Below are 56,371 nucleotides of genomic sequence, written 5' to 3' on the forward strand. Positions count from 1 at the left end.
ATATTAAGCACTCCACATGTGTAGAGTGCTGTGACAGATTCATTTATATGACACAATAAACATCATCAACAGCTTCGTTATAAAAATGATCGGATAAAATCCATCATTCTGCGGTAAGCGCTGTAATCCGTGAATGTGCAGTGACCCATGCCGCTTACTTCTATATATTCCACCTGTAATTCACGTTCCCTCATTCGGTGAACCAAGACATCGGAATGCCGTTCCTTATTGACGGCCATATCTCGATCACCATGGACAATTAAATAAGGGATGTCGGGAAGTGATCCTACCAGATGTACCGGTGAATGCTCCTGCAGCACTTGCTCCAATGGTTCGATGTAATGGCCGAAAGCACTATGTATGGTACGGGGGAGATCGTCTCTCTCGGTTGAATGGAACGGTAGATCCGCAACCGGACAGTTGGCTGCACATGCAGCGACAGGGCGCTTAGCGTATCGTGTATACACGAGTGCGCTTCCTCCACCCATGCTTCCCCCTCTAAGAATCAAAGGTATTTGATCGTCCAGATCGAACTCTTCGTACACGCGATCGATCAATACATCCACGGTTGTACAGGCTTCACGATTCATCCATGACCATGGACCATAGTAAGGAAACACGTTTAATGCCCCCGCATCCGCCAACTCCAACTCATCGATAGTTGGCTCCTTTTTCATCTGCGAATATCCTAACCCATGAAATTGTACGACGACTCCTTTGACAGGTTTCCGCAGTATCGAATCCCCAATCCAAGCAAACTTGTTAATATCCTCCATACATGTTTCCTCCAAATTTCAAAATAGACCTTCACCTTGAATAATACCTTATTAATGATATATGACAATCACTAATCCTATCTCATTTTAAAAGCCCATGGTCAGTCCGCTGCACGATCGTGCCCGTTACTTCAATGAAAAAGGCAGCCTATTATCCCGCGGCTGCCTTGAATGCATTGATTGAACTATTGTACCCGATAGTTCAATGCTCCAGCTTTTCTTTAGAAACTAGTTGTTCAAGAGAAGTTGGGTAAATTGATTTGATTAGTTCTAAGACAGCCTTTGCGTAGTCCTGTATTTCTTTTTGAGCATCATGTTCTAATCGTTGTACCAAGAAATTAGCAACCGATTGAACGGATGCGGTCCAATACCAACGGACATACATTCCATATGAGGGTAAGAACAACCGAGCTTGTTCAGCGCAAATTCCATCTGCCAATGCCTGCTCATACTTTTTCATCCCTAGTTCGATATATGCCAACAATTCCTGTGTATGTTTCTCACCAAGTTCCCAGGAAATTATGTCTCCACTGCCCTGTTTGGAGTTCTCGGGCTTTGATCTCCATTCATCCGCATTTGGGGTATAAAAAACTGGCTCTTCGGTTATGTAACGGCGACTCGATTCGTTCCAGGCATCTAAACTATCGCCAGTGCCTTCATAATGAGCCGAACCAACTACATACTTCCACCATTGTCTTGCGACCATTAGTGGCGCGTACACCTCAAACTGTGCTACAGCATGCCGAAAGGGTGAGGTATGGCCTTCACGAGCTAGAAACTTAATGAGTTTTATATCTCTCTCACTAAGCTCTAATGATTCCTTTGCATATGAGACACGAGCTGCATTAACGACAGTTAAATCGGATCCCATGTGATCTACTAGCCGTACATAACCTTCATTAAGCACTTTAACATATGACATTTTGCTTTCTCCCCCTTTATGTTATTACCAATTTCTTCATAAATACTACTAATTCCTTCAAAGGTTACACTAAAGAAATCTGCCCGTTAATGGTTCATCGCCAGCCTAATACTTTATTTACTCACTACAACTTTATTTTCTTCTAACTTATGGTATTGTCAATACTTTCCGGGTTCGGTATAATTATAACTATTGAATTTGTTTTATATTATAAAACTGTGTTTTGAGAAAGGTCATTAATCGAACATGCCCATCATTCAAGCTATTGATCGAGCAATGAGAATCATCGATTTATTCACGGAAGCTACCCCTTCTCTGAAAATAACAGAAATCAGCGAGCAGGTGGGCTTGCATAAGAGCACGGTTCATTCCTTGCTCAAGACGCTGATGATGCACGGGTATATCGCTCAGGATGCGGACACCGGTAAGTATAAGCTCGGCCTGACATTTCTGGTCAAGAGTGGACTTGTGCTAGGCTCGATGGACATCCGAACGATAGCCTTACCGCATATGAAGGCGATCTCCAGTCGGACAGGACAGACGGTGCATTTGGTCATTCTGGACGGTCAAGAGGGTGTCTATATTGAGAAAGTAGAAGGTGCGCTTGCGGCCATCCGCTACTCTCGCATTGGACGAAGAATTCCTTTGCACAGCAGTGCCGTTGGGAAAGTGCTGGCTGCTTTTCGCGAGGGGGAGACGTTGAAGAGGCTGCTGATAGGCTACCAGTACGTCCAACAAACTCCATTCACGATTACAGACCATGATGCTTTTATGCTTGTGCTCGATCAAGTACGGACTCAAGGTTATGCTGTGGACGATCAAGAAAATGAACTAGGTGTTCGCTGCGCTGCAGTTCCTATTCGCCAATATGGGGGAGAAGTTGCGGCGGCTATCAGTATTTCTACGATGGTGGCAAGTGTAAGCGAGGATCAACTGGAAGAGTACGTACGGTCGATTCAAGGTGAAGCCGATGCAATCTCCGCTGTTCTGGGTTATCGAATTCAGTCACGTTGATGGAACAGTGGTTAATATTATAGTCTAAATGGAGGCGCTTACATGAATCTGGTAAGATTGAAAAATGAGCATGGTACGGTCCAGTTAGCTGCTCAACTGGATAGCGGTGAGATGTGTGGGCTACCATTCGGACATATGTTCGAGCTGCTTCGTAAGGCTGCTGCTGCGAATCAATCCCCTATGCAATGGATTCAGGACTACTTGCAACAAGGTCAGGCTGTGGAGTTGACGGGTATATCAACGCTCCAATTGCTTACACCCATCGAAGCTCCGGAAGTATGGGCGGCTGGCGTCACGTACCAGAAGAGTCGCGAGGCGCGGAATTATGAAGCGACGGAAGGGCGGCTTGATGCAGCTACATTTTACGATAAAGTGTATGACGCCGTGAGGCCGGAGCTGTTCATGAAATCAACGGCAGCGAGAACCGTTGGCCCTGGTGACTATGTTCGTCTGAGGAGTGACTCCAACTGGCAAGTACCAGAGCCGGAGCTGGGGCTGGTGCTCGACATCGAAGGAACGATTGTCGGGTACACGATCGGCAACGATATGAGCTGCCGCGATATCGAAGGGGAGAATCCGCTATATTTGCCACAAGCTAAGATATGGAGTCGTTCCTGTTCCATAGGCCCAGCGATTCGACTGGCAGAAGCCGTGCCGGACCCGTATGCGTTGCAGATCAGCTGCTGTATCTACCGTGAGGGTACGCTCCACTTTGAAGGGACCGCCAGTACGGGGCAGTTGAAGCGCAGGCTCGAAGAGTTGGTCGGATTTCTGAAGCGTGACAACGATCTGTTCGAAGGGACAGTCTTATTGACAGGAACTTGTATCGTTCCACCGAATGATTTCACCCTAAGAGACGGAGATCGTGTTGAGATTTCCATCTCCAGCCTAGGGACGCTCGTTAATGAAGTAAGGGGAGGTCATGAAGCATGAGCACATTTGCAGAGGGAAACACTTATTCGAACTATATAGCGGGGGAATGGATCGTTTCTTCAAGCAGGAAGACGGTTCCAAGCCTGAATCCTGCTGATCGACGTCAGGTGGTAGGTCACGTCCAGCTGTCTAACAAGGAGGATGTGGACCGAGCGGTAACTGCTGCGAAACAAGCCAGTCTCGTATGGAAGCACATGTCGGGGGCAGCAAGAGGAGAACTGCTGTATAAAGCGGCCAATGCGTTGGAGCGGAGATTAGAGGAAGTCGCCGAGACGATGACCCGCGAGATGGGCAAGACGTACCCCGAAGCGAAGGGGGAGACGGCTCGTGGTGTCGCCATCCTGCGGTATTATGCGGGAGAAGGCATGCGCAAGGTAGGGGATGTCATCCCGTCTACGGACAGCGAGGCGCTGATGTTCACGACGCGGGTGCCGCTTGGTGTTGTAGGAGTCATTGCCCCATGGAATTTCCCGGTTGCGATTCCCATATGGAAGATGGCGCCTGCGCTCGTCTATGGCAACTGTGTGGTGCTGAAGCCGGCTCTGGAAACATCGGTGACCGCGGTCAAATTAATGGAGTGCCTGGCTGAAGCTGGTTTCCCGGCTGGGGTAGTGAGCCTCGTTACGGGTAGCGGTTCCTTGATCGGGCCAGCTCTTGTCGAGCATCCGGAAATAAGAGGAATCACATTCACAGGTTCGAATGAAGTAGGCAAGTCTGTCGGGCAAGCGGCGCTCGCGCGCGGCATTAAGTACCAGCTCGAGATGGGCGGCAAAAACCCGATCCTCATCGCTGATGACGCTGATCTTGATCTAGCTGTTGAAGCGACGGTCAGCGGCGGTATCCGTTCCACCGGACAGAAATGTACGGCTACGAGTCGAGTTATCGTCATGCGGCAAGTGTATGAGCCGTTCAAGGAGAAGCTGCTTGCGAAGGTGAAGCAATTGACGGTTGGCAACGGGATGGATGCAGGATCTTGGCTTGGACCTTGCGTGAGCGAAAAACAGATGAATACGGTACTGCAATACGTTCAGCTTGGCGTTGAAGAAGGCGCACAACTGCTGTACGGCGGTTCAAGACGGGAAGAAGGGGCGCTGGCCCACGGCTATTTTGTGGAACCGGCGGTATTCGATGGTGTGTCTTCGGACATGAGAATTGCTCAGGAGGAAATATTCGGGCCCGTTCTCACGCTTATTCCGGCGAATACGCTGGAAGAGGCTGTTCAACTGGCTAACGATGTCGAGTACGGGCTGAGCGCTTCGATCTACACAAAGGATATCGGACGCATGCTTACCTTTATCCGGGATATGGAAGCCGGCCTCGTGCGAATTAATGCTGAGACCGCTGGCGTTGAGTTGCAAGCTCCGTTCGGCGGGATGAAACAGTCCAGCTCGCATTCACGGGAGCAAGGGCAAGCTGCGATTGAATTTTTCACCGATGTGAAAACCGTATTCGTAAAGGCTTAGTGAAAATAGGGGAATGAGATGGGATGGCGATGTGGCGATGAGTTCCGGTTCATCTGAATTTGAAGAAGTGTTGGGGCCGGATGATGAACGGCTGTACGACATTCGGACAAACGCTCCGGGGCCTCAGGGACAGCTGCCTCTGACGCCTGAATTACTAACGGACAGCCCAAGTGGCGATCTGTTCGGTATGTCCCAGAACGTGGGGATGGGCTGGCAGCCGTCACGTCTGCTGGGCAAGCAAGTGTTAATTCTTAGTACACAGGGTGGCATACGTAGCGACGATGGTCAGCCGGTTGCGCTTGGTTACCATACGGGTCATTGGGAGATCGGACTGTTGGCCAAAGCGGCTGCGGAAGAGATCTCTTCACATGGAGGCGTACCGTTCGCTGCAGCTGTGAGCGATCCGTGCGACGGTCGTACACAAGGCACAACTGGCATGTTTGACTCCTTGCCTTACCGCAACGATGCCGCGATTGTTCTTCGCCGGTTGATCCGCTCGCTGCCTACGCGTAAGGGAGTCATAGGCGTCGCTACATGTGACAAGGGGCTGCCCGCGATGATGATCGCTCTTGCCTCCATGCTGGACTTGCCGGCTGTGCTCGTGCCGGGCGGAGTCACGCTCCCGCCGGAGTCAGGTGAAGACGCCGGTAAGGTCCAGACGATCGGCGCTCGCTATGCAGCAGGGGAGCTCAGCCTGGAGGACGCGGCCGATCTCGGTTGCCGCGCCTGTGCATCCCCCGGCGGCGGCTGCCAGTTCCTCGGCACAGCCGCAACGGCGCAAGTGGTCGCCGAGGCGCTGGGGCTTACGGTGCCGCATGCGGCACTGGCCCCGTCCGGCCAGCCGGTGTGGCTGGAGCTGGCCCGGCAGTCTGCGCGAGCCGTGATCACGATGGAGAAGCGCGGGACCCGCATCCGCGACATCGTGACGGAAGGAGCCATCGCCAACGCCATGGCTGTGCATGCGGCCTTCGGCGGCTCTACGAATTTGCTGCTGCACATACCAGCCATCGCTCATGCGGCACAACTGCCGCTACCGACCGTGGAAGACTGGAGTGCTGTCAACCGTAAGGTACCACGGTTAGTGAGCGTGCTGCCGAATGGACCTGTCCATCATCCGACCGTTCGGGTGTTTCTCGCTGGAGGCGTTCCTGAGGTGATGCTCCACCTGCGCAAGCTAGGGGTGATCGACGAGTCGGTGATGACTGTTAGCGGGTCCACGTGGGGAGAAGTGCTCGACTGGTGGGAGCATTCGCCCCGACGTAAGAAGATGAGGGAGCGTCTGCTCACGGTGGACGGGATTGACCCGGATACGGTCATCATGAGCCCGGAACGGGCTGCTGCTCGTGGATTGACGTCAACGGTTACGTTCCCGACCGGGAATCTCGCTCCAGAGGGCGCCGTAATCAAATCCACCTCAATCGATCCGTCGGTTGTGGGGGAAGATGGCGTGTACCGTCATACGGGTCCAGTAAAGGTGTACACAACTGAGCGCTCCGCGATTGCAGCGATCAAGTCCGGGAAGATCAAGGCCGGAGACATCATGGCGCTGATCGGGCGCGGGCCTTCCGGCACGGGGATGGAGGAGACGTATCAGCTGACGTCAGCCTTGAAGCATTCCTCCTATGGCAAGCATGTTTCCCTCATTACCGATGCCCGGTTCTCCGGAGTCTCGACGGGGGCGTGTATCGGTCATATCGGGCCGGAAGCGCTGGCCGGCGGACCGGTGGGCAAGCTGAGAGACGGCGACATTGTCAGCCTGACGATCGACTGCAGGCAGTTGACGGGCAGTCTGGATTATATCGGGGATGCGGGGCATCGTTTGTCGCCAGAAGAGGGGGCCGCCGTGTTGGCTGGGCGTGCGCCCCATCCCGATCTTGCGCCCGACCCCGGCTTGCCGGACGATACCCGCTTGTGGGCGGCGCTGCAGTCGGTCAGCGGAGGCACTTGGCGCGGCAGCGTGTATGACGTGGACCGAATCGTGCAGGTACTCGAGGCGGGGAAGAGAGCATTGGGCTTGATGTGAGGGAGCTAGAAGCTTGTCCGACGAAAGCAAATCCGTGAATATGGATTCATTGTTACAGTTATTGCGGGAAAGGGATGGTACTCCACCGCTGTTGAAATCATGGCCCTTGGATTGTAATCAAGTCGTGGTTGGGCCAAGATTTCAAAGGCGGCCGTAAACTCTACGTACCATTCCCTCTTCCCTCCATAACCCAATGAATCCATATTCACGAAAATCAAATCGCCAGACAGACTCCTAGAAGAGAATGAATAATGACAAGAAGGGCCTGACCAGATATTCCGGTCAAGCCCTTTTTTCTTACATGTCCGCGTCTCGCTGGAACAGCAGCAAGGGCATCTTGAATATATAGGCGACGCCGATGAAGACGCCAACCGCCATGCCGAGCAGGACAAGCACGCTGCTTAGCGACAGTCCGCCCACGCCGGTGATGATGTTGGCGATGTTGCAGCCGGGCGCGATGCGCGAAGCAATACCCATTATGAGCCCGCCGCCGATTGCGTAGGGCAGCCGCGACTTCCGCGGGAAGCGGAGCTTGAAGCTCCCGCTCAACAGGGAAGAGGCAAAGGCGCCGACGACGAGGAAGATCACGAGTGTCTCCTCAGGCCCGAGCCCGATACGAGGAAAGTCGGCGAACAGCGCATTCAAGTACGTGTTGTTCGTCACGAGGTCTTCCCCGAACAGCAAGGATAGTGCCGTTGCACCAATGCGTGTCTCCGGCCCGGTAATGCCGACGTTCGACATCAGCACGAATTGGACGATAGCGACGAGGCCGATCAGGAACGCCACAAGGCGAATATCCCAGTGGCTTTGACGCAGCGGGTTACGCTCCCAATCCGTCAGCGACTCCCGTACGCCATTCCAGAATGATGCCCATCCGAAACGATAGAGCGAGATGCCTACGATAATCGCTACGATGGCAACGGGCACAACCCAGAACGGTAGCGGCCACGAATACAGCGTATATCCTTTGTCAACAACAGTCAGCGGTTCAAGCGTATCGCGACCCCATGGATCGTAGAGGAAGGCGAACAGCAGATTGCCGATAATGGCGAAGAGCAGGACGATCCAGAACTGCACATAGCCCATTCCGCAGCGGTACAGCGTTCCTGAGCCGCATCCTCCGGCGATCGTCATACCGATACCGAACAGCAAACCGCCGAGCAGATTCGCTCCTCCGAGAGGAACGACCCACAACTCCGATACGTCCCTCAATCCGAGCGTTAGCACTAAGCCCCAGCCGAGCAGGGAGGTAGCGATCAGGACGATAACGCCGTTCAAGATGCGCGTATCACGGACGCTGATCCAATCTCGAATCGAGGCAACGAAGCAGAAGTCCGCCTTTTGCAGCAGGAAGCCGTAGAAGAAACCGAATGCGCCTGCAAGTAAAAAGACATCCCATGTATATGCCATTGTGTAATCCTTTCTTACCTGTGTCTAGTTACGGTTAAGCTTTTCGAATGAAAATATGATAATTGCCGTTTTTCTTCGCCACGCCGAGGAATTCGCCGTATTTGTTCATCTTCACGGCTGCCGGAATCGTCTTGGTCGCGATGGAGTGGTCCGTAATCTCGACAACGATCTCGCCGGACTTCGCTTTCTTCAAGCCAGCCAAGGCCAAATTCAATGTATGCGGGCAAACTTCGCCGATCGCGTCAATGATGTGGTCGGTCTTCAACTCTAGCAACTGCTGCTCCGATAAGCTCATAGTTGGTTGCTCCTTCTTAATTATAATTTTGATGTAGAAAGAGGGGGGCCCTCTTCAAGTCCTGTCGTCGTTTCCAACCCGGACGATTGCCAATCGAGCATGCCGCCCAGATGGTTGTGCACCCGATCGAATCCATTGGATAAGAAAAATTTGCTCACTTCGAGACTACGCCGTCCGCTGCGGCAGACGAAGACGTATTCCTTCGTCGTATCCATCGTTTCCAGCAAGTCGATAATATCGCCCATTGGGATGAGCGGGATGCCCGGGATATGAGCAACTTCATATTCTTCCGGTTCGCGGACATCGATAACGATCGTCGAACGGTCGGCTTGACCGAGCAAATCACGTAGTTGCTTGGAATCCAGATGAGGGATGCCCTCGATGAGTTGTGTCATGCTGTTGTTCCTCCGTCTCCTGTTACTTCACGATTTCGGTATCGTCTGCATTGCCCCATTCCGCCCATGCGCCTTCATAAGGTGCTACATCCGAATAGCCCAACAATCTAAGGGTGAAGTAAGTATGGGCACCGCGGATGTTCGTCTGGCAGTAAGGAACGATCGTTTTGTCTTTCACGACGCCTACATTTTCGTAAAGAGCTTTCAGCTCTGGGTAGTTTTTGAATTTTGGCACACCGTCAGCGGCGTTCTGATCGATCGCGTCACTCCACTCTTTATTGACGGCCGATTTCAAATGACCGCCGTTCTTATTACCGCGAAGATCTTCACCGGAAAATTCTTTGGCGGAACGCACGTCAAGCAGCACGCAGCCTTTCAAATCAAGCTTTTGCAGTTCTTCCTTGGTCGTGATGAGCTTATCGTTTGGAACGGCTGTGAATTGACCTTTGGTTGCAACAGTCGGCACATCAACGGATACTTCTTTGCTTGCTGCTTGCCAAGCCGGGAAGCCGCCGTTCAACACTTTAACCTTGTCTTTCAGGCCATAATATTCTAACGCATAAAATACCCGAGTCGCCCCATTACCGTTGCCTTCATCATAAAGCAATACAGTTGTGTCAGCGTTCACGCCAAGATTGCGGAATAGTTCGGTGAATTTATCCTTGTCTACGATCGTGTTGTTCTTCGTATCCTTGAGTTGTCCGGAGTTAAACGCGATCGCGCCGGGAATGTGGCCGGCCTCATATCCCTTGGAGCGCACGTCGAGTATACGTACGTTCGCATCCTTCGCGTGTTCTTCCACCCACTTCACATCTGCCAACAGCTGTGCGTTTGGATATGTGTTCGTAGCTTTCGTATCTCCCTTAACAGGTGACCCTGCAGGCGTACCGGCATTGGTCGTCGTTGTCGACGGTTTCTCTGAGCAAGCCGTCAGCACGATTAAGAGAGCGAGCAGCAGCATAGATAATTTGAGTTTCATTGAGGTTGAGCCCCTTTCGTCTAATAAAATGTTTCTTGCCGTATTCCTTGATCCTTTGTATAATAACATCAATTCCTATTGGTTTACAATGATTAATTTTTCAGGGATCTAAAGAAGGGGGATTCACCCAGAATGACACAGAGGAAGCTAATTTTAACGGGAATATGGATGATGGCATTACTGCTCTTCACAAGCGCTTGCGCCATGGAAACGAAGCAGGAAGCAGCTGAGAGATTGAATGGTGGATCAGCACGAAATGGCAGCGAGGCTGCTGCAGCTTGTCCGGAAGCCGGGAAACTTACAAGCATTCAACTATACGTTCCTAGTGAGAAGGAAAACAGCTTTTCAATCATTGATGTCGTGTCCGGCAAGCGCATATGTAAAGTGCCTGTGTCTGATGCGCCTTCGACCGTCATATTCTCCAGCACGATGCGTGAAGCGTATGTCGCTAACATGAACAGCAGCACGGTCTCGATCGTGAATACGCAGACGTTGAAGGTCGAGAAGGAAGTACCGGTCGGACCGATGCCACACGGTATGGCACTGTCGCCGGATAATAAGATGCTCTACGTAGCTGCCGTGGCCGATCAGTTCGTCTATATCGTCGATACGAAGGAAGGCAAGGAAGCCGGTACGATCGATCTAGGGCCAGGTGCGAAGACGAACTATCTAGCACTGTTCGGCAACCGCCTGTATGTCAGCGATCACGAGAACAACAAGATATATGCCGTGAACTTGCGTTCGAAGCAAGTTGAGCTGACATTGGCGACAGGCGGCATTCCGCGGGCGATCAAGCTTAGCGATGACGGGAAGACGCTTTATGCGCCAACGGCGAAGGGCAAGACACTTGAAGTGTACAACACGGACACTGGAGCTGTGCTGTCCAAGATTGAGACTGTGGAGGGAGCGACTGATGTTGTCGTGACGGAAGACGGAGCAACGGCTCTCGTCACCGGCATGGAAGGCAACGCGGTGGCGTTCGTAGATCTGAAGACGAAGACTGTAGTCAAGACATTAACCGGCCTCAGCGGGGCGAAGCATATTACGTTCAATCGCCAACAGACCAAGGCATATGTGACCCTCAGTGGATCGGATGAGATTGCTGTTATCGACACCACGACACGGGAAGTAGTGGATCGAATCAAGGTAGGCGCCACTCCTCACGGCATTCAGCTGAAAGCATTGCCAGGCATAGGCGGAAGCTGCTGATCCGCATAACAAATGCTCGCGATTGAACCACACGACTGGATGGCAGCTTCAAGACGGACGGGAGTATCGATATGAAACGACAACGCAATGGAATTATAGCTATCGTCATCCTGCTGCTGATCGGAGCTTCGCTCTATCAGCACTATGTAGCCAAGAAGGATGCAGTGCCATCAGAAGGCTCGCCGAAACCCGGATTCGCTGCGCCAGCCTTACAGTTGTTGAAGCCTGATGGTCAGACCCTTGCAGTAGGAGGGCCGCGTGACAAGCCGCTCGTGTTGAACTATTGGGCGTCGTGGTGTATACCTTGCCAGGAAGAGCTGCCCGACCTTCAATCACTATACGAGCAATATGGAGAACAAGTGGATATATATGGCGTCAACGCGACTTTCCACGATGAAGAGAAGCTGGCGCTGAACAAGGTGAAGCAGTTTGGCTTGACCTTCCCGATCCTGCTGGACCCGGACGGAGTCGGGACGGATCTGTACAAAGTATCTGCTATCCCCATGACCTTCCTGATTGACCGGAATGGGAAGATTGTCGAAGTCCTTCATCTCCTCAATCGAGATGAGCTGGAGAAGCGGATCAAGAAACTGATCTAGCCGTTCGAGTGTGTAGTGTCGCGGCACGAGGCTGCCATAAGACTTATGCAGTAGACAACAACGTCCCTGCTTCATCAAGACGATGAAGAGGGACGTTGCTGCGTCTTACATCAACCGTATTACCCGAGCTTTCAGGATCGACTGCACCCGCCCAACCATTACTATTAAGTAAACATGTAGCATATACGTCTTCATCGATTTGATCACTCCATCCCTTTAGGAACGCATATGTCACTTAATAGATCGATTTCCGTAAGTTGAACGCTAACAGTTACAAAAGTTACCATATCGATAATGTCGAAATCTAGGGAAACTGTCGAGATGGTTGTAAATATTTAGATGGATAATAGAAATGAACCGTATAATGCTACAATGGTCTCTGTGGTATTTTTGTCTGGAATCGCAGTGAAACTATATAGCTACTAGTCTGGGAGAGAAGGAACTATGCAAACTTTGATACATGCCGTAGAAACCGAACTGCTGCCCCGATTGGTGATCGATAGCCCGCATTCGCAGAATCCCGTAAATGTAAGCTTCGTTCCGAAGCCGTGGCAACTGCTAGGGAAGGGCAATTATGCGGCCGTCTTCGTTCACCCGGACGATCCAGAGCGTGTGGTGAAGGTGTATGCGCCTGGACGACGCGGGGTGGAGGATGAAGTGGAAGTGTATCATCGTCTGGGCAATCACCCAGCCTATTCTGACTGTTATCATGCTGGGGCAGGCTTCTTGATTCTTAAGAGGTTGCATGGCGTAACTTTATTTGATTGCTTAAGCCGAGGTATCCGCATCCCGAAGCAGGCGATCCTAGATATTGATGAAGCGCTCGACTACGCGAGGGAACGGGGCCTTCATCCCCACGACATTCACGGTAAAAATGTGATGGTTGATCAAGGGCGCGGCAAGGTTGTCGATGTTTCGGATTTTTTGAAACGGGAATCGTGTGGAATGTGGGAGGACATCAAAAAAGCTTACCATGTTGTATATGCGCCTCTGCTGCTCCGACGGCCCGTTCCGGTACCCGATTTCGTTCTGGAAGGCGTACGTAAGGGATATCGGCTGCTTCGGCGCTTGAGACGATAAAACTTCTTTTTTCTGCAAGGAAAAACCTACACGGGCAGCGAATGTGGTGCCTATTACTAGCACATCGATTTGTTCTTTCATCCTGCCCTCCCAGTAAACGCAATTCAGATTCGATTCGGCTTCAGTATAGGGAGTGCCAGACGTTGGCGACAATCGGCAATTCATAGAGCACTGGTCATTTGATGACTATGTCATCACTTGCGAATCCGTGGTTGAAATGCGAAGGGGTATAAAAAACCTCAGAAAGCCAGGAATGGCTCACTGAGGTTGATGTAGCTAATAAAAGGATTGGCCTGCTAAGCGACTTAATCGGAGAGGGTCCAGTACGCGGATTTTCCTGTTCTTCAAGGCAATGATGTTCAGTTCCTCCAGATATGCCAACTTCCCGCTTAAGGTTCCTGGAGTGATCCCGATCATGGCGGCCAACTCTTTTTTGGCTACAAGTATGTCATGTGCACCATATGCACTTGGTCTTTTGTTATGGAGAAAATCTAATATTTTGGCTACGCGATGTTCAACTTCTAATAGGCTCATGGCTCCCAGCCACTCATCAGCTTGATGCAATTGCTCACTTACTGCTAGGAATAATCTGTACGTCACATCTGGATTCCTTACTAAGAGTTGCTTCCATTCATGTTTGGGCACTTGATAGACGACAGAAACCTCGATAGCCTCGGCATTGGCGTTGTGCGGAATATCAAGCAACACAGCGAGCTGCCCGAAAAAGTCCCCCGAAAAAAGAAAACGCAAAATTTGTTCTTCCCCGCCAGCGGAATTTTTGGATAGTTTAACCATCCCTTGAATGACGAGATATAGCGAATCGGAACGTTCGCCATCCCGAATCATGTTTTCCCCTTTCTGGAGCAGTTTCGATTGGATCGTAGAAGCTAACATAGCCAACTCTTGTTCAGCTAAGTTTTCAAATATGAACAATCTTCGGAGGTAAGACGTCGTTTGGGCAGCAGCGTCGAGATCGACGGCCATCTGGTTCACTCCTCTTTCAAGTGAAATGGGTTTCATTCTCCATCCTATCAAAAAAGACAAGGAGCAAGTGTGACGCAGATCACAACAATCTTGTTCCAGATCAGGTAGTTTAGATAGTGAAATCATCGTATCGGAGGTCAAATATGCAACTCGTTCAGTTATCATTTAGCGATCATTTCGTCCAACCGATCCTGGATAATCAAGTTTCCAAAGTAGTGCAGTTCTCCTTCCCCAAAGGAAAGGTTTTACAGAAGCATAAAACATCCAGTCACATCCTGCTGTTGCTAGTTTGTGGGCAGGTCCGGTTCACAGCGGAAGAGGAAGTATTATTTCAGGCCAACCAAATCATAAGCCTTGAACCGAACGTGGAACATTCCGTTGAGGCGCTAGAAGACAGTATACTCTTGCTTATTCAAACGCCAAGCCCTCTGGTGAAAGGATAGTGGAACACCTGGAACAACACCCAACAGAAACATTGTACGAAGCGATCGGCAGGGCGCCGACAATAAGCAGATTGGTGGAGGCGTTCTATCCAAAAGTATATCGTGATGTGGATAAGAGCGGTAGCATGGCTACGCTGTATGAATGAAGCGATGGACGACATTGGCCTTGAGGGGTTCGCGCGGCAATGGTTTAGTGAGCGACTAACGAAAGTGGCCGAGTATATGGTGAACACGGAGGATGACGGGGTGGCCGAAGAAAGGGAGTAACATGAACTTGTTGAAGCGGAGCCTCAGGGGCATCCGCTTTTTTCTATTTAATTTTCCCGTTGACAAACCATACTTGCATTCCATAATATGTTAATAATCAATAATACACCTGTAATACAGGTACATACTCCTAGAAAGGCAGGCCACCGATGTCCAACCCAACTCCGCCTGAACAGACAACCTCACTTGCGCAGAGAACGATGAAATCATTCCGCGTCTACCGTTGGGCCATTTCGTTCCTGACCCACTACCGTCTGCAGCTGATACTTTTCATCGTCTGTGGACTCGTCATTTCGTTCTCCGAGCTCACCGTTCCGAAGTTTCTGCAAGTGGTCGTCGACGATGTGGTGCCGAATCGCGACACGCGGTTGTTGCTCATTATGTTCTCCATCGTTGTGTGCTTCATCGTCGTTATGATCGCGTTGACCGCTGCCCGGAATTTGCTGCAGCGTATCTTCTCGATGCAGGCCRGTAAAGATTTGCAGTTCGTCTTGTTCCGGCACTTGCGCTTGATGGGGTTCGCTTATCATGAACAAAATCCGGTCGGCAAAACGCTTTCGCTGCTCAATACGGAAGTAGCGGCGGTCCAACAGCTGTATAGATGGTTATTCCCGGAGATGGTCCAGCGCATCTTGATGCTGCTATTGTTCGGCGTCGTCATGCTAACCACGAACGTGAAGCTGAGCTTACTTACGATCCCGTGTTTCCTGTTGTACTACGTTATAAGTCCTTATTTCCAGCATCAAGGCTCCAAGTACATAAGTGCGACCAAGACGTATCGATTGCTGTACAATAAAAAAATTTACGACAGTGTGTCGGCGGTTACCGAGCTCCGGGCGCACTCGGCTGAAGGTTGGGATATGGGGAGGCTAATGGCGGCCACCCGTCACATTATCCATCTCATAGTGAAATATTCTTTCAACATGTACCTTTGTTACAATTTGCGGGGGATGACGACGTCGCTTGGACTTGTAGTATTATTCTGGTTCGGGGCCAAGGACGTTCAGACTGCCGCGTTGACGGTGGGAGAGTTCGTGGCGTTCATTCTATACTACTTGCTCTTCATGCGAACCGTGACCTCGCTGGTCACAGTCATTACGGAACAGCGGATCGTAGTCTCGCAAGCGGAAGCTCTGTACGAGTTCCTTGAGCTCAATCCGGAAGTTGTAGAAGCGGAGCATCTTCGCGAACTGCCGGGTATCAAGGGGGATATCGGATTTCGCGAAGTGAGCTTCGGCTATGGGAACAATCCCTCGATTCTGAAGGACTTCGATCTGCAGATCCGCAAGGGGGAACGAGTTGCCTTGGTAGGGACGAGTGGTAACGGAAAGTCGACGGTGCTTAAGCTGATCGGGCGGTTCTATGATCCACGCGAAGGTGAAGTGCTGTTGGATGGTGTACCGCTTCAGGAGCTCTCTTTCCGGCAGTTGAGGAATTCAATCGGCTTCGTATTTCAGGATACATACCTATTCGGCACGACTGTTCGGGAGAATATTCGTTTCGGCAACCCTGAGGCGACAGAGGAAGAGATCGTAGAGGCCGCGCGGGCTGCTCATGCGCACGACTTCATTATGCAATTTCCGGAAGGGTATGACTCGCTGGTTGGCGAGCGGGGGATTAAGTTGTCTGGCGGACAGCGGCAGCGCGTTGCTATTGCCCGGATGTTCCTCAAGAATCCTTCAATCGTGCTGCTCGATGAAGCGACTTCTGCCTTGGACAATGTGAGCGAGAAAGAAGTGCAGCATGCACTGGACGAACTGCTTGTCGGACGTACGACTGTTGCTGTAGCCCATCGGTTGTCCACGGTAAAGGATTATGACCGGATTGTCCTGATCGAGGAAGGAAAAGCGGCGGAAGTCGGTTCGTATGAGGAGTTAATGAATATGAAAGGGTCGTTCTATCGGTTGGCAGTCCGTCATTTTCAAGAGGAGGAAGAGCAGCATGTGAGTGGGAAGCATGAGAACGTAACTGTTACCGCTACAGCTTCTTTTGCTGCTTCTACTGCGGGGACAAGGGGGCATTCGGTTTGAAAAACGTGCTTTGGATGAAGAGCTACATCCTCCACTATAGAAAGGGCTTTGTATTAGGGCTGTGTTATTTGCTGTTAGCCACGTGCGCGGGGATTGCCGTAACGGCTGCACAAAAAGTCGTCATCGACGATATATTCCTGAAGTCGCAGTATGAACTGCTGCCTTGGACACTAATGTGGTTTGCGGTCGCGATCGGCTGTTCTACACTGTTCGGTGTGCTGTGGACGCATACGGGGCGAGTCAATGCGTACCGGATTTTCAGTCAGATGACACAAGATGTCATGAATGCGATTTATCGGACACCCACGCAAGTATACAACAACGAACGGATCGGCAAATACGTCAGTTATTTCACGAATGACATTAATTGGACCACGGTGGCGCTTACGCAATTCGTTCCGAACGGCATCTCTAATGTCGTGACGGTTGTTATGCTGTCCGTCATTATTGGCTGGAGCAGCCCGATCATCCTGGCGAGCGTGCTGGTATTCAGCATGTTGTATCTCGTCCTTGGCAAAAAGTTCGGCAAGCCCATCCATCAAGTATCCAAGGAACTTCAGGAGGCCAGGTCTAACTTTCTTGTGCACATGGAAGAAGGCGTCTCGTCTACCCGCGAAGTCATAGCGTTTCACCGCGAGGAGTGGGAGCAGAAGAAATACAACGACAACTTCGCCGTCTACTTCGATAAAGTGATACAGGAAGGCAAACTGGAGAACAAGAAGCTGTTCTGGAGCGATCCGATCAAATGGGGGGCGAGCTTAATCGTACTTGGCTATGGCGGTTACTTGGTCATGCAGGGCGATTTGTCGATCGGTATGTATGTCGTCATCTACCAATTCACTTCACAGCTAATGACGGCGATTCACGACGTATATTCCTTTGCCATGGATGCCCAGAGCAGACTGGCGATGGTGGATCGGATTCGGGGGATCGTGCAGGGGCCACAGGTTGCAGAGGGGGAGTTAGAGCTTCAGGGTCCAATCACAAGCTTGGAGCTGGATCAGGTTTCCTTCCGATACACCGACAACACGAGGAATGTGCTGGAACAACTTTCCATTACGATTCCGGTGGGAAAAAAAGTTGCGTTCGTCGGGACAAGCGGTGGCGGCAAGTCTACCATTGCGCAGCTATTGGCACGTTTCTACGATCCCAATAGCGGTAGTATTCGGGTGAACGGTACCCCCTTGATTGCTATCCAGAGAAAAGCTTGGATGGAACGGTTATCCGTCGTGTTCCAGGATCCGTACTTGTTCCCAGATACGATACGCAACAACGTATTGATGGGGCGCAGCCATTCGGAAGATGATGTGGTCGCGGCTTGTGAGCAAGCCTGCATTCACGATTTCGTACAGTCGCTTGGTCAAGGCTATGAGACGGAGCTCGGAGAGCGCGGCATTAACTTGTCCGGTGGGCAGAAACAGCGGCTTGCCCTTGCCCGGGCGCTACTGAAGCGGTCGGAGATTCTGATCCTCGACGAATCCACCTCATCGCTCGACCTGGAGACCGAGCGCCGGGTGCAGAAGCAGATCGATGAGCTTCGCAGCGGCTTGACTACGATCATTATTGCGCATCGCTTGTCCACGATCCAGAATGCGGACTTGATCTATGTGATGGACCAGGGGCGCATTGCCGAGCAGGGGACACACGATCAGTTGATGGCGGGGGATACGATTTACAAGAAGCTCGTATATATGCAGATGGAAGACGAGGGTACCGGGCGGGAAGCAGTAGCGGGGTAAAGGGTAATTGGAGACTGTTGTTTAGTCTCCTCCTCCACCGCCGCCACCATCACCACCACCATCACCACCACCATCGCTGCCACCACCATCGTCGCTTCTTCCTGAATCGCTGTCCCTTGATGATGAAGAGTGAGCATAGCTGTCCCCGCCGCTTGTATAGTCGCTGTTCCGCCGATTTCCTCGTGTGTTGTTAGACTTCGACACTTTTGAAAATATGATGACTGCAAACACAACCACAAATACTACGATCCAACCTCCCATATATGACTCCCCCTCTGGATTGAATTAACTTGAGTGTAACACGGTAATGTTAAGAGAGTGTAAACAATTATCAGAAAATTGTAAAAAATGAGCTTGTGATAAAAGATCCAGGACATGACGATAAGATGGCTTTATTTCGTAGCCAGTTGTTGCCGAGAGGACAGCAGGTATAATGGAAATAAGAATCTAACCTATCTATATGTAAGGATGTGCTGAACTTGTTATCCATGTACAACACAAGACGTGACTTGGAACAATCCGACTGTACAACAGCTGTACTCCCGATCGGAGCGCTGGAGCAACACGGCAGCCACCTGCCGCTCGGGACGGATACGATCTTCGCTCAGGAGCTGGCGAAGCGAATTGCCGAGCAACTGGACGCTTATCTGCTCCCTGTGATCCCGATTACGTCTTCGATCGAGCATCGGGAAGTGAAAGGCACGGTCTACCTGCAATCTACTACGCTAGCGCTTATCGTACGAGATATCGCCGAGTCTTTGCGCTACTCCGGGTTTCGCAAGCTGCTTGTCGTTAACTTCCACGGAGGGAATTGGAGCCTGAAGCCTGCCATCCGACAGCTGAATAAGGAGTATGCGGCTCAGCAGGCCGGGATGGAGGTGATCCTCCTGTTCACACCGGGCATTCCCGATCCTAGAACAGCGACCATTGTCGAGCATACCCAGCACGATATTCACGCTGGTGAATTCGAAACGTCCTTGATGCTGGCCTTGTCGCCTGAGCTGGTGAAGGAAATTCGTCCACAGAGTGAGCCGACGACGGTTCCACAAGATTACATGGACTACTTCGATACGTCCGAGATCACGGAGGACGGTTACTGGGGCTTCCCGGAAGCGGGCACAGCCGAGAAGGGTCGGCAGTTGATGGACCTGCAGGTCGACATCGCGCTGAACTACTTGGCCAAGCTTGAAGCGTTCAAGACGAAGGTAGAAGCGAAGAAGAAGCTGTAACCGTAGCAGTAATCACAGCAGCAATTACAGCAGTAATCACAGCAGTAATCGCAGTTCCACGGACTATCGCTAGATTACATCTTGAAAAGTAACCATTAATCCGAACGGACACAGAAGCCCCTATTTGTTAATTTATAAGCCGAATTACGTTCTATCGGACCAAGGATACCTTATGTACCAATAATGGAGCCCAAACACATGGAAATTGTTTAAATAAGGTCCGCTGGGTCCGTAACAATCGAGCAACAGAGGTGTAAACAGCAAATAAGGTCTCTGGTGTCCGTTCATTCGATTGAAGAATCGCGCCTAAAGAAACACCTCCGAAACGAACAAGCCGCGCAACGTTGATCGTTGGCGGCAAACACCCACACGTATTGTTTCATTCCTACATAAATTGTGATGTGCAGTATTGCATACCCAACCTTCTCTATCGACCTTCATTTTGGAAGGTCGTTTTTTTTCGTGCTTTTTACACTAGAGTAATTGTTTTTAAGTGACGAACATTCCAATATACACTACCTCCATGGGCGTAGATCAGTTCAATAATCTCGTTATCCACATGATGAAGCAAGCCCGCTTTCTCGTTTTTTTCTCCAAGATCGAATATAACTAATTTACCTTCAAGTTTTTTGCATTGCTCTGCAAATGTTCGGGACAGGGAGATGGAAGCAGAATTGATTTGTTGAGTCTGATCTGTGAGCGTATATGGGGTAACGTCAGACGGGTAAGGAATCAACCACTTCAAATGATTCATGGAGACGTACATGGCTTTGTAGAGGGGAGAGTAGAATACGAAATAGTCATTCATAATACTTGTTAAATAACCATGGAAGGACTTGTTTCCCGTTACAAAGATCTCAACAAACTTTCCTTTTGCATGATTCAGTATTTTCCGAAAGGATAGACTGTCTATTTCAATAGACGGATCTTGGAGTAAGGTGATCTCTTCATTAGATGGAGAAACAGCTTCCTTCAGACTCTGTATATGAACTAATGGGATGTAGTAACATCGTTGCTCCCGTCGGAGGACTAGTAAATCCAATCCAAGATCAATTAATGTTCCTATCAGGATGCTATTCCCAGAAAGAACTACCTCCACTTGCTTGTCAATGAATGGACTAAGTTGAACACTCATATGAAATACCTCCTATTCAGGATGTTGGACACTTAAAATAACCAAGAAACCCAATACGCTAATATGACTAACGTGAAAATGACCGTGATCGGGATGACGATGGAAGTAACCTTCAAGTACTGCCCCCAACTAATTTTCACTTTACCTTTCTTGAGAATGTGCATCCACATTAAGGTAGCCAGCGTTCCGATTGGTAATAAGAGAGAACCGATATCGCTGCCTATCACACTTGCCAAGTAAGAGATTTTTAATGTCAGAGGGTCAAGACCCATATTGGTTAAGGTAAGTGTTCCTACCATTAACGCAGGATGGTTATTAAACAAGTTGGATAGGAAGGAAACCAATATGCCCATCATCACACTTGCATGAAGAATATCCTGGGATACAATAGGTTGAAAAAATTGAATTAACATTTGGGTTAAGCCGATATTATGCAGTCCATAAATGATGACGTACATACTAAAGGCGAATACGAGTATATACCAGGGCGTTTTCTTTATCATGTCAACCGGCGAAATTTTCAAATAGTACCAACGCCAGGCTAGTAAAAGCATGGAACCGATAATAGCCATTACTGGAACAGGAAAGTTAATAAATGACGCTGCGAATAAACTTAACCGTTCAAAGAATACGAAGATTAGGATGTTACGCATGAACTTGCCTTGATTCTCACTGGGGATAAGCGGCGTGTTTTCTTTAAGCGGATGACCTTTCGTTCCATTGGGATTACTCCAATATCCTAAGTTGACTTGGGGTAATTTACGAGGCAGTGTGCGGTAGAAGCAAGCGAACAGCAGGATTGTGAGTAGAACAAGCCCCAATGAAGCAGGGAYGAACATCATAGCGGTATGCATATACAGGTCCATGTGCACAATTTTCAAAGCGATCAGGTTCACAATATTGCTAACGCCAATGGGTGCACTTGAGGCTGTAGCAATTAAAGCGCCTGATAAGAGATAAGGAATTTTTTGATGATTTTTGAGTCCTAGATTATGAAGCAACATGAGCAAGATCGGTGTTGTAATTAAGATGCTGCCATCATTGTTAACGAAGAGCGTCATCAGAAAACAGAGTAGGTTCGTGTACCAAAATAACCGAATGCCCGATCCTTTTGCCTTATCCAGTAACTTCTCAGCAGCCCAACGGAAAAAACCGAAGCTTTCCAACACAATGGCCATAACAATCGTTGCCATGATCGTGACAGCGGCTCCACCTATCGTAGTGGTTATCGTTCCTAAATCAGCAAATGAAACACTTCCGCTAAGGAATACGATGAAAGCACCAACTGTTGCGGGTATGGCCTCATTTACATTGGGGCGCCAAAAAATAAAGGATATGGTTAGTAAAAAGGTAGTAATGGTAATGAGTATCATTAAATCATGCATAAGCATCCAACCCTCTCATCTAGTAGCAACTGATCTCGCTACTCTCTCTAGTGATCTAGTAATTTAGCAATTGAATCCACATCAAGTAATCTTGCCGTGACTCTTCTCCCCCCTCTGCAAATGTCTTATTGATTCAATTGCATACTGTATTTATACGCCTCCGCGATAAAGGGTGTACTAGACCCATCCCTAATCTCTATCAAAATCAACAAACTGCTAGGATTGATACTTTCATCTCATGAACAACTATCTTTGCAGGACTGATGTCCAGTGGGAGTTTAACCGCCGATAGTCCCCCTGATCTGTTAGCGCTGACTGATGAAGTTCCGGTCGGTGTTTTTTTGTCGTTTTTCTCATGTCGTAATACTTTCACCATGTTCGATACCTACCGAATAAGCGATGATAGTAACATCTTAAAGATGGGTTTATGTCCCGGGTGAAGTACCAAGGCTGGGATTTCATATAGTTCCGCAGTGCCCGTATGTTGTATATGCGGGTATCCTGTACGGCTCATGCCGGCATAACCACCAAGGGGTTCGATTCCCCACTCGTTATTGCAACGATTCTGGTAGACTCTCGACTTTCAATCGAGCTATGACGTTAAGCAGCACCTAATGAATGGAATCCTCAGTGGCACCATGCGCACGCTGCGGCAAGGCTTCGCAATCCGCGGATACCGAATATCTTGTAATCAGTCTGCTTCAACATGTAAGAAGGAATCAGGAGAATGAGCTGCAGGCGGGCCGTTCCCTGGATCATGGGCAGCATGTTGGAATGACGTATTCCTTGATTCTTAAGCGAGATTCCGCCCGTACTGCAGGAGGATTCCATCCCGTTAGGTCATTCCACAAAAGAGAATAGGCAGGACTATGGACTGCTTGAGGAGGATACATATGTTAACCAAAGTTAGGATTCAGACAGGCGAACGCGGGTTGTTATTTCGAAGAGGAAGTTACGAGAAGCTTTTGCAGCCGGGTACATTCCGATTCTCTCCATTTTCCGACAGTACGGTAGCGATTCTATCAATTACGAAGCCATTTACGGTTGAAGGGAAAGACTTGCAGTTGTTCCTGCACGACGAGCAGCTGCGATCCGAGCTGGATGTGATTCGGGTACAAGATCATGAATATGTGTTACATCATGAGGATGGCAAGTTTGTTGAGCTGTTGACTGCGGGCATATACGCGTTCTGGAACGGGCTGAAGAAGCACACCTTTACGGTGATCGACATTCGCAATCCAGAGCTGCCTGCGGAAGTGGACCGAGTGATCTTGCCGAAGCTGACCGCTTATTATCAAGTACTGGAGGTTATGCCTCACGAATCAGGTATGCTGTATTTCAACAATGTACTGCAGAAGCAGTTGAAGCCCGGCAAGTACTACTTCTGGAAAGGACCTGTTACGGTATCGGTGAAGACGATCGACTTGCGTCAGTTGCAGTTAGACATGACCGGGCAGGAGATGATGACCGAGGACAAAGTAACGTTACGTTTGAATTTTGTGTGCCAATACAAGATCGTGAACCCACTTCGTGCCATGGAGATCAAGTCGTTCGAGGAGCAAGTGTACATCCAATTGCAGCTTCTTCTACGAGAGTATATCGGAACGCTGAAGCTCGACGAGCTGCTGAAGATGAAGCAGGACATCGCAGCGTTTGTCCTGTCCCGGTTGAATGATGGCAGCCAGGACTACGGCGTTCAATTCCTTTCCGCTGGCGTGAAAGACGTTATATTGCCAGGAGAAATCAAGGATATATTGAATACCGTGCTGCTAGCGGAGAAGAAGGCACAGGCGAACCTCATCACCCGCAGGGAAGAAACCGCCTCCACTCGCAGTCTATTGAATACCGCCAAGCTGATGGATGAGAACGAGACGCTGTTTCGCTTGAAGGAGCTTGAGTTTCTGGAAAAAATTTGCGAGAAAATCGGGACGATCTCCCTTACTGGAGGCGGCAATTTGCTGGAGAAGCTGAATGGGTTGCTAGGGGAGAAGCGTGCATGACGAACAACGCGCAGGAAGCGATTCCTGCGCGTTGCTGCATATGCGGTATCATTCAAATGAAATGACGTTGAATCCCATTAAGACTACAGTAACAAGAATGATGACGAATATGATCCACAGTGGGAGCGTAGTTTTTTGCCGACGTCTGCGAGCAAGTATAATCTCCATCGTCCCGATCATGACCAAGGCCAACAAACCTTTCACAACCAGCGTGAGTGGGAAGTCCAATATCGACAGCATGGAGATACCGGAGACGATCATGATGAGATAGAAGACACGCTGAAGAAGGGGCGTGACCTTTTGCCCTTGGAACATACTGCTTAGTATGAACCAGACGATCGTCAGCAGCCAAGAACCGGCGTGCATTTGATGAAACATATTGTACATGGGTGAGTGACCTCCTGTGATATTGTTTGTCAGACAGGCCGAAAGTCATGCTGTAAGACGGTTTTTGATGCAGTCAGTCGATTCACTTGGAACGGTTGTTGCTGCCTCTATCCACAGTGAGTCGACAGCCTCTTTTTCCGCCTTAAAGCTTCTCCTCTTGAGGAGGATCGAGATTACATTTGCACATCTTGCATTGTAACAGCCGTACTCTCCACTAGGCAATGCTCCAAGACAAATCGCTACAAAATGTTCATAAACAGCAGCTCACAAAGAAATACCCCTCAACCGAGTTCGTCTCAGAAGAGGGGCTTTCGCCGTAAGCGTAAATCTAAGCTTGAGGAGATGACTTCCGATCCGAGATATGCTCGATTAGGGCGGCTGAGATTCGTGCGAGATCGCCGGTCTCAAACGTCTGGAGCAGTCGCTCATGGGAACGACACAGCTCGTTCAGATTCTCATATTGCTGGCCTTGCACGAGGAAATACAAGCGAATTCGATTGTAGATGGAAGTCCAGATCCCTATTAGGCTAGTTAACTTCGACTGATTCACCAAGTATTCATGGAACGCCAGGTCGCAATCCACAACCTTGGCCAAGTTGTTCTGCGCAGCGCCTTCCTTCATTTCTTCCACTATCGCGCGAAGTCGTCCGAACTGTTCAACCTGCATATGCGGGAGTGCCTTCTGCACAGCGAATTGCTCGATCGTGATGCGAATCGGGATCAGCACCTCGACGGCTTCTTCCTCCGTAATTTCAGCTACCATCGTTTCCTTGTAAGGCTGGGAATAGAGCAAGCCTTCCTGCTCCAGCGTTCGCATCGCTTCGCGAATCGGTCCGCGGCTTACCCCCATTTGCTTGGACATTTCTTGTTCGCGCAGCCGGTCTCCTGGTTTTAATTTCCCGCCAAATATCGCTTTGCGAATATCGTCGGTTATGCTATGACGCAGCGTCGCTGTCTTCTGTTCTGTGAAACGGAAATCAGGCATGCATTCTACAACTCCTCTGGGTAGTACGATAGCTCTCATACAACAGAATATAGGAATGTGTATAAAAAGTAAACAGTATGATATTAAGATTGTAGACAATCTTAATATTTGGTTTTATACTGGAGTTGTTTCTTCCGGCAAATGATCGTGAAATAGGCTTCTTGCTATACATACTTGGAACTTGGAGGGAGAATGAACTTGGACAAACATAAGGATACAATGCAAAGTCAGAAAGTGCGTCAAATCAGCTTCGAAGGTGATGCGCTGCGAATGTCGATGGACTGGACGGTCAGCGATCTGGACAAAGTGCAGGTGTTGGTGGAAAGCACGAACGGCTCCAGCCATCCGAGCTCTTATCATCTGGGGGAATTGGTTGCTGAGATGGAGAAGGGCGTACTACAGTCCGGAGGTAAGCCAGCTATATATACGACGACAGATATATGTGACGGGATCGCACAAGCTCACGCGGGCATGCACTACTCGCTAGCTTCACGCGATTTCATCGCCTCGATGGTAGAGATTCATGCTCTGGCAACACCTTTCGACGCTATGGTGCTAAGTTCGGCGGGTGACAAAGCAGTTCCGGCTCACTTGATGGCCATCGCAAGGCTGGACATCCCGGCTATACATGTACCTGGAGGCGCAATGGGTGCCGGACCTTGTATGAAGTCGAACGAAGAACTATGGCACATGAGTGTAGAAGTGGAAGAGCAGAAGATGACGAAGGAAGAGTTTCTCGCCTTCCAGCGCACATGCTGTCCGACCTGCGGCGCATGTCAATATATGGGAACTGCGGCGACGATGCAGGTCATGGCTGAGGCACTCGGCTTGGCGCTGCCTTGGGCAGCGCTCATCCCGGCGACGAATGCGGAGATCCGACGCATGGCCCGGGCCGCCGGTCAACAGGTGTTGAATCTGCATCGTGAAGGCTTGACGCCGTCGCGGATTCTGACGAAGGAAGCGTTCGAGAACGCGATCATGGTGCATTCCGCCATCGGTGGTTCGCTGAACGCCGTGATGCATCTAATTGCGATTGCCCGTGAGGTAGGCATCGTCCTGTCGCCTGAGTTATTCGACACGATCCATCGAGAAATTCCGGTGCTAGTCGATACGAAGACAGCTGGTCATTATCCGACTGAGCTATTCTGGTACGCTGGTGGTGTACCAATGGTTATGAAGGAGCTGAAGGAACATTTGCACCTTGATTGTCTGACGGTAACCGGCCGCACGATCCGGGACAACCTGGAGCAGTTGGAGAAGAGCGAGATGCCGCGCTTCGCTGAGATGTTCCTGACGAACTATAAGCTGAACAAGCGCGATGTTATTTATCCAATCAGCAAGCCGTTGAAGTCGGAAGGCTCGACTGCATTGCTGAAGGGGAACTTGGCTCCGCAAGGGGCGACTGTGAAGAAATCGGCGGTCGTCAAGGAGATGATGGTACACCAAGGTCCTGCCCGTGTCTTCGACGATGAACCATCAGCGGTCGCTGCGTTACGTAACGGCAAGCTGCAGCCAGGCGACGTGATCGTAATACGGTACCAGGGGYCTCGAGCTGTCGGGATGCCGGAGATGTTCTTCATGTCAGAGTTGATCGCATCTGACCCCATCTTATCGAAGACGACGGCGCTCGTGACAGATGGTCGGTTCTCCGGCGCGACGCGCGGACCTTGCATCGGCTACCTGTGTCCGGAAGCGCTGGACGGAGGACCGATCGCGTTCGTGGACGATGATGACATCGTTCTGATCGACATTCCAGAGCGTAAGCTAGCGATTATCGGTGTGAACGGGACGGTTCGTACGGAGGAAGAGATGGATCAGATTCTGGAGGAACGCCGGAAGAAGTGGACACGACCTGTTATGGCACATAAAGGTGCACTTGGCCAATATACGAGATTGGCCAGACCAGCGCTGGAAGGCGGATCGATATGAATATTGTTGTCGGGGGGCTGCTGCAAGAGAGTAACACGTTTTGTGAACGTGCAGGCTCACTCACCGATTTCCAGCGTTATTACTTCTTGCTCGGCGAAGAGATGTGTGAGCCGCAGCTCGCAGAGAATGAGCTGAGCGGGTTTCGAAAGGCGCTGGAGGAGCAAGGCGCGACTCTTGTTCCGACGATTTACGCCCAGGCCGTATCGTCGGGGCGAATAGATCGACATTCGCTGAACGAGCTGAAGCAGCTCTTGCTTACGCAACTGGACCAGATCCCGGCGGATTGCGATGGTGTATTGTTCGCACTGCACGGAGCTTGGGTGGCGGAGGACAACGACGATGCTGACGGGGAGATCATCGAAGCAATCCGGCTGAAGGTGGGCAAGTATGTGCCGATTGTCATCACGCTGGACTCACACGCTAACATCACCCGGCGAATCACCGATCATGTCGATGCACTTGTTGGCTATCGCACGTTCCCGCATATCGATTATACGGAAACTGGTTATCGCGCCGCCAATCTGCTATTCTCGATCATCCGTGGCGAAGTGAAGCCTCACATGGAGATGCGTAAGGTGCCGATGATCGTGCCGGCGGAGAACCATCAGACGTACCGCGGCCCGATGTGGGAGCTGTGGCAGGAGGCTCGACAAGCGGAGCAGCGTGGAGATGCATTGTGTACTTCCCTGTTCGCTGTTCAGCCTTGGCTCGACATCGAGGAAATGGGGTTTACAACAGTCGTTGTGGGCACGGACGAAGCTTCAGCCTCCGCTGAGGCCGAGCGACTGGCCGATCTGATGTGGAGCAAGCGCAAGCAGTTCGATGTGACGCTGTATTCGGTCCCGCAAATTCTTGCCATGCTGGAAGAGCACAAACCGGACGGACCGGTCATCATCTCGGACTCGGCGGATAGCCCCGGAGCGGGATCGCCGGGCGACAGCAACTTCGTACTTACGCGTCTCCTTGAGCACGGTGCCGAAGCCAAGTACAACTGCCTGCTATCCATGGTGGACGCTCAGGCCGCCCGTCATGCTTGGGAAGCGGGAGAAGGTGTGAACGTTCGTCTGACAGTCGGTTACTCGATCAGCAACTCCATCGGTGCACCTATTGAGATCGAGGGAATGGTATCACACGCTGGAGACGGCAAGTTCCGATTCGGTGGAGGGATGGTCGCCAATCTGGAAGCGAATATGGGCAAATGTGCTGTCGTCCGGATTGGCGGCATCTCCTTGCTGCTGATGGAGAATCCGACCTTCACCGGAGATCCTGCGATGTACCGCAGCGTCGGCTTGGAGCCAACACAAGCTGATCTTGTCCTGGTGAAGTCGGCCAATCAGTTCCGCGCCGAATATGAGAATCTGTCGGAGCTCATCTTCATCCTGGACACACCGGGTGCCAGTACGGCCAATCTGGCCAGCTTACCCTTTCATAATATCCCGAGACCGATGTATCCGTTCGACGACGATTTTCGATGATAAGGAGTTGGAGTCTAAATGAGACAATTCGACAATAAAGTGGCCTTAGTCACGGGTGGTTCTACAGGAATCGGACGCGAGGTCAGTCTTGCGTTTGCCCGGGAGGGTATCAAGGTAGCGGTCAACTATATTGGAAGCCGTGAACTAGCAGATGCCGTAGTCGCACAGATCGAGAGTGAGGGCGGGCTGGCGATGGCCGTGTGCGCCGATGTGAGCAAGGAAGATCAGGTGAACGCCATGGTCCAGCAAGTGAACGATCGTTGGGGCGGCATCGATATTCTTGTGAACAATGCGGGTATATACCCGCGTAAACCTTGGTTTGAACTCACGGTTGAGGATTGGGACCATGTGATGGGTGTGAATTTGAGATCGTGTTTTCTGACCAGTAAAGCGGTATACCCGCATATGAAAGCGCAGCACTACGGCAAAATTATTAACGTCTCCTCCGTTACATTCTTGCTCGGTCAAGCAGGATTCGCTCATTATGTTGCATCGAAGGGCGGCGTCATCGGCTTCACTCGTGCGCTGAGCCGGGAAGTAGGGGAGTTCGGTATTACCGTGAACGCGATTACGCCAGGAGCGGTCATGACGGAGCAGGAGTTGGCCGATATACCGGATCTACAAGACCGGGAGGAATTGAGAATCCAGATGAGCAAAGTTCAGGCGATTCCGCGGCGCCAGCTTCCTGCTGATATGGTTGGCACCTTCCTATACTTGGCTTCACCCGACAGCGACTTTGTGACAGGACAAACGATTAATGTTGATGGCGGCTGGGCCATGCATTGAATACGGAGGAGATAGTGTGATGTTCAAAGTGGAATTCATTGGATTGACCCGCTGCCCTGAAGCGGAAGAAGCAGCAAGAATCGCGGCCGAACGGATCAGCGAGATCGAGGACAAGGGACCCGTACAAGCGGAACAGGTTATCACCCTTACTTTCCATGACCAGGGTGAAGAAGGCTACACCCTTGAAATAGCGGAACATCTTCAAGTTGTGATCACCGCGAACAGAAGGCGGAACTTTATTGCAGGGGTAGGCGGCTTGCTGGAGAAGCTGCATGGGGCACTTGATCATTCGGAGCTTGTCAAGGTCGCCGAGCCTGCTGCCGTCTGGAGCGATGCGCTGCAGACGGGCATTTGGCGCGTGACACCACAGATACCGGTCCGTACCCACTACATGCCCGGCCACTTTGGTAATTCGTTCGAGGTATGCTGGAATAGTGAGATGCTTCGCTACTTGGAGGATCTGGCGCTAGCCGGAGCCAGCAGCTACGGTGATTGGTTCGATCCGAACGATATGCCGGACCCGTATAACCCGCACGTCTTTCACAGCACATCGATGTTCTTATGGCGCCGCAAGAAGGAATGGCTGTCCTATAGCCAACAACTCGGATTGGATAACATCCTAGTTATTACGCCGAATATCGGGTATGTGGATCAGATGAGACCGGAATGGGTAGGAACTCGTGATCACAAGCTTCACGTGCAGGGGCAGGTACTATGCCCATCCAACCCGCAAGCTCGCGAGGTCATCTTGCGTAACCAGCAGCAGTTGTTCGACGATCTGCATCAATCGGGAATCCGTATCGGTAATATTGTGTGCGCCCCTTATGACGACGGAGGTTGTGCATGTGAGAAGTGCCAGCCGTATTATCCGATCTTTCTTAAGCTTGTACACGACGTATATGAGACGGTTCGCGTCTATTATCCTTCATTGAAAGTCGATATATGCGGTTGGTGGACCTCTGAGGAGGAGAGCAGGCAGTTGCGCGAGTTCGCCGCAGGTCCAGCGAGAGGCTGGTTCGGGTCGTTTCAATTCAGCGCAACCTATGGAGTGTTCGAAGTGCCAGATGTAAGTGCGCATATTGGCGATCTAACGTTAGGCTGCTTCTTGCACATCGGCTTCTCGCATGACAATAGGGACGTGTATACAAGGAGTGGTATCCATTCGGCTCCGCAGCGTATTCAATCGGTCATCCGATCGTTTGCCAAGCGAGGCTGTCAAGGCTTCATGACGTATAACGAATCATTCGGTGATCATTACAACGCTTTTGTCGCCAGTCAGTTAGGGTGGAATCCGGACAAAGATATTCGCGACATTACGTTATTCTACTGCAGTCTGATCTTAGGCGTTCGGGGTCAAGCGCGGCATCAAATCGCCGATCTGCTGCTGGAGCTCGAATTATTGGAGGCAGAGAAGGCAGCCGGGTGGGCGGAAACATTAGCGAACCTGAAAAGTGAGATCCGAACAAGTCCAGTTCAATCCGCTTGGGCGTTCGCCCACCTTCAACTGAAAGCGGACATGATGGCATTGGATCATGTGATCGAGACGAGGCTTCAAGATGGACAGGGCATCGAACAAGCATTACCTGAAATGAGACAAAGGGTTGAGCTGGGCGAGTATTTGTGGCGGCACGTATACGGATTTGGTGTATTGAGGCATATTCTCATCCCGGATCGCATGCAGCCAGAGTGGTATCATTCGTATATGCAGCATGTGGGTGAACGAAAAATCGCTCAAAATCCAAATAAAACTAATTTCATGAGCCAAGAAGCGTGATACAATACGGGTGTAAGGCCCGATAGGCCTGTCATGCTTAACTAATATTCCACATTATTAGGAGGTAACCATGAAGGTAGGACTGAGTACATATAGCTTGTCCCGCGCGGTAGCGGAGGGGGAGCTGACCTTTCTGGACGGGATCAAGTGGATCGCGGACAATGGTGGTGAACATGTCGAGATTTCTCCAGGCAAGTTAAATCTGGTTGAAGATCCTGCTATGGTCGAAGCGATTCGGAGAACCGCAGAGGATGCTGGACTTGATGTGTCCGACTATGCTATTGGCGCCCAATTCATTCAACCTGATGAAGCTTCCTATGAAGCAGAAATCGCTAGGGTTATGAAGCAAGTCGATGTGGCCCATGGGCTGGGTGTGAAGCTGATGCGACACGATGTCGCCTCGCGTCCGATACCGGAAGCGACATTGACGAATTTCATCGCCGATCTTCCGAGTCTGGCCAATGCTTGCCGACGGATTGCTGATTATGCAGCGCAGTATGGCATTACTACAAGCGTAGAGAATCACGGTTATTACGTCCAGCATAGTGAACGGGTTCAAGCACTAGTTCAAGCCGTCGGTCGTGACAATTACCGGACGACACTTGATATCGGCAATTTCATGTGTGCGGATGAGAACTCGGTCGTGGCCACGCGGAGAAACTTGCCGATCGCGTCCATGGTGCATATGAAGGATTTCTACTTGCGTCCTTCGCATCAGAATCCGGGTGAGGGATGGTTCGGTACCTCAGGTGGCAATTATTTGCGCGGCGCCATTGTGGGTCAAGGAGATATCGACATTCGCACTGTAATTAAGGCGATCAAGGATTTCGGGTATGACGGGTACATCTCCATTGAGTTCGAAGGCAAGGAATCCCCTATATATGGATCGAAGGCCGGGATGGATAATGTAAGGCGGATCTGGAACGAAGTTTAATCTAGGTCCACAATGAATTGACAGCCAAGAGTATGAGTAAGGGATAGTGCTCGCCCACAGTGGCGGTCGCTATCCTTTTTTTGTGATATAGTATGAGGAAGCCATCGAATAATTCCCCTGTTTTTCTGGCAGATCGACCTAGATTGCGATCTTGCCATCTCCGTATACTGGAGAATGATGTGCGTGGGAGGATGGGACCAAGAGGCAGGTGATGCGCATTGACTCAACTGGTAGACCGATTTTTGAATTTAAAGCTGCGTACGAAGTTTCTGCTATCCTTTACTGTGATTATTCTACTTACGGTATTTATGATCAGTACCGTGAATTACTATGTATCGATGAATGCGATCAAGCGCAACTCGGCTGTCTTTTCCGAATATTTAATCGAACAAATCGGGATCAACCTGGAGAAACGTACGAGAGACATCGAGGATCATGTGTTCCAGCAGTTCCGCAATTCCAGACTCAATATAGCGCTCAGCGATCTCAATGAAGATGATGTACCCGATCCGTTCTACAAGAATAAGACCATTACCGAATTCATGAACGAACTGTTGTTGTCCAAGGATTATTACTTTTCGGTCAAGGTAATCGATCATGAAGGCAAGCACTTTGGATTAGAACGAAGCACGGTCCAGAACTATAATGCCGAGCTGAACAATGTGGATACAGATCTGATCCGGGAGAAGCGTGGTCGGGCTTCATGGATTCCGGGACAGAGCAATGTGATCTTCATGGAGAAAGCCTTGTATGACATCGCTTCCAATCGGTATGTAGGTACCATTATCGTTGGTGTGGATAGCAGTATGATAAGTGCGATCTATACGAATGTTGACGAACTGACGAAGGGCAATATCGTCATTCTGAATGAGGAATTGGAACCGCTTTTGTTCAATAAGCTTAATTCCGAGCCTTCCCGTTATTTTATTGAGAATAAGAGGTATGATAATAAAACGACGCACAGCTTTCAGTTCGAAGGGGGGACTTACATTTCCACCATTATCACTACGCCCTACGACAAATGGATGATTGTGCAGATTATGGCCGTTAACGAATTGAAGCGGGGGACAGATGCGATCAAGCTGTGGACGGTGAGCACTACACTGGTTGCCTTGTTGATGGCGTTCATGATGGCGGTGTTCATCTCGAAAAATATTACAGAGAACGTTCGGATGCTGCTCCAGAGTATGACCAATTTCTCGATGGACTTTACTCATAAGGTGATCGTAGCTAGAGGCCGGGATGAGGTCGGGTTGCTCGCAGAGAAATTCAATTCAATGGCCGAGAAGATAAGCGAACTGGTGAATACCATTTACAAAGAAAAGCTGCTGAAGCAGAAGGCGGAGTACCGTACCCTGCAATTCGAATACAAAGCACTGCAAGCCCAGATTAACCCCCATTTCCTATACAATACGCTGGAGTCGATTCACGGTCTGGCTAAGATGAATGGTGACAAGCAAGTTAGCGAAATGATCTACCTGCTTGGCAAATTGCTTCGTGAGAGCATCGGCAAGAAGGGCGACATTATTTACTTGCAGGAAGAAGTGGATTACATCCGCAATTATTTGTCCATTCATCAAATTATATATGGCGACAAAATTTTAGTGAATTATCAGTTTGAACCGAGTCTGATGTCAGTCCGTGTACCCAAGTTCATCCTGCAACCGCTTGTGGAAAACTCCATCAAGCATGGAATCGAGGAAAAACCGGGCAAAGGGGTCATCAGTATCGGAAGTTGGATTATGGATGACGATCTGTATCTCGAAGTGTCGGACAATGGCGTCGGGATTGATGATGAGACGAAGGAGCAACTGCTCAATCCTCCGGAGCATTCCAAGCTGAAGCATAAAGACAAGCATACGAACGTAGGCATCATCAGTGTACACAAACGTATTCAGATCTTATACGGAGAACAATACGGATTAATCATCACGAGTGAAATCAATCAGGGCACATCAATTCGGATTCGACTGCCGATATTATCTGAGGAGGCACCAGAGTGAAATACAAAGTAATAGTTATTGACGACAAGCCTATTATTCGTCAGGCTATCGTGAAGACGATGAATTGGGAGCTGCTGAACTGTGAAGTGGTGGGACAGGCAGAGGATGGCATAGAAGGCAAACGGCTAATTATGGCGCTGCAGCCTGACATTCTAGTGACCGATATTAAGATGCCCGGCCTGAGCGGTCTTGATCTGGCAGAATTGATGAGTACGGCTCTTCCTGTATCGAAGACGATTCTGATTACCGGCTATCATGAGTTTGAATATGCGAAGCGTGCGGTTCGATTAGGCGTATATGACTTCATCGTCAAGCCGATCAATACCGACGAGCTTAGCCAAGTCATTCGCCGAGCGGTCAGCGAACTAGATAATAGGCGGCTGGAGCAGGAGAATACTGCGAAGATGACATCAGCCTACGTCGAGCTGGAGAAGCAGCATACGAGTTCCATCCCAACGATTAGAAGCAAGCTGATCGGGGATATCATCTCGGGTAACCATTCCGATGAAGAGCCCTTACTTGAAAGTGGACAGACGTCTGGAATCATGTTTAGCCGCTTCGTCCTGCTAATTGTACGGACCAAGGAGAAGCAGGCTGGTGCGGATGGAGCTCAGACGACCAAATTCCGACAGCAGGTGCAGCAACACTTATCCGAGCAAGCCCATCTACTGGCGGGCAAGCGTGAGATGGATCTTATTGAATCACTGCGTAACAATGAGCTAATATTCGTCTGCCTGTTCCCCAAAGTGTTGCCGCAGCGGGAGATGAAGATGAAGCTGCAGAGCTTCTGCAGCGAATTTATCGAAGAGGTCCGTTCCAAGGCGTATTCGTCCTGTTTCATAGCAGTCAGCTCGGTCTACAAATCGATGCGCGATCTCCCTGAAGCCTACCGGGAGGCAGCGCAACTTATGGACTCCAGCTTTTTCCGAGCAGAGGATGGCGTGATGTTCCCAGAACCGAGCCAACAGGTGAAGGAGTTGGGTAAATTTTCGATTATTCAGGATCTGGAACAGTTCAATCAAATGCTGGAGAACAAAACCAGCGATGAAATAATTGCGCATATGGAGCGGTTCCTCAACCAAATTACGGTCTATAGCGACGGGAATATTCTCGTTGTGAAAGGATTGTTGTCAGAAGTATGTTTGGCGGCAGCTCGATATTATTTCCGGGTGACGGGCGATGAATTCGGTTTAGGCAAAAGCGTCGATCAGTTGCTCGAAGAGGTGTACCGGCTGCCCAGTATGAAGGAAGCTTCAGCGTATTTGGCCTCCTTCATCGGATATATCAAGAAGAAGCTTCAAGGTGAAGACAAGGAGTACAGTCTCGTCGTCAAGAAGGTAGTCGATTACATTAACAACCATTTCGCTGATAATATTAATCTGACTTCCATCGCCGATCAGTTCGGCTTGAGTCCCAGCTATCTGAGCAGGTTGTTACGGACGGAGACGGGCATTAACTTCGTAGATTTGGTGTCCAAAGYCCGTATCGAAGCGGCTAAGCAGTTGCTCATGGATCCGAAGAACAAGGTCAACGAAGTAGGAGAACGGGTCGGATATAAGGAATATGCTTACTTCTATCAGGTGTTCAAGAGAATGGAAGGTCAGTCTCCGAAAGAATACAAGAATAGAAGTAAAGAAAACTAATAAAAGTGTAAGAATGTAGTATAGAAACCGCTTCCATCGTGAATTACAGTGTTACTACATCACATTCAAGCTTACAGAAGGCTAGTAGCATCCATATATGAGAGCCCAATCTTGCTCCGATAGGAGTAGGATTGCCCTGTTGCAGTGACGGCTGCCTGAGAGGAACTTTGTCGTCCCTTGGCGGGCAGCCTGTTGTTCGTGAAGCAACAAACGAAGGGAGAATGTAACTGTGAGAAGTACACCTTTCAACATGGCCGAATCTATCTTTGAGCTATTCACAGATCCGAAACTGAGCGGATTGCCCCATTGGTACATTGAACCGAGGGAATCTAGTGGACTGAAGGTATCTCAGCGCTGGGCACTCGTGCAGTTCGAATGGACAGCGAAGCCGGACCGAGGACCTGTGCTAAGGATGACGCGCGACTTCCAGGTTCAGTGTGAGCAATATGATCACCTGATGATTTCGCTCGTTGCCCCCGAAGGGGCTGTGCTCAAGATGGAGATCGGAACGGACAAGGGGATGATTCAGTATGAATCGGAGCCATTCGGCATGTTGAAGCGGGAATGTTATGTTCCGCTCGACACGGCGACAGCCATCCATTCCGTTACATTAGAAATGTGGCCGCAAGCCGATGGGGCGGGGTTAGGGTGGTTCAACTGGATCGGACTTCATCACACCGGCCAATTGGAGCGGTACGCAGCTCAATGGAAGCGCTTCGACGAGCGTTGGGACGATTACTTGCTTCCGGAGAGCTACGAGCCTAAGTTCGAGCCATCCTATGGTCTTGTTGTGAACCTCGAGGAGCTGGAAATGCTACGGACCAAGCACGATGCATGGGTGCGGGAGCACGGTACGAGTCCCTTTCTGGAGCTTGCGAAGGATGCAGAGAAGCTCGTTCCGGAACAGATGATTGGCGAATTCGTCAACTTCTGGAATGACACACGATATTGCCGTGATCGCGATTACGGGAAGCTGTTGTTAACGCACGGACCGAACTCAGCAGCTGCTGGTCTGCTCACGAAGAACAAATCGTTGCTCCGGTTGGCTGCACGTTATGTGATCTCGATCGCCATGTGCGGAAAGTGGGATAGCGGCTTTATTTGCTATTTTCCAGGAAGCGCGTGGGAGCATCGGTCTTTCGTTCAATCGCTCTGCGTCTTGGAGACGGCGGCGATACTGGATATGGCCGGCGAGTGTTTCACCGAATACGGGAAAGAGCTACTACTAAGGCGTATCGCGGAAGAAGGACAAGGAAGCATCAACTTCAGCACATGGAAGCACGAATACATTCACCATTGCAATCAGCTGCCGTGGTTCAGCCCAGGCCGCCTGCTAGGTTATACGGTGCTGGAGCAGACGATGCCGAGGGTAGAGCCATACACCGAGCTTGCGATCAAGGATCTGATCGATAGTATGCAGCACACGATATTGCCTGACGGCGGTTTTTTGGAAGGGCCTATGTATTTTGCCTGGACTGTGCGTCAGTGTGCGATTTCGTTATATTATTATGCGCGCAGACGGGGAATCGAGTTCTCGTCGATCATGCCGGACAACTTGAAGCGTACGGCGGCATTCGCTGAGGCCCTCGCCTCTACGGCGGACGATACGCTGATGATTCTCGTATGCGACGCCATCTATATCAATCAGGAGGCGCTTGCCTATTTGGCCGCGTTGATGCCGGATAGCGAGTGGGTGAATCTATTTCGCAAATCGCTGCGCGTTGTCGGAGGCATTCCAGATACGCTGCCAGCTTACTTGCTGGAGTCATCCATTCCTGCGGCAAGTGCCGAACGAAGTTCGTTCGTGCAGTTGCCGAACATGGGACTCATGTCCTCGTTGAGACGTCATGAAGGCGAGTATGTTAAGCTGCTGCTGATGGGCAATCATGCTAAAGCTGACCATACTCATGAAGATAAAGGCCATTTCGTGCTTGAATTCGCCGGGGATACGTTCGCCATGGAGCCGGGGAGCTGCGATTACAGCAACCCGTTAGCAGAAGTATTGAAGCATACTCAGCGGCACAACATGTTATCGCCAGTCGGTATGGACGAGAGGCCTCGGCCGCAAAATCCGCTGCCCTTCGATGTAATCCCACAAGGCAGTGGCGACGAGACGTCTTTCCACGCGCAGATCGATGCCACTCCGGGATGGGAAGCGTATTACCGCAAGTGGATACGGACGTGGGATTCGCCGACTCCGAATGAACTGACGATTACAGATGAGTATGAGTTGGAACGCGGCACGGGAGTCGAGTTTTACTGGTCAACTCCGCTAGCTGCGGAGGTGGAAGGCAGCACTGTCGTTCTGCGCGGCAATCGCGGATTGGCGCGTATCGCAGTGCCGGAAGGGTGCACCGTGCGGATCGATCGGTTGCCGCTGTTCAGCGAGGACTACAAGGCCGTTATCGAGCAGCGTAAGGAGATGCAGTGCGGCTGTATGCCATTCAGCAGTGTGCAGACACGCATTGCGATTGGCCGATCAGGGACAACAGGAACGATGCGGATCCATGTGTCGCTAGAACGGTTGTGAACCGGCTAACGTTATGTAAAGAAATCTAATAAAAACGTAAAATAGTCGTATTTTAACCGATTCCGACGTGTTTTACATTGTTACTATACACAGCTCAAGAGAAAGCGAGGTTGCCTTATGTTTGGAAATTCCGGATGGATCTGGAAGCCAGGGGAACTAAGACCAATCAATGAACATATCTGTTTCCGGAAATCGTTCGAATGGGCAGGCACAACCGCAGAGCAAGTGACCTTATCCCTTTCGGCGGATACCAAGTACAGACTATGGGTGAACGGGACCGAGCTGGGTGAGGGGCCGATCCGTTCTACGGCGGACCATTGGTATTACGACTCCTTCGACATTGCGCATCTGTTGATACCTGGAACGAATTCGATTGCCGTAAAGGTCTGGCACTACGGGCATTCCAACTATCAGTATGTGGAGAATGCAGCGGGTTTGATCGCACAACTTCGGGTGGAAGATGCAGCTGGCTCGAGAATCATTATTGAAACGGATGAGACGTGGCTCCAGCGCCCCCATACGGGATACGACCGCAACGTAGTGAAGCGCAACGTCAATATCGGCTGGATGGAAATCTACGATGCGAATGAGATGGATGATGATTGGGTGTTGCCTTCCTATGATGACCGTGGATGGGAGCCTAGTGTAATTGTAGCCCTACACGGAAGTGAACCATGGGGAACGTTGTACCCCCGAGATATTGAACCGTTGTCCACACAACTCGTTCGTCCCAAACAAGTAATTGCACTTAGTGAGATCGTGCCGATCCGACAAGTGATCTCCGTTAATATGAGGGATAATCTATTCCCCGAGGCACGTGATGCCAATGCCAAAATATTCAGCGGATTTCTGGCGGTCAAGCTGGTTGCGCCGACGAATACCTCAGGCCGATTCACGTTCGCTCACTCCAAGTGGAACGGGGTACAAGGACGATTTCGAATTGACGATACGTGGTATACCCATAATGCGGAGATCCACATATCGGCTGGTGAGCATTTGTTCCTGATGGAAATATGCGGTGTTCATAATGACTTGTTCTCGCATATGGAGCTCGACTTCGATGTCGAGTTGCAGTTCGCCCATCCGTTCGGGGAGGACGGGGCTTCCTTCGTCACCATCGGCCCATTCGAGACAATCGAGTCATTCGCTGACGGTCATAAGCCGGTGTACGGCGGGGTAGAAAAGAGCACAGGCTTGAACCACGAACATCCGCTGCTGCTGGAAATCGGACAATGCACCACCATCGGCGAATTTGAAGCGTACCGCCACATGTGCCAGGATGTTGAACCCCGGCATGTGCTCGTCAATAAGATGATTTACTCGCTCATGCAGCGCAAGCGATTCGTGCGTAGCTGCCCGATCACGAATCAGACGGAACGGATGTTGCATGATCATTTGCTGCCGACCGTACTCCCAGTTCCGACCGATGGCGGGGACATCGAGACGATACTCGATTTCGGCAAAATCTATGTGGGTACGATTGAATTCGAAGTAAATGCACCCAAAGGCACGATTATCGACGTGTATGGGTTCGAGAACCGCGTGAATGGCGCGAACGCCTACACGTCCGGCTGTAACAACTCGTTCCGGTACATTTGCCGGGAAGGGCGGCAAACATTCAAGAGCGGTACACGGATGGGATTCCGCTACCTGATCATGACCGTGCGAGCTTCTGAGCAAGCCCGTGCATCGGAATCAGCATCGGTGCGAATTCACCGGGTGCAACTGCACCAATCCAGCTATCCGGCGACAGACAAGGCACTGTTCCGTTGCTCGGACCCGCTGCTGAACGATATATGGGAAATATCCCGACATACATCACAGATGTGTATGGAAGATACGTTCGTCGATTGCCCCACCTACGAGCAAGTATTCTGGGTAGGCGATTGCCGAGTGAGCGCCCTGGTCAATTATCAACTGTTCGGCTCCTACGAGCTCGTCAGACACTGTCTGGAAATGGTGCCTCGCTCGCGTTCACAAAGTCCGCTGCTRCTCGCCTTGCTGCCGACCGACTGGCAAGCCGCCATTCCAATGTGGACATTCAGCTGGATTATCGCTTGCAAAGAATACGTTTCCTACAGTGGYGATGAAACCTTCGTTGAGTCCATCTACCCGTCAATTCGAGAAACACTTGAAGCGTATCGTGGTTTCATGAACAAGGACGGTCTGTTCGACACGAGCTCTTGGAATATGTTGGACTGGGCACCGATTGACATCCCGTATGTGGGTGTCGTTACCGCTCAGCAAGCACAGTTGGCTTACTGTCATCGGATTGCCGCCGATATGGCGCAGTCGTTAGCTCTTCATGATGAAGCAAGTGCGCTAAGGGAGTATGCGGGGCGCATGAAGCAGGCGATACAGGACCACTTGTGGGATGAGGAACACGGGAATTATTTGGACGGTATACATCGTACAGGGGAGCATTCCACTACGCGGAGCCTCCAAACCCATGTATTGCTCTACTTGACTGACTGCCTGGGTGAGCGACAATCCGCTATCATCGAGCCGAAGTTAATCGAGCCACCGAAGGACTGGATCGGGATCGGTTCACCGTTCTTCTCGTTCTACTTGTTCGAGGTATGGCAGCGGTTCGGCGAGCTGGACCGCACACTCGAGCAGATCCGCACCGATTGGGGCAAGATGATCCGGTATGGAGCTACGACCACGTGGGAGACGTTCGCCGTATTTCCGCGCAGCCATGCGCATGCCTGGTCGGCTGCTCCTGCCTTTGTACTCGGCAATCAACTGTTAGGCGTGGAGATGCTGGAGGACGGATTCCGCAAGATTCGCATCAATCCGCCGATCACAGAACTCACTTGGGCGGATGGAGCCATACCAACGAGATATGGACGCATTGACATCTCATGGTCGAAGGAAGCGGAGCAGCGAGTTATGCGCGTTTTGGTTCCCAAGGATATTGAAGTGGAAGTAGTGCCAGAACGATTGGGAGAATGGGACATCCAGATCACTGCAATCGAATAAATTCAACATGCATGGGAACGGGAGGTGTCCGAGATGGCTATTGCACAGCTGCAGAGACAGCATATAGAAAGTATGATTCAACGAGTCATTAGCGGGATGCAAAATCTGGAGATCACGATTGAGGAAGATACTCCGGTCAGTATTATCTCAATGGACAAATGGGATTGGTCGCAAGGGGTAGGGTTGTTCTCGCTTTACTTGTACTACAAGGAGACGGGCAACCGTGATATTTTCAACTACTTGACCGATTGGTTCGATAACCGCATCCGTGAGGGGCTTCCACCGAAGAACGTCAATACGATGTGTCCGCTGCTTACGCTTAGCTACATTTATGAAGAGACGGGCAACCCCGAGTATCTGCGAATTTGCGAAGAATGGGCCAGCTATGCAGCAGATGAGATGCCGCGTACGCCGGAATTCGGAATTACCCATGCCGCGATCGATAATCCGAACGATGGCGAGCTGTGGGACGATACACTCTACATGACCGTACTATTCATGAGCCGCATGGGGATCCTGCTGAACAAGGATTACTACGTGCAAGAGAGTATTCGTCAATTCCTCGTTCATCTCAAGTATTTGACCGACACGAGGACCGGATTGTTCTTCCACGGTTGGACTTTCCTGGAGCGGCATAATTTCGCAGGAGCACTATGGGGACGCGGCAACGCCTGGTATACGGCGGGGCTGGTCGATTACCTCGATATTATCAAGATTCCGCTGGGCGTTGAGTTATTCTTACTCTCGTCCCTGGAACGACAAGTGCAGAAGCTGACCGAGCTGCAACGACCAAGCGGCATGTGGACGACCCTGCTCGATGATCCGACCTCATATGAGGAGACTTCGGCGACGGCAGGTTTCGCTTATGGCATCTTGAAGGCGGTACGCAAAGGTTACATTAGCGAAGACTACAAAGAAGTCGGGCTGAGGGCGCTTCAAGCCGTCATTAACAAGGTCGATGCCAAAGGCGCTGTACATGGCGTTTCATACGGGACGCGAATGGGACGTACCTTGCAATTTTATAAGGACATCCCTGTATGTCCGATGCCTTATGGGCAATCGATGACGCTGCTGATGCTGGTGGAAAGCCTGCATCATGTGGAGTAATTACGCAACCTTCCGGTTCATTTGAGCCGGGAGGTTTTTTCGTATATTAGAATTTAAACTACCGGGGGTTCATCCTTTTTCAAAATAATATCAAAGTATAAGGTTTTGGGATTCTGGAGGGACTAAACAAAATTTCAATAACGGTCGGAATCTCCTCGCTTACCCTCACAACGCGCTAAACAGAACTCAAACGCCATATGACCGTCCGGTGATCTTCTGGACGTTTTTTATTACTTACGAGCGTTGCGAAATTGTTCCAAGCGGATGTCAAGAAACCTAATAAAAGGTCAAGGCTTTCCTATATAATACGGTTACACTTTTCATTAAAATGAACACAGAAAATGAAACCAAGGCGAGAGAACATCTGTCAGCCAATGGAGGAAGCGTACCATGAATGTGTTCAGTTCGCTGAAAGAGTATTATCGGAATGAGAGAAAGCTGATGGTTCTGGCTATTTCTTGTTTGTTGATCAGTACAGCGCTTGGGCTCGTGTACCCGAACCTGCTCCGCTATCTGATCGACGATGTAATCATGAAGAAGCAGTACGATGATGTGCTCATGCTAGCGCTGCTAGTAATCTCGGTTGTTGTAGTGAAAGCCACTTTCGTGTTTTCATTCGGACATTTCGGCTCAGTTGCCGGCAACCGTGTTGCGTTGAATCTTCGCAATGCCGCATATCAGAAATTGCAGGCGCTTTCTTTCTCCTATTATGACAAGGCGAAGACGGGCGACCTCATGTCTCGCTTGACCGGAGACTTGGAGACACTGCGGAATTTTGCGGGTTATGAACTGGGTCATATGTTCAACTTCTGCGCAAGTCTCTTGTTCGGTTCCGCGGTCATGTTCACGATTTCATGGCAGCTAACGTTAATTGTCCTCGTAACAATGCCTATGCTTGTTGTCCTGGCGGTTAAGTTCCAGACCCGAGTGGAACCTGCCTTGCGCGCGGTAAGGACATCGGTGAGCGAACTGACCAGTACGGCTCAGGAAAATATTTCGGGCGTTCGTACGGTGAAATCATTTTCCCGTGAGCCCTATGAAGTGGAGAAGTTCTCGAAACGCAGCGAAAAATATAAAGACATCAACATTAATACGGCTCACATTGTCGCTAATTATATCCCGATGATGGAATGGACTGTGAATTTGAGCGTCGTTATTTTGTTGGGTGTGGGTGGTTACCTGGTGCTTCAGGATGCGTTGTCAATCGGGGAGTTGGTCGCATTTTTCAGTCTTGTCTGGTACATCATCGGTCCATTGTGGCATGTCGGGTATCACATTAACATCTACACACAGACCAAAGCGTCCGCTGAGCGTGTCGTAGAAGTGCTTCAGCATTACGTGCAGATCAAGGATAAAGCGGACGCTATTCCACTGCCTGAAGTTGGCGACATCGGCCACCACGTGCAATTCGCTAACGTTACGTTCGCCTACAATGAGAAGGCGCCTGCGCTAGAGCATATCAACATTGATGCCAAACCCGGCACTGTGATCGGGATTCTTGGAGGCACCGGTTCGGGCAAGTCGACCATCATTCAACTGCTGATGCGAGCCTATAATGTTAACGAAGGGCACATACGAATTAACGGATGCGATATTGGCGAAGTACAGCTGGCTACTCTGCGTAAGGAGATGGCATTCGTATTCCAGGATACATTTCTGTTCTCATCAACGATTCGTAACAATATTGCTTATGGAGTGTATGAGGCGACCGACGAGCAGGTGATCGCTGCAGCCAAGCTGGCTATGGCGCACGATTTCATTATGGAGCTTCCAGAAGGCTATGATACGGTCGTAGGCGAGCGTGGACTTGGCTTGTCCGGTGGACAGAAGCAGCGGATCGCCATAGCGCGGGCGCTGATCAAGCGTCCGAAGCTACTAATACTGGATGACGCTACCAGTGCAGTAGATATGGAGACGGAACATGATATACAGCTAGGCATTCGTTCTCTGCAAGGCAGCACGATCTTCATTATCGCGCACCGGATATCGTCTCTACAGCATGCGGATGAAATCATCGTGCTGGAAGAAGGTCGAATCATAGAACGGGGGACCCATTACGAGTTGCTGGACAATGGGGGCCGCTATGCAGATACGTATCGGATTCAGCACGAGGTTAGTCTTGACGGAATGAAGGATGGATCTGTGTCAAAAAAGCCAGAGGAAGCAGAGAGGAGGCTGGTCTATCATGAGTAAGTCAGCTCAGGGACATCGCTTCATATATAAAGAAGACGAGGTGATGGAGAAGGCGTTCGACTGGGGGCAGCTGAGACGTCTGGCCATTTACATGAAGCCTTACAGCAAGCAGCTCCTGCCAATCATTCTGATCATGATGGTAGTAGGAGCGCTTACGAAGCTGGCTGTTCCTTATCTTATTAGTTTGGCGATCGATCGGGCATTGCTCGGCAACAACGGCAATCTTCTTGTCATATACGTCGCAACGATGTTCGTCTTATATGCAATCCAATGGGCCGCGAACAGTTACCGAACACGATATACAAGTGTGATTGGGCAGAAGGTGATTCATGATCTGCGCTTTGATCTATTCAAGCACATCCAACAGCTGTCATTCCGCTTTTTCGATAAGCGCCCGGCAGGTTCTGTGCTCGTACGCGTCACCAACGACGTCCATGCGCTTCAGGATTTATTCACCAACGGAGCCGTGAACTTAATGATTGACTGTGTACAATTGATCGGGATCGTCATCATCTTACTCGTACTGAACTTCAAGTTGGCCATCGCGATCATTATTACAGTGCCACTGATGTTCGTAGTGTCTCAGGCGCTGCGCAGACGGATTCGACAAGCATGGCAAGAAGTGCGCTCCCGTCAATCCAGAATCAATGCGCACCTGAATGAGAGCATTCAGGGCATCAAGGTTACTCAAGCGTTCGGCCAAGAATCGAACAATATTGGCTTCTTTGGCTCCGTGAATGAAGTGAACCGTATATCTTGGAATAAGGCACAGACGTTGAACATGAGCTTCGGCCCGATAATTGAGATTACAGCGGCAATCGGTACTTTTATCTTGTTCTGGTATGGCTCGCATCTCGTGGAGACCGAAGCCATAACGGTCGGACTGCTCGTCGCATTCGCCAGCTACATCGGTAACTTCTGGGAGCCGATTAACCGCTTGGGCGCGATGTATTCGCAACTGCTGGTGGCAATGGCATCTTCGGAACGAATCTTTGAATTTCTTGATGAACAACCGGTAGTGAAGGAGAAACCCAATGCGCCTGCACTACCTCCGATCAAAGGCCATATCCAATTCGAGCAGCTCGTATTCGAATATGAAGAAGGCCGTCCGGCCTTGCGAGGCATTCAGCTCGAAGTGAAGGAAGGGCAATCGATCGCACTCGTCGGCCATACGGGTTCTGGCAAGAGCACGATCGTTAATCTGCTCTGCCGGTTCTACGATCCAGTGAACGGGAAGGTGAAGATCGACGGTTACGACTTACGTGACATTACGCTGCACAGCTTGAGGTCACAGGTCGGGATCGTCATGCAGGATACGTTCATCTTCTCCGGTTCGATTATGGACAATATCCGCTTCGGCCGCCTGGAAGCGACAGACCAAGAGGTCGAGGCAGCAGCTCGGGCGGTACACGCACACGACTTTATTAGCAAGCTGCCGCACGGTTACCACACAGAAGTCGAGGAGCGTGGCTCGATGCTGTCCATGGGTGAACGCCAACTGCTTTCATTCGCTCGAGCGCTGCTGGCCAACCCGCGCGTTCTTATATTGGACGAGGCGACCGCTAGTATTGATACGGAGACCGAGGTTAAGATCCAAGAGGCGCTCAAGACGCTTCTAGCCGGGCGCAATTCGTTCATTATCGCACACCGGCTCAGTACGATCCGCAATGCGGACCAGATCGTCGTGCTGGATCATGGATTGATCAAGGAACAGGGCACTCATGAAGAACTGCTGGTGAACAAAGGGATTTATTATGGATTGATTGAGGCACAATACCGATTTTTCACGAAACAATCAGCAGGTTGACAGGCTGAGGGAGGAGAGCGGGTATGCAACGATTAATATTAAATGAGGATTGCAACCATTACGTCGTCAATCGCCGCAATTCGAACCCGGGCGTGAGCGAGGTTGACGCCTGGGTGGATCAATATGCGGACACGCAAGTGGATGAGCTTGTATTGAATGTGAACGCGATGAGGGCTGCTTACGACAGCAAGGTGTGGGAATCGTTCTGGAGCGGGTACGACCCTGAGGGCGGCGACGATCAGCCGTTCCTTGCTGCCGTCGCCCCTGCCGCGCGGGAAACGACGCGCAAGTGGATTCATGCTGCTTGGAAGCTGAATCACGATGGCATCGATCTATATGAACGATGGATCGCCCGCTGTCGGGCGAATGGCATTACGCCGCGACTGTCCATGCGGATGAACGATGTGCATAGCGTCAATGAAGAGCAGCATCCGATGCACAGTACATTGTGGCAGGAACGTCCTGATCTGAGGCGAGTGCCCTATAAGTTCACAGACTGGACGGATAAGGCGTTCGATTACGGGCGCCAGGAAGTGCGGGATAACGCATTCACACTAATCGAGGAGATGATGGAGCGGTACGACGCCGATGGCTTGGAGCTGGATTGGATGCGGTTCGGTTATCATTTCAAGCCGGGCAGCGAGCAGGAGGGGGCAGCGATTCTGACCGAGTTCACGGCAGATGTCCGTGCTCTGCTGGATCGCTGGGAGGACAAGCGTGGTCATCGCATCAGCCTCTCGGCACGTGTCCCGTCCAGACCGAATACGGCACTAGGACTTGGTATGGATGCTGTGACTTGGGCGCGTAAAGGATTGATCGATTCACTCGTCATCACGCCGTTCTGGGCAACGATCGAAACCGATATGCCAGTCGAGCTATGGAAACAGCTGCTTGAAGGTACGGGTGTTCATTTGGCCGCTGGACTGGAAGTGCTCATCAGAGCTTATCCAACCTCCGCGCTTCGCCAGATGAACTCCTTGGAGACGGTGCGTGGTGCAGCAGCCTCGTTGCTGTCACGAGGAGCAGATTCCATCTATTTGTTCAATTATATGGATTCGGACACGACGATTGATGATATACAAGAATACCGTCAACTCATCAGGGAAGCGGGTAGCTTGGATACGCTGAAAGGCAAGTCCAGAAGACACGTTGTCACATACACGGATACTTGGGCGCCTGGTGAACCAAGAGCATTTCCACTGCCTATCGTATGTGCAGATCAGTCCCATGCTGCATTGCGAATTCATCTGGGGCCACAGTTGGAAGAAGGCGAATCGGCAGAAGTGCTCATAGGCGTTCAAGCTGGGGAGATACTGGATGAATCCGACTGCAGGCTGTTGTTGAACGGAGTGGAATGCGCTTACAACGGAGTGTATCATATGGTGAAGCCGCGTCCGGAGGGCGCTGTATACCGCTTCCTGGTCCCAACTGGCGTAGCAAAAGGCGGATTCAATGTGATCGACCTGCTGCCGAAGGCTGGCTTCACCGTAGTCTGGGTGGAGATCGCAGTACGCTGAACTACGCATCATTGGATAGAGTGAGTATACGAATTAGCAAAGGTGGAGAGAGCATGAGCAAAGCTCAATATTTGGCCTATATCGAGAAAGCAGTCATGTATGGACGTGAAACCTATTACGAACACATTGAGAATTGGAAAAAAGGTTATAATCCGAATCAATTCTTTGGTATGTATAGCGCACCGGGCATTCTTGCTGTTCAAGTGCAAATAGAAGGCTTCATGTACCATGTTACCGGTAATCTGGAGTATGCGCAGAAAGCCAAGGAATGGCTGCTGGAGGCGGACACCTATCTATCCATCGTTCCAGAAGAGCATCTGAAGCTATATCCCGAGTATGAGAAGGGCGTCCCGGCATTCGAGCCCATGTTTCAAGGCCAGAATTACTTGTACGGGTACTTATTCATCAAGGATAGCGGGATCGTGAACCCGGAGGAGAAGCTTCGCATTGAGAAGTCGATTAGAAGCAGTATCGATTTCATGATGCATTATCCCGAGTGGGGGGCGCATAACCGCTCGATGCTGCGTGTATGGACGATGTCGCTGGCGATTGAAGCGTTAGGCGATACCGAAGAGACGAAGACATGGGACAAGATGTGCAAGTATTTGGCCGAAGAGTCGATTGGCAAATGGTCGATCGAGGATGCACAGCTGTATCTCATCCTATGGCTAATCTCCTGCCAAGAGTATGCCAAGTATGCCGGTTTCGAGAAATCATATTTCCAGAAGTCGCAAACCAAATATTATTTTGACTACCTGATGCGTATCATTACCCCGGAAGGTTTCATTCCAGATTACGGGGATTCTCATTTCGGTTCCAATTGGTACTTGTGGCTCTCTTGTTTGGAGAAGGGCGCATCAGTTTACCAAGACACGCATATGAAATATGCAGCTTCCAAAGTATTCGAATATGGAATGGCCCTCACAGGTGACCAAATCTCTGTCGGACTAGCGGCTTCATTGACCTACGCCTACTTATGGGCAGACGATAATGTTGTACCGATTAAGCCGGATTGGGGCACCGAGGAGCTGTTGGAGGACGTTGTTGGCAAAAAAATCGTGTTTCGCGATGGTTGGAACGAGGAAGATGCCTACATGCTGTTGAATTATAGGGATGAGGGCAATTATGCGTTCACTCCTCGCAACTATTTGCGGCACACCATCTCCGTGAAGGCGGAGAAGACGCATCATGGGCATAGCGATGAGAATGCCATCAACTTGCTGGTCAAGGATCGCAATGTGCTGCTGCATGATGGCGGTTACCGCGAGTCGCTCCCGAACGGCAAATACCGCAATGATATTTACCATAACCGTCTAGTCTTCCGCGCAGGCGAACTGCCATCAGACAGCGGGGTATACGATTTCCTGCACGACCATGGTTACTACAAGCCAGCGATTACAGAAAAGATTCATATGCAAAAGTTCGACCGGCTGGAGTATAGCCGTACTCGTGTCTTCGATGTGAACAACAAAATTACATGGGACCGCAACGTCACGTACATGAAGGAAGACGGTGTATTCATTATCGTCGACTGGACGAAGGCGGAAGCTGCTCAGACTGTAACGACAGCGAATTTGTGGCATACCGGAATGGTTCTGAGTCAAGAGGGCGGTGTCTTCGATACGTGTGTGAAGCATATTCATCGGGGGCCAGGCGACCAAAATCCGCATGTGAACCGCAACGAATGGGCGCTCGCTATCGAGTTCCCCGGTAGCAGCAAGCGTATAGGCCAGGATCCGATCAAGCGTGCGTACGGGGAAGCGGTCATGCTCTATGAAGTGGAATCAAGCGGTCTGAATCAAGGGGAGATGCGGGCTTATGTTACGGTCCTTACACCTCACCGACGTACGGAACAAGCGAAGCGTGTGACAGGACGCGTCTCGATCACCAAGCAATCCGAGCAAGCTGATGTGATCGCACTAACGTATACGAACGGATCTGTATTCCATCTGACGTACAAGCTTGATCTGAACATCGGGCTGCTTGACCCATCTAAGTATCCGCGTTATACATGGAACGATGGGCGAATTGATTATGGACGTGTGGCAACGGACGCAGACTTCGCTTTTGTAGCGGATGAGGCGGATGAGGTGCAATACGGATTTCTGAACGGAAGCCGGATTGAGCTGGATGGGAAGGAATTGTTCTCGACGTATAAGATGACTTCGTATCAGTTCGAAACGAAGAACTGGATAATCGCTGACCACAAATGGAGAGCCTGGGACGGATCTTGTACACGATAAGATACTATTACTAAGAAAACAAGAAAGAAGGGATTGCAGCAAATGGATGATGAATTGTTGAAGAAAAAAGAGGACATTTGCGCCCATCTGGGCGATGAATACGACCGATACCTTGGGGCGATCGTGCCTCCAATTTTCCAAAACTCGCTGTTCACCCGTAAAACAGTCAATCACGGCTATACGTATACGCGTGTTGCGAATCCGACGACCGAGATTGCCGAACGGAAAATTGCGGCGCTTGAGGAAGGAGAGGCAGCTCGCTGCTTCTCCTCCGGGATGGCCGCGATCAGTGCCGCGCTGATGTACTACTTGGAGAAGGACTGCCATGTCATATGTCCTCGTGCTGTCTATGTGCCGACGAAAGCGTTTCTGGAAACGTATATGACGAAGTACGGTGTAGAAGTTACACTAGTCTCCGGAGATAACGTCGAGGAGATCGAACAAGCTATTCGTCCGAATACCAAAGTGATCTATTTGGAAAGCCCGCTGTCCAACGTATTCTCGCTTCAAGATTTGCAGGCGATATCGGCTCTTGCGAAATCGCACGGCATCGCAACAATCATTGATAATACGTGGGCAACGCCGCTGTATCAAAATCCGCTGAAGTACGGCATTGATCTTGTTGTACATTCTGCTTCCAAGTATTTGGGCGGCCACAGTGATATTCTGGGTGGGGTTATAGTAGGCAGTAAGACGGTTCTCGATTCGATCATGAACAATGAGCGGAGCTTGTTCGGCGCGGTTATGGACCCGCACCAGTCTTGGCTGTTGATTCGCAGCTTGCGCACATTGCCTGTCAGAATGAAGCAGCACCAGGACAACGCGATGAAGGTAGCAGCCTTCCTCGAAGATCACCCCAAAGTAGCCAAGGTGTATTATCCAGGTCTGCCTAGCCATCCTCAGTACGAGCTGGGACGTAAGCAGATGTCTGGTTATTCAGCCTTACTCAGCTTCATCCCCAAGGGCGATAAGCAGCAGATCATGAAGATGATGAAGAGTCTCCACTACTTCGAAGAAGGTCCGAGCTGGGGCGGTTTTGAGAGCTTGATCAATTCTCCTGGATTATGGGTCACCGAGGAGACGTCCGCACAAGCTGGAATCCCAGTCGGTCTCATGCGTATCTCAGTCGGATTGGAGAGTGCCGATTCGATTATGGATGATCTGGATCGGGCATTGAACGGGATGTAACTGGATCATAAGTTAGAAGTGTGAAAGGCGGAGTTACGCTTGAAGATTGGGCATGAAATTCGCAAACATCGCGATGCAATCGCCGCCGGCATCTCAGAGCTCGTGCAGATAAGAAGCGTGATGGACACCCCTGAGCCAGGTAAACCGTTCGGAGTCGGAGTCGATCAGGCTTTGCGGCATATGCTGGAAATGGCCGAGTCATTCGAGTTCGAAACCAAGAATGTGGAAGGGTATGCTGGTCACGCTGAATACGGTGAAGGTGATGAGCTTGCTGCCGTACTGGTCCATCTTGATACGGTTCATGAGGGTGAAGGCTGGACGTACCCGCCGTTCGGGGGTGTGATCCAGGACGGGAAGATTATTGGAAGAGGGGCTTCCGATAACAAAGGTCCGGCCGTAGTCGCCTTGTATGCGCTCAAAACGTTGAAAGATCTCGGCATTGTAGGCAACCGTCGTCTACGTCTCATCTTCGGCACGAATGAAGAGAGCGGGATGAAGGATCTGGATGCTTACTTCGAGCGTGAGCCATTGCCAGACTTGGCATTCGCGCCTGATGCTGGCTATCCGATCTTCAATATTGAGATGGGCAACATGAACGTGGTGTTCTCCGGACTAGGAAGCGAGGAGGAGAGCATCAACAAGCCGTTGCTTCCGATTATTAAGCTTGTCGGCGGCAGTACCCTTACGCTCGTACCTGATAAGTGTACGGCGCTACTCTCCCTCGCCCATCTGAACGAAACCCAGGTCGAACGAATTCGCCTTCATGTCGAGAGCCAAGTTAATATATCGGCGACCATCTGTGAAGTGACGGAGCTGGAATTGGAACTGACCGCAAGCAATGAATTCGTAGAAGGCAGTCCAACAGGATCAAGGAATGCGATTGCCAATATGATTGCTTGCCTGCTTCAACTGCAGATGGATACCGGAATGAATGCTTTATTACAATTTCTACACGAGAAGATCGGTTCGCAGACGGACGGACAGTCGCTCGGCATCGCTTGCAGTGATAATTACTCGGGCAGCTTAATCGTCTTCCTCCGTACGATATCGTGCGATGCCCACAAGATGGAAGTATTGTGTAACATCCGATATCCTGTTACACATGATGGTGCGAATATTGTCTCTGTAATTGCCGAGCAAGCCAAAGGATACGGTCTTCAAGTAGAACAGACTCGTCATCTGCTGCCGGTTCACGTACCTGAGGATCATCAGGTTATTATCCGGTTAAGCCGTGCTTACGAGAAGATGATCGGTGAGAAGGCCGTCTTGCTGCGCATGGGAGCCGGTACATACGCCCGCAAGCTGCGGAACAACGGTGTTGCGTTCGGAGCAGGACTTGTCGGTGGCGTGAACACGAATGTACACGCTGCTGATGAATTCGTCTTCATCGAGGATATGATGCGACATGCCGAGATTTGCCTGCAGGGCATGTACGAGCTGCTGGTCGATGAAGTCGAGTAGTGCGAATATGCTCCAGAGGTTCTTCTAAAATAAGCCCCAGACCATCCTGCAGGGTGGTCTGGGGCTTATTGCTGTATGGGACCTTACGATCACCGAAGTCATATTGATAAACAGAAATAATGAGTAAATAGTCATGATTAAGGACCGTTGAAGCGTTCTCCGACCATTTTTTCTATCATTGGAGAGGAGAAGTTGAAATGATGAAGTCAAGAAAACTAATAAAATGTAAAATTCATTACATTTTTATTACTTTTACAACCCTGTATACTTACAATTAGAAAACGCTTTCAGATAGGCGTGAGTTTGCAGAAAAGGAGCGAGGGTATGGCTGCACAGACACAAAACCTTCCGGCTATGACAACGGAGAAACGAACCACAAGCGCTTTTAAGAAAGAATGGTACAAAAATTATGATTTGTATTTGCTGCTACTTCCAGGTCTGGTGTTCTTTCTGATTTTTAGCTATATCCCGATGTTCGGGCTAATAGTCGCCTTCAAGGATTACAATATTTTCAAAGGTGTCTTCGCATCCGACTGGGTGGGGCTCAAGCACTTCAAGGATATGCTTGAGCTTCAGGACTTTTATCGGGTCGTACGAAATACGTTGATGCTTAACGTGTTGGGACTGGTCGTAGGATTCCCTGCACCGATCATATTAGCACTGATGCTGAATGAAATCCGGGCCAAATATTTCAAGCGAATCACTCAATCTTTACTGTACTTGCCACACTTTATGTCCTGGATCATCATGGGCGGTATTATTTATAACGTGCTATCCCCGAAATACGGGATCGTGAACTCGATCATGAGAGCGATGGGGATGGAAGAAATTTACTTCATGATCGAGGAAGTATGGTGGGTTATCGTCTACACCTTGTCCAGTGTGTGGGCGGGAGCCGGATGGGGCACCATTATTTACTTGGCGGCGATGACAACGATTGACCCTTCCTTATACGAGGCGGCGGTCATGGACGGAGCRGGTCGCTGGAAGAAGATTGTCCATATTACGATTCCGGGGATTATGCCTACGGTTGTGATCTTGCTCATTCTGAATGTCGGGCATATGGTGTCCATTGGATTGGAACATCCATTCGCCTTGCAGAATCCGGTCGTCATGGGTATATCGGATGTTTTAAGTACGTACATCTATGCCGCGGGGATTAAGCAAGGCTTGTTCGGCTTAACGACAGCGATCGGGATGTCGCAATCGGTTATTAACCTGATTCTCGTACTGGGCGCGAACTACTTTGCCAAGAAATTGGGTAATGAGGGATTGTGGTAAAATTCATAAGCAAGGGAGAATACAGCTATGGCTGCCATTGAGCAGAAAAATCAGTTTAAGCGCCGCATGTTCGGCAAGTATACAGGCTGGGACGTTAGCTTCAACATTGTGAACTATTCATTAATGATTTTCTTCACTTTCATCTGCATCTTTCCATTCCTGAACACGTTAGCTAATGCGTTCAGCAGCAGTCATGCCATTCAGACAGGCCAAGTCGTCTTATGGCCAGTAGAGTTTCAGTTGGACGCAATGAAGTCTGTCATATTTGATAAGAACATTATTCGTGCGTTAGGGGTAACGGTCTACATTACCTTATTCGGTACAGCACTCAATATGCTGTTCACGATTGGAACCGCCTATCCATTGTCCAGAAGAGACCTGAAGGGCCGCAAGTACTTCATGAATTACATGATTATTACGATGTTATTCGGCGGTGGCTTGATTCCGGGCTACTTACTTATTAAGAACTTAGGTATGTTGAACACCTTATGGTCCATCATGATTCCTGGTTTGATCGGGGCGTTCAATGTTATCATTATGAAATCGTTCTTCCAGAATATGCCCGAAGAGCTACGAGAGGCGGCGGTTATGGATGGCTGCGGCAACATCCGATATTTGGTACGCATCGTGCTTCCTCTGTCGGGAGCGGTTCTAGCCACGATCGGCTTATTTTATGCGGTGGGCCACTGGAACTCGTATTTTGGTGCAGTGCTATTCATCGACAAACCCGAATTAGCCACCCTGCAAGTAAAGTTGAGGAACATCTTGTTGCTATCGCAAATGGACACCTCACTTGAGACCATGCAGACACAGGACAATCTCCATGTCGTTGCAGAGTCCTTGAAGGCAGCGGTTATTGTATTCGCTACAGTTCCTATCTTAATAGTTTACCCGTTTCTGCAAAAATATTTTGTAAAAGGTTCGTTCCTGGGATCTGTTAAAGGATAATAGCGAATCAGCATAGCAAAAAAGCTAACATTATGACAAAATAATAGGATGGTTTTAATCAATAAAACCATCTATATTTACTTTGAAAACGCTTTAGATACAATATTTTCTGGCAGGGAATGGGCTTTTCCCCATTGCACACATAGATATGTCCTGCAACTTAGATAAGGGAGGAATACGTACATGGTAAAAGTTTTTAAAAAAGGGGTAATCGGAAGTTTAGCTATGGTATTAACGCTCTCAGGTTTCTTGGCAGCATGTTCTGAGAAAAGTCCAGGAACAAGTGGAAGCACGCCGCCAACAGCAAACAAAGAACCGGAGAAACCGGTCAAAATCCGCGTATCCTTATGGGATCGCGCCAATGCACCAGAAGGTCAGACTTTGGCCAATAATCCGATTATCAAGTATGTACAAGATGAGACGAAGAAAATTGGACTCGAAGTAGAATTCGTCAGCTTACCTAGATCGACGGAGTCGGAGAAGTTGAATGTCTGGATGGCTTCAGGTGAAGCACCTGATGTGATCATTACTTACTCCATCGATACGATCTTCAAATTCGCGGAACAAGGCGGATTATGGGAGCTTGATTCTTACCTCGCCAAGTATCCGGATTTAGTTAAGAATAACAAAAAGGCGCTTGACCAAGCAGGGATGTACAAAGGCAAGCGTTATGCCATTCCAGCGATCCGTGTGAATACGTATGCCGGTGCTCACATGAAGATTCGTAAAGACTGGGTCGATAAGCTGGGCATGAAGTTGCCGACAACCAATGATGAGCTTTACGAAGTATTGAAAGCATTTAACGAGAAAGATCCGGGTGGAGTAGGTAAAGATAAAGTGGTACCGTTCGCGATGCCAGCTATCAACCAAGCGGCAAAAGCATTCTTC

44 protein-coding genes are annotated in these 56,371 nt (G+C 50.1%); 32 read left to right on the plus strand and 12 right to left on the minus strand.

Annotation, left to right across the window (positions count from 1 at the left end; all coding sequences use genetic code 11):
* Positions 1–77: 77 nt before the first annotated feature.
* Positions 78–776, minus strand: coding sequence for an alpha/beta hydrolase family protein (locus AC1DWB_RS16480; RefSeq protein WP_477542167.1), 699 nt, complete (start codon positions 774–776; stop codon positions 78–80).
* A gap of 202 nt (positions 777–978) precedes the next feature.
* Entirely contained in the window at positions 979–1,698 is a 720-nt protein-coding gene (gene thyX, locus AC1DWB_RS16485; protein WP_477542168.1) for an FAD-dependent thymidylate synthase, read from the minus strand.
* A 246-nt stretch (positions 1,699–1,944) separates the two neighbouring features.
* Here thyX and AC1DWB_RS16490 point away from each other — a divergent pair, with 246 nt between their 5' ends.
* Genes AC1DWB_RS16490 through AC1DWB_RS16505 form a run of 4 tightly spaced genes read left to right on the plus strand, consistent with a single transcriptional unit; the run spans position 1,945 to position 7,131 of the window.
* The gene (locus AC1DWB_RS16490; RefSeq protein ID WP_477542169.1) at positions 1,945–2,712 is read left to right on the plus strand and encodes an IclR family transcriptional regulator; all 768 of its coding nucleotides are present in this window, start codon (positions 1,945–1,947) and stop codon (positions 2,710–2,712) included.
* 42 nt (positions 2,713–2,754) lie between these two features.
* Positions 2,755–3,645, plus strand: a complete 891-nt coding sequence (locus tag AC1DWB_RS16495) for a fumarylacetoacetate hydrolase family protein (RefSeq protein ID WP_477542170.1) — start codon at positions 2,755–2,757, stop codon at positions 3,643–3,645.
* The gene (gucD, locus tag AC1DWB_RS16500) at positions 3,642–5,108 is read left to right on the plus strand and encodes an alpha-ketoglutaric semialdehyde dehydrogenase GucD (protein WP_477542171.1); all 1,467 of its coding nucleotides are present in this window, start codon (positions 3,642–3,644) and stop codon (positions 5,106–5,108) included. The genes AC1DWB_RS16495 and gucD overlap by 4 nt, the downstream gene beginning before the upstream one ends.
* 37 nt (positions 5,109–5,145) lie before the next feature.
* Positions 5,146–7,131, plus strand: coding sequence for a YjhG/YagF family D-xylonate dehydratase (locus AC1DWB_RS16505; protein WP_477542208.1), 1,986 nt, complete (start codon positions 5,146–5,148; stop codon positions 7,129–7,131).
* Between the two features lie 297 nt (positions 7,132–7,428).
* On the opposite strand, the gene AC1DWB_RS16510 is transcribed toward AC1DWB_RS16505, so the two are convergent.
* Genes AC1DWB_RS16510 through AC1DWB_RS16525 form a run of 4 tightly spaced genes read right to left on the minus strand, consistent with a single transcriptional unit; the run spans position 7,429 to position 10,210 of the window.
* Positions 7,429–8,541, minus strand: coding sequence for a YeeE/YedE family protein (locus tag AC1DWB_RS16510; protein WP_477542172.1), 1,113 nt, complete (start codon positions 8,539–8,541; stop codon positions 7,429–7,431).
* 34 nt (positions 8,542–8,575) lie between these two features.
* Positions 8,576–8,836, minus strand: a complete 261-nt coding sequence (locus tag AC1DWB_RS16515) for a sulfurtransferase TusA family protein (RefSeq protein ID WP_477542173.1) — start codon at positions 8,834–8,836, stop codon at positions 8,576–8,578.
* 20 nt (positions 8,837–8,856) lie between these two features.
* The gene (locus tag AC1DWB_RS16520) at positions 8,857–9,231 is read right to left on the minus strand and encodes a rhodanese-like domain-containing protein (protein ID WP_477542174.1); all 375 of its coding nucleotides are present in this window, start codon (positions 9,229–9,231) and stop codon (positions 8,857–8,859) included.
* Between the two features lie 22 nt (positions 9,232–9,253).
* The gene (locus tag AC1DWB_RS16525; RefSeq protein WP_477542175.1) at positions 9,254–10,210 is read right to left on the minus strand and encodes a sulfurtransferase; all 957 of its coding nucleotides are present in this window, start codon (positions 10,208–10,210) and stop codon (positions 9,254–9,256) included.
* A gap of 132 nt (positions 10,211–10,342) precedes the next feature.
* Between AC1DWB_RS16525 and AC1DWB_RS16530 the strand changes: the two genes are divergently transcribed.
* From AC1DWB_RS16530 to AC1DWB_RS16540, 3 genes are all read left to right on the plus strand, one after another.
* A complete protein-coding gene (locus tag AC1DWB_RS16530; protein WP_477542176.1) occupies positions 10,343–11,419 on the plus strand; it encodes a YVTN family beta-propeller repeat protein in 1,077 nt (358 codons plus the stop codon).
* A 71-nt stretch (positions 11,420–11,490) separates the two neighbouring features.
* The gene (locus AC1DWB_RS16535; protein WP_477542177.1) at positions 11,491–12,018 is read left to right on the plus strand and encodes a TlpA family protein disulfide reductase; all 528 of its coding nucleotides are present in this window, start codon (positions 11,491–11,493) and stop codon (positions 12,016–12,018) included.
* A gap of 444 nt (positions 12,019–12,462) precedes the next feature.
* A complete protein-coding gene (locus AC1DWB_RS16540; protein ID WP_477542178.1) occupies positions 12,463–13,098 on the plus strand; it encodes a serine/threonine protein kinase in 636 nt (211 codons plus the stop codon).
* Positions 13,099–13,374: 276 nt separating this feature from the next.
* On the opposite strand, the gene AC1DWB_RS16545 is transcribed toward AC1DWB_RS16540, so the two are convergent.
* Positions 13,375–14,223: a Crp/Fnr family transcriptional regulator gene (locus AC1DWB_RS16545; RefSeq protein WP_477542179.1), complete on the minus strand. Its 849-nt coding sequence runs from the start codon at positions 14,221–14,223 to the stop codon at positions 13,375–13,377.
* A 2-nt stretch (positions 14,224–14,225) separates the two neighbouring features.
* Between AC1DWB_RS16545 and AC1DWB_RS16550 the strand changes: the two genes are divergently transcribed.
* From AC1DWB_RS16550 to AC1DWB_RS16565, 4 genes are all read left to right on the plus strand, one after another.
* Positions 14,226–14,525 carry a cupin domain-containing protein gene (locus AC1DWB_RS16550; protein WP_477542180.1) on the plus strand — a complete coding sequence of 100 codons (300 nt, stop codon included), beginning with the start codon at positions 14,226–14,228 and terminating at the stop codon, positions 14,523–14,525.
* 138 nt (positions 14,526–14,663) lie between these two features.
* Entirely contained in the window at positions 14,664–14,792 is a 129-nt protein-coding gene (locus tag AC1DWB_RS16555; protein WP_477542181.1) for a hypothetical protein, read from the plus strand.
* A 149-nt stretch (positions 14,793–14,941) separates the two neighbouring features.
* Positions 14,942–16,822 carry an ABC transporter ATP-binding protein gene (locus tag AC1DWB_RS16560; RefSeq protein ID WP_477542182.1) on the plus strand — a complete coding sequence of 627 codons (1,881 nt, stop codon included), beginning with the start codon at positions 14,942–14,944 and terminating at the stop codon, positions 16,820–16,822.
* Positions 16,823–16,827: 5 nt separating this feature from the next.
* Entirely contained in the window at positions 16,828–18,561 is a 1,734-nt protein-coding gene (locus AC1DWB_RS16565; RefSeq protein ID WP_477542209.1) for an ABC transporter ATP-binding protein, read from the plus strand.
* Positions 18,562–18,582: 21 nt separating this feature from the next.
* Here AC1DWB_RS16565 and AC1DWB_RS16570 read toward each other — a convergent pair whose 3' ends face one another.
* On the minus strand, positions 18,583–18,822 hold the full coding sequence (locus AC1DWB_RS16570; protein WP_477542183.1) for a hypothetical protein: 240 nt from the start codon (positions 18,820–18,822) through the stop codon (positions 18,583–18,585).
* 227 nt (positions 18,823–19,049) lie between these two features.
* On the opposite strand from AC1DWB_RS16570, the gene AC1DWB_RS16575 reads away from it, so the two are divergent.
* The gene (locus AC1DWB_RS16575) at positions 19,050–19,790 is read left to right on the plus strand and encodes a creatininase family protein (RefSeq protein ID WP_477542210.1); all 741 of its coding nucleotides are present in this window, start codon (positions 19,050–19,052) and stop codon (positions 19,788–19,790) included.
* 469 nt (positions 19,791–20,259) lie between these two features.
* Here the strand turns inward: AC1DWB_RS16575 and AC1DWB_RS16580 are convergent, their stop codons facing one another.
* Together AC1DWB_RS16580 and AC1DWB_RS16585 are read right to left on the minus strand one after the other, a co-directional pair.
* The gene (locus AC1DWB_RS16580) at positions 20,260–20,925 is read right to left on the minus strand and encodes a DUF2642 domain-containing protein (RefSeq protein WP_477542184.1); all 666 of its coding nucleotides are present in this window, start codon (positions 20,923–20,925) and stop codon (positions 20,260–20,262) included.
* 32 nt (positions 20,926–20,957) lie between these two features.
* Positions 20,958–22,310 carry an arsenic transporter gene (locus tag AC1DWB_RS16585; RefSeq protein WP_477542185.1) on the minus strand — a complete coding sequence of 451 codons (1,353 nt, stop codon included), beginning with the start codon at positions 22,308–22,310 and terminating at the stop codon, positions 20,958–20,960.
* An 893-nt stretch (positions 22,311–23,203) separates the two neighbouring features.
* Here AC1DWB_RS16585 and AC1DWB_RS16590 point away from each other — a divergent pair.
* Complete coding sequence (locus AC1DWB_RS16590; RefSeq protein ID WP_477542186.1) at positions 23,204–24,310, plus strand: slipin family protein; 1,107 nt, start codon at positions 23,204–23,206, stop codon at positions 24,308–24,310.
* A gap of 48 nt (positions 24,311–24,358) precedes the next feature.
* On the opposite strand, the gene AC1DWB_RS16595 is transcribed toward AC1DWB_RS16590, so the two are convergent.
* The gene (locus AC1DWB_RS16595; RefSeq protein WP_477542187.1) at positions 24,359–24,697 is read right to left on the minus strand and encodes a DUF1516 family protein; all 339 of its coding nucleotides are present in this window, start codon (positions 24,695–24,697) and stop codon (positions 24,359–24,361) included.
* Positions 24,698–25,025: 328 nt separating this feature from the next.
* Positions 25,026–25,682, minus strand: a complete 657-nt coding sequence (locus AC1DWB_RS16600) for a GntR family transcriptional regulator (protein ID WP_477542188.1) — start codon at positions 25,680–25,682, stop codon at positions 25,026–25,028.
* Positions 25,683–25,880: 198 nt separating this feature from the next.
* On the opposite strand from AC1DWB_RS16600, the gene ilvD reads away from it, so the two are divergent.
* From ilvD to AC1DWB_RS16695, 19 genes are all read left to right on the plus strand, one after another.
* A complete protein-coding gene (ilvD, locus tag AC1DWB_RS16605; protein WP_477542189.1) occupies positions 25,881–27,611 on the plus strand; it encodes a dihydroxy-acid dehydratase in 1,731 nt (576 codons plus the stop codon).
* The gene (locus AC1DWB_RS16610; protein ID WP_477542190.1) at positions 27,608–29,086 is read left to right on the plus strand and encodes a M81 family metallopeptidase; all 1,479 of its coding nucleotides are present in this window, start codon (positions 27,608–27,610) and stop codon (positions 29,084–29,086) included. The genes ilvD and AC1DWB_RS16610 overlap by 4 nt, the downstream gene beginning before the upstream one ends.
* 18 nt (positions 29,087–29,104) lie before the next feature.
* The gene (locus AC1DWB_RS16615) at positions 29,105–29,872 is read left to right on the plus strand and encodes an SDR family NAD(P)-dependent oxidoreductase (RefSeq protein WP_477542191.1); all 768 of its coding nucleotides are present in this window, start codon (positions 29,105–29,107) and stop codon (positions 29,870–29,872) included.
* Positions 29,873–29,891: 19 nt separating this feature from the next.
* Complete coding sequence (locus AC1DWB_RS16620) at positions 29,892–31,646, plus strand: hypothetical protein (protein WP_477542192.1); 1,755 nt, start codon at positions 29,892–29,894, stop codon at positions 31,644–31,646.
* 70 nt (positions 31,647–31,716) lie between these two features.
* Complete coding sequence (locus AC1DWB_RS16625) at positions 31,717–32,580, plus strand: sugar phosphate isomerase/epimerase family protein (protein ID WP_477542193.1); 864 nt, start codon at positions 31,717–31,719, stop codon at positions 32,578–32,580.
* 218 nt (positions 32,581–32,798) lie between these two features.
* Positions 32,799–34,583, plus strand: a complete 1,785-nt coding sequence (locus AC1DWB_RS16630; RefSeq protein ID WP_477542194.1) for a sensor histidine kinase — start codon at positions 32,799–32,801, stop codon at positions 34,581–34,583.
* On the plus strand, positions 34,580–36,226 hold the full coding sequence (locus AC1DWB_RS16635) for a response regulator transcription factor (protein WP_477542195.1): 1,647 nt from the start codon (positions 34,580–34,582) through the stop codon (positions 36,224–36,226). The genes AC1DWB_RS16630 and AC1DWB_RS16635 overlap by 4 nt, the downstream gene beginning before the upstream one ends.
* Before the next feature lie 229 nt (positions 36,227–36,455).
* Complete coding sequence (locus AC1DWB_RS16640; RefSeq protein WP_477542196.1) at positions 36,456–38,756, plus strand: heparinase II/III domain-containing protein; 2,301 nt, start codon at positions 36,456–36,458, stop codon at positions 38,754–38,756.
* Positions 38,757–38,873: 117 nt separating this feature from the next.
* A complete protein-coding gene (locus tag AC1DWB_RS16645; RefSeq protein WP_477542197.1) occupies positions 38,874–41,738 on the plus strand; it encodes a family 78 glycoside hydrolase catalytic domain in 2,865 nt (954 codons plus the stop codon).
* A gap of 33 nt (positions 41,739–41,771) precedes the next feature.
* The gene (gene bglB / locus AC1DWB_RS16650) at positions 41,772–42,845 is read left to right on the plus strand and encodes a beta-galactosidase BglB (RefSeq protein ID WP_477542198.1); all 1,074 of its coding nucleotides are present in this window, start codon (positions 41,772–41,774) and stop codon (positions 42,843–42,845) included.
* A gap of 390 nt (positions 42,846–43,235) precedes the next feature.
* Entirely contained in the window at positions 43,236–45,038 is a 1,803-nt protein-coding gene (locus AC1DWB_RS16655; RefSeq protein WP_477542199.1) for an ABC transporter ATP-binding protein, read from the plus strand.
* Positions 45,031–46,845 (plus strand): ABC transporter ATP-binding protein, encoded by a 1,815-nt coding sequence (locus AC1DWB_RS16660; RefSeq protein ID WP_477542200.1) that lies wholly within the window; start codon positions 45,031–45,033, stop codon positions 46,843–46,845. Before AC1DWB_RS16655 ends, AC1DWB_RS16660 begins: the two co-directional genes overlap by 8 nt.
* A gap of 23 nt (positions 46,846–46,868) precedes the next feature.
* Positions 46,869–48,362: a hypothetical protein gene (locus AC1DWB_RS16665; RefSeq protein WP_477542201.1), complete on the plus strand. Its 1,494-nt coding sequence runs from the start codon at positions 46,869–46,871 to the stop codon at positions 48,360–48,362.
* Positions 48,363–48,415: 53 nt separating this feature from the next.
* Positions 48,416–50,605 (plus strand): hypothetical protein, encoded by a 2,190-nt coding sequence (locus tag AC1DWB_RS16670; RefSeq protein ID WP_477542202.1) that lies wholly within the window; start codon positions 48,416–48,418, stop codon positions 50,603–50,605.
* 42 nt (positions 50,606–50,647) lie between these two features.
* Positions 50,648–51,793: a trans-sulfuration enzyme family protein gene (locus AC1DWB_RS16675; protein ID WP_477542203.1), complete on the plus strand. Its 1,146-nt coding sequence runs from the start codon at positions 50,648–50,650 to the stop codon at positions 51,791–51,793.
* A gap of 39 nt (positions 51,794–51,832) precedes the next feature.
* Entirely contained in the window at positions 51,833–53,254 is a 1,422-nt protein-coding gene (locus AC1DWB_RS16680) for a Sapep family Mn(2+)-dependent dipeptidase (RefSeq protein WP_477542204.1), read from the plus strand.
* 324 nt (positions 53,255–53,578) lie between these two features.
* A complete protein-coding gene (locus AC1DWB_RS16685; protein ID WP_477542205.1) occupies positions 53,579–54,535 on the plus strand; it encodes an ABC transporter permease in 957 nt (318 codons plus the stop codon).
* 27 nt (positions 54,536–54,562) lie between these two features.
* Positions 54,563–55,483 carry a carbohydrate ABC transporter permease gene (locus tag AC1DWB_RS16690; RefSeq protein WP_477542206.1) on the plus strand — a complete coding sequence of 307 codons (921 nt, stop codon included), beginning with the start codon at positions 54,563–54,565 and terminating at the stop codon, positions 55,481–55,483.
* A gap of 183 nt (positions 55,484–55,666) precedes the next feature.
* A partial coding sequence (locus AC1DWB_RS16695; protein WP_477542207.1) for an extracellular solute-binding protein occupies positions 55,667–56,371 on the plus strand: 705 nt, incomplete at its 3' end.

The sequence above is a fragment of the Paenibacillus sp. P4_E11 genome (assembly GCF_056401635.1).

Coding starts and splice junctions, on each gene's coding strand:
- AC1DWB_RS16480 (WP_477542167.1), bottom strand. CDS start 776: ATGGAGGATATTAACAAGTTTGCTTGGATTGGGGATTCGATACTGCGG.
- thyX (WP_477542168.1), bottom strand. CDS start 1,698: ATGTCATATGTTAAAGTGCTTAATGAAGGTTATGTACGGCTAGTAGAT.
- AC1DWB_RS16490 (WP_477542169.1), top strand. CDS start 1,945: ATGCCCATCATTCAAGCTATTGATCGAGCAATGAGAATCATCGATTTA.
- AC1DWB_RS16495 (WP_477542170.1), top strand. CDS start 2,755: ATGAATCTGGTAAGATTGAAAAATGAGCATGGTACGGTCCAGTTAGCT.
- gucD (WP_477542171.1), top strand. CDS start 3,642: ATGAGCACATTTGCAGAGGGAAACACTTATTCGAACTATATAGCGGGG.
- AC1DWB_RS16505 (WP_477542208.1), top strand. CDS start 5,146: ATGAGTTCCGGTTCATCTGAATTTGAAGAAGTGTTGGGGCCGGATGAT.
- AC1DWB_RS16510 (WP_477542172.1), bottom strand. CDS start 8,541: ATGGCATATACATGGGATGTCTTTTTACTTGCAGGCGCATTCGGTTTC.
- AC1DWB_RS16515 (WP_477542173.1), bottom strand. CDS start 8,836: ATGAGCTTATCGGAGCAGCAGTTGCTAGAGTTGAAGACCGACCACATC.
- AC1DWB_RS16520 (WP_477542174.1), bottom strand. CDS start 9,231: ATGACACAACTCATCGAGGGCATCCCTCATCTGGATTCCAAGCAACTA.
- AC1DWB_RS16525 (WP_477542175.1), bottom strand. CDS start 10,210: ATGAAACTCAAATTATCTATGCTGCTGCTCGCTCTCTTAATCGTGCTG.
- AC1DWB_RS16530 (WP_477542176.1), top strand. CDS start 10,343: ATGACACAGAGGAAGCTAATTTTAACGGGAATATGGATGATGGCATTA.
- AC1DWB_RS16535 (WP_477542177.1), top strand. CDS start 11,491: ATGAAACGACAACGCAATGGAATTATAGCTATCGTCATCCTGCTGCTG.
- AC1DWB_RS16540 (WP_477542178.1), top strand. CDS start 12,463: ATGCAAACTTTGATACATGCCGTAGAAACCGAACTGCTGCCCCGATTG.
- AC1DWB_RS16550 (WP_477542180.1), top strand. CDS start 14,226: ATGCAACTCGTTCAGTTATCATTTAGCGATCATTTCGTCCAACCGATC.
- AC1DWB_RS16555 (WP_477542181.1), top strand. CDS start 14,664: ATGAATGAAGCGATGGACGACATTGGCCTTGAGGGGTTCGCGCGGCAA.
- AC1DWB_RS16570 (WP_477542183.1), bottom strand. CDS start 18,822: ATGGGAGGTTGGATCGTAGTATTTGTGGTTGTGTTTGCAGTCATCATA.
- AC1DWB_RS16575 (WP_477542210.1), top strand. CDS start 19,050: ATGTACAACACAAGACGTGACTTGGAACAATCCGACTGTACAACAGCT.
- AC1DWB_RS16580 (WP_477542184.1), bottom strand. CDS start 20,925: ATGAGTGTTCAACTTAGTCCATTCATTGACAAGCAAGTGGAGGTAGTT.
- AC1DWB_RS16590 (WP_477542186.1), top strand. CDS start 23,204: ATGTTAACCAAAGTTAGGATTCAGACAGGCGAACGCGGGTTGTTATTT.
- AC1DWB_RS16595 (WP_477542187.1), bottom strand. CDS start 24,697: ATGTACAATATGTTTCATCAAATGCACGCCGGTTCTTGGCTGCTGACG.
- AC1DWB_RS16600 (WP_477542188.1), bottom strand. CDS start 25,682: ATGCCTGATTTCCGTTTCACAGAACAGAAGACAGCGACGCTGCGTCAT.
- AC1DWB_RS16610 (WP_477542190.1), top strand. CDS start 27,608: ATGAATATTGTTGTCGGGGGGCTGCTGCAAGAGAGTAACACGTTTTGT.
- AC1DWB_RS16615 (WP_477542191.1), top strand. CDS start 29,105: ATGAGACAATTCGACAATAAAGTGGCCTTAGTCACGGGTGGTTCTACA.
- AC1DWB_RS16620 (WP_477542192.1), top strand. CDS start 29,892: ATGTTCAAAGTGGAATTCATTGGATTGACCCGCTGCCCTGAAGCGGAA.
- AC1DWB_RS16625 (WP_477542193.1), top strand. CDS start 31,717: ATGAAGGTAGGACTGAGTACATATAGCTTGTCCCGCGCGGTAGCGGAG.
- bglB (WP_477542198.1), top strand. CDS start 41,772: ATGGCTATTGCACAGCTGCAGAGACAGCATATAGAAAGTATGATTCAA.
- AC1DWB_RS16655 (WP_477542199.1), top strand. CDS start 43,236: ATGAATGTGTTCAGTTCGCTGAAAGAGTATTATCGGAATGAGAGAAAG.
- AC1DWB_RS16660 (WP_477542200.1), top strand. CDS start 45,031: ATGAGTAAGTCAGCTCAGGGACATCGCTTCATATATAAAGAAGACGAG.
- AC1DWB_RS16665 (WP_477542201.1), top strand. CDS start 46,869: ATGCAACGATTAATATTAAATGAGGATTGCAACCATTACGTCGTCAAT.
- AC1DWB_RS16670 (WP_477542202.1), top strand. CDS start 48,416: ATGAGCAAAGCTCAATATTTGGCCTATATCGAGAAAGCAGTCATGTAT.
- AC1DWB_RS16675 (WP_477542203.1), top strand. CDS start 50,648: ATGGATGATGAATTGTTGAAGAAAAAAGAGGACATTTGCGCCCATCTG.
- AC1DWB_RS16690 (WP_477542206.1), top strand. CDS start 54,563: ATGGCTGCCATTGAGCAGAAAAATCAGTTTAAGCGCCGCATGTTCGGC.